The sequence below is a fragment of the Caballeronia telluris genome, from assembly GCF_001544495.1.
Classification (GTDB): domain Bacteria; phylum Pseudomonadota; class Gammaproteobacteria; order Burkholderiales; family Burkholderiaceae; genus Caballeronia; species Caballeronia telluris.
The window spans coordinates 1-55,901 of sequence record NZ_FCNZ02000008.1; the positions used below are offsets into that span (position 1 = coordinate 1).

Below are 55,901 nucleotides of genomic sequence, written 5' to 3' on the forward strand. Positions count from 1 at the left end.
GGCGCGTCGCCATCAAGCGCCCACACTTATCGGCTGTTAGTTTTTAAAGAACATTCGCAAGAACCGGCGCCCCAACCTTCAGTCGCCTTTGAAGTTCAGCCGCTTAACTACCGCCGCCACCCCTTCCGTTCTGCGTCGCTGCATCAGCAGCAGAGAAGCGAGATTATGAAGAACGTTTCGCTTTTCGTCAACAGATTTTTTTCACTACCGAATCTGCTAACTTCGCCGCATCGCCCCGTCCCACAAGGCTTTGCGGCTCGCGCACCGCTCTCACTTCCCGCTTCCTTCGCCACTCATCGAGCAGCGAAGGAACGGAATTCTAGTGCCCACCCGCACGTTGCGCAAGCGCTTTTTCAAAGAATTTTTATTAGCGCCCCGCCCCCTGTAAAACCGCCCACACAATGGCTTGCCATGCCGGTCGCCGAAGAGCGGTAAAAGCAGCCGCATAGCGACTACAATTAAAGGTTCTCCGCCTCTGATCATTCCAAACCATATGCGCTCGCGAATCGCCAAACGCCTTCCCCCGGACGCCGACAAGCTCGTCGGCCTCGCACTCGCATTGTTCGCGTCGGGCAGTCGCATCGAAGATCGTTTCTGGGAGACGCGTCTCGACGCGCTTCTCGCGAAGATCGTGCGCAACGGCAATCAGACGACGCTCGACGCCGCACTCGACCATCTTCAGCAAAATCATCCCGATGCGTACGGCGCGCTGGCCGACATGGCCGAGACGCACAGCGAGTCGTTCGCGCTCGACCTGGACGGCGTGCCGCACGAGGCGCTGCTGGTCGCGGCGCCGGTGCTCGCCTGGACGCGCTATGCGATTCCGTCGGGGCCGCTCAAAAGCGATGTCGCCGACGCGCTGCGCACGCAGATGCAGGCACACGTGCTGGCCGCCAGCGCGCGCGTCGCCGTGGCGCCCTATCTGTACAGCATCGATCAGTTGCCGCGTCACCACGTCGATACCGCGCGGCTCGCGCAACAACTCGTGCAAACGGCGCTGGGCGGTCCCGCCGCGCGCCTGAATCTGTCGGATTTGCCCGAAACGTCGCCGATTCTCGCCGATCCGCGTTTCCTGCTCGCTGTCGCCGTCGTGCCGACGGGCGCGCCGCTCTTTCGCTGGCAGGAGGACGAAAACGGCGGACGCATCGAGCGCGGCCAGTGCCTGGAACAATGGACAGCGCAAGGCGGCCCGAACTTCGCCGCCATCCTCCCCGGCTGCGAATTCGAATGCCTGCTGCCGGACGCCTATTACTCCGCCTGCCGCGATGCCGACGAGCAAGTTCGCCCGCACACCGTGCGCACGGCCGTCCGCTACCTCTTCGACACGCTCGGCGCGGCGCCTCAGGAATTGCGCGCGGTGATCGCCGGCTTCGGCGAACGGCGCGTCGACGAATATCGCGTCGGCTTCACGCGCCGCGGCAGCAATGACGTGATGTACGGCGTCGTCTGGCCGCTCTATGGGCGCGAAAACGGCGAGATCGGCATTGAAGACGAGGCCGTCGACCTGGAAGGCGCCGACGGCCCGGTCGAGGAAATCGTCGCGTTGCTGAAAAAGGCAGGCGTCTCCGACGTGCGTCGTCACGCCGGCCGCTTCGAACCGGAATATTGCGACGACTGCGGCGTGCCGCTCTACGCCGACCCCCTCGGCGAGATCGTTCACGCGGAAATGCCCGAGGACGCCGAACCGGCGCAACCGCACTTTCATTGACCTTCGAGCACGGCCATGGCCGACTCGCTGCACGAAAAGCCCCGCGGCCGCGGGGCTTTTCTTTTTCCGCAGCGGATGTGCGTTTGGCCTATTCCTTCTGGACAGGGCGCCAAAACGGCCGCTTTTTGTCACCATTGATCCTGCGATGCACTGATCGTCGCGGACGGCCTTCCAAGAGTAGGCCGCCAATCCATAACCATAAGAGAGGCGAATATGAAAGTCACATTGATCAATTCCGACGCGGAGCGCCGCGCAGGGCTCAAGACCCTTCTGCGGCACATCGACCGTCAAGGGCACTTCAACGAAGCAAAGGACTGGCGACAGGCGCGGCACGCCGTCCAGCGCCTCGATCCCGATCTCATCGTGATCGACTGGCAGGAGAACATGAACCCCGCCGATCTGCACGACCTGCTGCGCACTTGCCCTGGCACTCCCGCCGCCGTCGTGGTCGACGACGTCTCGGGCGGCCACGCGCGGCGGCTCCTCATGGCGGGAGCGATCGGCGTGGTGCCGAGGAGTCTCGATCCGCATCTGCTGGTCCGCGCACTGGAGATGGTGTTGCTCGGCGGTCACTATGTTCCGGCGGGCGCACTCGATCCGGATCTCGCCCTCGACACCGCCCCGCGGCGCTTTCCCGAACCCGTGAAGCTGATGCGAAGCGCCGGGCGTTGCGCCACGCTCTCGCCGCGTCAACAGCAGATCATGCGCTGCGTTCACATGGGTAATACGAACAAGGTCATCGCGAAGACACTTGGCATCAGCGAAGGCACGGTCAAGATCCATCTGGCAAGCATCTTCCAGCAGCTCGGCGCCGTGAACCGCGCCGCCGCCGTCGCGATCTATAACGGCTGGCAGAACGGCTGCCTCGAAGTCCTGCGTCCCGAACACGAGACCCGGGCCCGGCCCGCGCTCGGCGAACCCGGCCCGGTGCCGCTGCGCACCGCGAACGCGCGTTACCCCGATCCGGCCGCAAACGATTCGCAACTCCTGCTCGCGGCGGAACCCGAGAAGCCCTTCGGGCGCTGACGCAGCGTATCGCGGATCCGTCGCGACGAGCCCTTCGACGGCGCACACGTTTCACGCGCAGCGAGTAATATGCGGTTCATGGGGTTCTTCTATACACCGCTCCCGCTGTGGCTTGCATCCGGTGGCTGGATCGTCGCCGCGGTGCTGCTCGCGCTCGCGTTCATGCAGCGGCCCTTCCGCCGCCTGCAGGACGCCACGCTCCAGCATGTGTGGCTCGGCATCATCGTGGCCGTGACCGTGCTGTGGGCGTGCAACGCGTGGTTCGATGACGGCCCTGTCATTCATCTGCTCGGCGCTACGCTGATGGTCACGCTGTTCGACTGGCAGCTCGCGCTCATCGGCATGGCCGCGACAACTGCGCTCGCCGCGGTCGTACTCGACGCCTCCTGGCTCACCGCGCCCATCACGTATCTGTTATTCGGCGCGTTGCCGGTCGGCATCTCGGCCGTGCTCGAACGCGCGAGCAACGCGTGGCTCCCGCGCAATCTCCTCACCTTCATCATCGGCCACGGCTTCATCGTTTCCGCGATTGCGGTGGCCGCCGCCTGTGGGGCGATGGTGCTCTTCGAGATGGGACTCGCGGGCAAGTCGATCCCGATCCCGCCCGCCTTCATCCGCGGGTCGCTGTTGCTCTGCGCCGGCGAGGCCCTCTTCACCGGGCTGCTCACGATCCTGATCTCAGTGTACAAGCCCGCCTGGATCACGACCTACGATCTCCGGCGCTATCGTCTCGACCGCGGACCGCGTGTCTGAGGGGCGCCGCTGCGGCCTTTGCCCACGCACTTCGCAGGCAAGGCGCCGCACAAATTGCGATAAGATGGAACTCCTTCCCCTCGTCGGGCATCTTATGTGCCTGTGTCTCTCTTGCGCCTAACTTGATGGAAAGTAATCACGCACCGCGCCGACTGCTTCGGCTCGTCGGCCGGTTGGCGGTATGCGCATCGATCGCATGCGCCGTCACCGCCTTTGCCGACACGCTCGACGAACGCAACGAACTCGTCCACCACTTCGTCACCGATTTCCAGGCCAACCCGCTGATCGCCGACTGCGCCGCGCACGGCAGCTTTGTCGCGAGCACGTCCACGGCGTTCGACCACGTCGAGTTCCCGGCCACTTCCTTCGATGCCTCGCATTCCACGCTCGTTCCATGGAACGATTCCTTCGACAACCACAAGCAGCGCGTCAAGGTCGACAACGTGGTGACGGTCGAAGGCCTCGGCGTGAGCAAGGGCGGCGACCGCGATCCGGCCACGCTGAAGTTCCGCTGCGGCTATGTCGGCAGCCAGATGCTCGCGTTCGGCTGGAACGATCCCGTGCCGCCAGCCAAGGCACGCGCGGAGCCGCGCTCGTCGAAGAGCAAGCACGGCACGAAGGGCAAGTCCAAATCGAAGGCGACGGGTTCGTCGAAGAAAACGACCGCCAAGAAGAAGCACTGAAACCGTCGCGGCGCGGAAAGCACAAGGGCGTGATCACCATCCGGCGATCACGCCCTTTTCGTTGGCAGTGCGGCGCGCTGCGCCGGAAAATCAGAACGCCTCGACGTGCCGCAGGATCGCGTGCAACATCGACGCGCCCAGTGCCGCGCTGCGCTCGCCGTTCCAGCCGACGCGCTCGTCGGGCAGATTGGCGTTGTCCTTGAACGGCATTTCGAGTGTCAGCGACAGGCATCCGTACTTGTTGCCGATGTACTTCGACGCCAGCTTCAGCGCATCTGTCTGATACTTGCTCGACTCGTAGCCGTGCACGTCCTGGAAGTCCGGGCTCGCCTGCTTGAAGAATTCGAGAAACGCGGCCTGTTCCTTCGCCTGCCTGTCGGTAAAGCCCGGCAGCATCTCCGATCCCGCCACGAACACGTAGGGAATGGCTTCGTCGCCGTGAATATCGAAGAAGAGATCGCAGCCGGTCGCCGCGATCGCCTCGCGCACGCACAGCACTTCCGGACTCCGCGCGGCGTCCGGCTCCATCCATTCGCGATTCAGGTTCGCGCCCGCCGCGTTGGTGCGCAGGTTGCCGAGCACGCTGCCGTCCGGATTCATGTTCGGCACGATATGGAACACGGCCTGATCGAACAGCTTGCGCGCGACCGGGTCGCCCGCCCAGTCGCCCCAGCCCGCGAGCCGCTTGACCAGCCCTTCGACGAACCATTCCGCCATCGTCTCGCCCGGATGCTGGCGCGCGATGATCCAGATGTTCTTCTTCGGCGCCGCAGCGCCCACGCCCGGCACGCCGAGCGTGAGCAGCGACATCGGCCGGCCCTGCACGGTCTGGCCGATCTCGGTGAGCGTCGCGTGCGGCATCTGCTGGACGGCGCCGAGAAACTCGGCGTGGCGCTCCTCACTGTACGGCTCGAAATACGCGTAGTAGATGCGATCGAAATCCGGCGTGTGATCGATCGTCATCACGCGGCCGTCGTAGGTCGTCGGCACGCGGAACCAGTTCACGCGATCGTAGCTCGCCACCGCCTGGTAGTCTCGCCAGCCCTCCGCGAACGCGCAGTCCGCGGCGTTCTCGAAGGTCATCACGAGGCGCTCGCCGCGCGCTCCCGACACGCGAAAGTAGAACCATTGCGCGAATTCCGCGTGGCTGTCGGGGCGCACGCGCAGACGGATGTCCTCGGGACGCTCGGCTGACACGACGACAATCGCGCCCGCGTCGAAGTTGCTCGTAATCGAAATGCTCATGACGTTTTCCTTACCCTGGTCCCATGCAAACTGCGGTTCGATGAATCGGTGATCACTCGGCAATACGCCGGCGAAACACGTACGTCTCATCGTTCGATGCCTTCCGGTCGAACGCGTAGCCTTCGCTGTCGAAGGCCTTCAGCGCTTCCGGTTCGTCGATGCGATTTTCCACCGCATAACGCGCCATCATCCCGCGTGCGCGTTTCGCGTGGAAGCTGATGATCTTGTAGCGGCCGGCTTTCCAGTCTTCGAAGACGGGCGAAATCACGGGCGCGTCCAGCAGCTTCGGCTTCACCGATTTGAAATACTCCTCCGACGCGCAGTTGATCAGCACGCGCGCGCCGCGCTGCTTCTTCAGTTGCGCGTTGAGCGCCGCCGTGATCCGCTCGCCCCAGAACGCGTACAGATCGCGCCCGCGCGCGTTCGCCAACTTCGTTCCCATCTCCAGCCGATACGGTTGCAGCAAATCGAGCGGCCTCAGCAAGCCGTACAGCCCGGACAGCACGCGAACGTGGTTCTGCGCGTAGTCGAGATCGCTTGCCGACAGCGTTTTCGCGGCGAATCCTTCGTACACGTCGCCGTTGAAGGCGAGCATCGCCTGCTTGGCGTTGTCCGCGGTGAAGCGCGTAGACCAGTCCGCGTAACGCTGAAAGTTCAGATGCGCGAGCGGGTCGGAAATGCGCATCATGGTGCCGATCTGCTGCGGCGAGAGCTTCCTCAGGCCGTCGATGAGTTCGGCTGCATCGTCGATGAATTCGGGGAGCGTGTGCTTCCTGACATGCGGCGGGGTCTCGTAGTCGAGCGATTTGGCTGGCGAAAGAACGATTATCATGGAGGCTCGCCGGCGCGCCGCCGACGATCAAGGACACAAACCCCAGATTGTATCGAATGGAAAATTCCTCCGCGATGCCCGCGCTTTGCGAGACCGCGCCCGTTCCGGTCGTGCTGGATTCGAATGTGTGGATCGACATCCTCGTCTTCGACGATCCCGCCGCGCGGCCGATCCGCGCCGCGCTCGAAGCGCGCACCATCGAAGCGCTGATCGACGCGCGCTGTCTCAACGAACTCACGCACGTGCTCGACTATCCGCAGTTCGTGCGCATGGGCGTCGACAAGGCGGCGGCGCTCGATACGCTCGCGCGGCTCTCGCAGTTGATCGCGCCCGCGCCGCCCGCCGACGAACGGCCGCTGCCAAAGTGCCGCGACCGCGACGACCAGAAGTTTCTCGAACTCGCGCATGCGTCGAAGGCGCAATGGCTCGTCTCGAAGGATCGCGCGGTGCTGAAGCTCGCCCGTCGTACCGCGCGCGACTTCGGGTTTCAGATCGCGCAGCCCGCGCCGTTCGTCGCGGCGCTGGGCTTTACGCCGGAAATCGAACCGGCCACTGCTGTTTAGAATAGAACACTGATCGCTCAAAGAACGCACACGCCAAGCCACCATGAACGCCACGCACGAACTTCCCCAAACGCCCGCCGAACTGAGCTTTCCTTCGCGCCTGCCGCAGGTCGGCACGACTATCTTCACCGTGATGAGCGCGCTCGCCGCGCAAAAAGGCGCGGTCAATCTCGGCCAGGGCTTCCCCGATTTCGATTGCGATCCGCGCATCGTCGACGCCGTCGCCACCGCGATGCGCGACGGCCACAACCAGTATCCGCCGATGGCCGGCACCGCGCCCTTGCGCCAGGCGATCGCCGCGAAGATCGACCGGCTCTACGGCCGCCAGTACGACGCCGACCGCGAGATCACCGTGACCGCCGGCGCGACGCAGGCGCTCTTGACCGCGATCCTCTGCTGCGTGCATCCGGGCGACGAAGTCATCGTGATCGAGCCGATGTACGACAGCTACGTGCCGTCGATCGAACTCGCGGGCGGCAAGCCGGTGTTCGTCTCGCTGGAGGCGCCGGACTACGCACTGCCCTTCGACAAGATCGCCGCCGCGATCACGCCGAAAACGCGCCTCGTGATGATCAACACGCCGCACAATCCGACCGGCCGCGTCTGGCGCGAAGCGGACATGCGAAAGCTCGAGGAGATAGTGAGCGGCACGAACGTGCTCATCCTCTCGGACGAAGTCTACGAACACATGGTCTACGACGGCGCGCCGCACGAGAGCGTCTCGCGCTATCCGGAACTGGCGAAGCGCAGCTTCGTCGTGTCGAGCTTCGGCAAGACGTTTCATGTGACGGGCTGGAAGATCGGCTACGTGGCCGCGCCGACCGCGCTCACCGCCGAATTCCGCAAGGTGCACCAGTTCAACGTGTTCACCGTGAACACGCCGATGCAGGTCGGCCTCGCGCACTATCTCGAAGACCCGGCGCCCTACATGAACCTGCCCGCGTTCTATCAGAAAAAGCGCGACTTCTTCCGCGCGGGCCTGGCGAACACGCGCTTCAAGATGCTGCCCTGCGACGGCACGTACTTCCAGTGCGTCGATTATTCGGCGATCAGCGACTTGCCGGAAGCCGAATTCGCGCAATGGCTCACGAGCGAGATCGGCGTCGCGGCCATTCCCGTATCGGCGTTCTATCACGAGAGCCATGAATCCGGCGTCGTGCGCTTTTGCTTCGCGAAGAAGGAAGAGACGCTGCAACTCGCGCTCGACCGCCTCGCGAAGCTCTGAACCGGGGCGCGGGTGATGCAGGTCCGCGCTTCGTCATCCGCGCTTTTGCGCCTCCATATACGCGAGCCGGTCCGCCGTCACCTTCTGCGCGGCCGGCCGCTCGCCGATCGTCTTGCCGTGCGTCTTCCAGTCGATGCCGGCATCGAGCAGGAAATCCCTCCCATACACGGCCTTCGTCGCCAGCCCGACGAGCGGCAGGCTCACGAACGCGCACACATCGGCGATACTGAAGGCCGGACCCGCGACATAAGGCGCGAACTTCGCGATCCGCGCGAATCCCGCGACATGCCGTGTCAGCAGTTTCTCGACGCGCGATTTCGTGTAGTCGGTCACGGTGCCGCCGAAGAACGCCTGCTTGTACAGATCGCGCGCGACGAGTTCCAGATGCAGGTCGATGAACGTCGCAAGCTCGCGCTCTTTCGCGGCCTGGTAAGGATCGGCGGCGAAGATGGGTTTGTCGGGATGCGCGCTCGCCAGATAGTCGACGATCACCTGCGACTCGCAAAGCGGTCCCGCGTCGGTTTCGATATAGGGCACCTTGCCAAGCGGCGAGCGCGCGAGCGTCGCCTCGTCCTGGCCGAAACCGGCGGCCACTTCCTCGAACGCAATGCCGTGCTCCAGCAAGATGAACTTCACCTTGTTGAAGTAATTGGACAACGGGAACCCGTACAGCCTGATCATGCGATATCTCCTTTGTTCGTCGCTCGCGTTCTATCGCGTTCTACATTGCCGGACCTGAAACATCTCATAAAAATGCACGACCGTGCTAATCTAATTGCATCAGGAGTCGATCCACACCATGAGCTTTCGCGATCTTCAGGTTGAGACAATCGGTATCGTCGGCAGCGGCGCGATGGGACGCGGCATCGCGCAGATCGCGGCGCAGGGCGGCCTGACCGTGCGTCTCTTCGATACCAACCCGCAAGCCGTCGCCGCTGCCCGCGACTATCTCTCCGACACCCTGAACAAACTTGCCGCAAAAGGCAAGCTGAAGGAAGCGGACGCGCACGCCGCCCTCGCCCGCGTCCACGCCGCCGCGCAAACCAGCGATCTCGCGGACTGTGACGTCGTGATCGAGGCGATCGTCGAGAAACTCGATGTGAAGCGCGAACTCTTTCGCGAGCTCGAAGCCGTGGTCGGCGAGCGTTGCATTCTGGCGTCGAATACGTCCTCGCTTTCGATCACCGCGATCGCGGCGGGCTGCGCGCGTCCGGAGCGCGTCGCGGGCTTTCACTTCTTCAACCCGGTGCCGCTGATGAAGGTCGTCGAAGTGATCGACGGCCTGCGCGGCGACCCAGGCGCCGGCGACGCGCTGATGGACCTCGCGCGCCGCATGGGCCACACGCCGGTGCGCGCGAAGGACATGCCCGGTTTCATCGTCAATCACGCCGGACGCGGGATGAATACCGAAGGCCTGCGCATCGCAAGCGAAGGCGTGGCGAGTTTCGCTGACATCGACCGCATCATGCGCGAGCAGGCGGGCTTCAGGCTCGGACCGTTCGAACTGCTCGACCTGACCGCGCTCGATGTCTCGCATCCGGTGATGGAGTCGATCTATCACCAGTTCTATGAGGAGCCGCGCTTCACGCCCTCGCCGATCACCGGCACGCGGCTCGCGGGCGGCCTGATCGGACGCAAGGCGGGCGAAGGCTTCTACAAGTACGTCGACGGCAACAAGCAGATGCCGGACGAAGCGCCCGCGCCGACCGCCCTGCCGCAACGCGTCTGGATCAGCCGCGTGTCGCACGGCGCGCGCGAGCAAGTGCTGAAGCTGATCGCGAAATCCGATGCCGCCGTTCACATCGACACCGGCAACACGCCCGCGCCGGATTCGCTGATCGTCGTGACGCCGCTCGGCTTCGATGCGACCACGGCGGCCGTCGCCGAGAATCTGGACGCGACGCGCGTCGTCGCCATCGACACCTTGTTTGCGCTCGACACCGTCGCGCGCCGCACGATCATGACGACGCCCGCGACCACGCCCGCCATGCGCGACGCCGCGCACGCGCTCTTCGCCGCCGACGGCGTGCCCGTCACCGTGATTCGCGATTCGACCGGCTTCGTCGCGCAACGCGTGGTGGCGACGATCGTCAACATCGGTTGCGACATCGCGCAGCAGCGGATCGCGTCGCCGGAAGATATCGATCTCGCCGTGACGCTCGGCCTCGGTTACCCGAAAGGGCCGCTCGCGCTCGGCGATGCGCTCGGTGCGAAGACGATCCTCGCGATCCTGCGCAATATTTATAGCGTGCTCGGCGATCCGCGCTACCGGCCGTCGCCCTGGCTCGCGCGCCGCGCGCAACTCGGCCTTTCTCTCACCCATAGCGAGGATTAAGCGATGAGCGCCGAACTCCTGACCGACCGTCCCGCAGGCAGCGACACCACGCTCGTCCTCAAGCTCTCGAACCCCGGCGCGAAGAATGCGCTGCACCCGGACATGTACGCCGCCGGCATCGAGGCGCTCAACACCGCCGAGCGCGACACCTCGGTGCGCGCGATCGTGCTGACGGGCGCCGACAACTTCTTCTGCGCGGGCGGCAACCTGAACCGGCTGCTGGAAAACCGCGCGAAGGACCCGTCCGTGCAGGCGGAAAGCATCGATCTGCTCGGCGAATGGATCAGCGCGATCCGGGCGTCGTCGAAGCCGGTGATCGCGGCCGTCGAGGGCGCGGCGGCGGGCGCGGGCTTTTCGCTCGCGCTCGCGTGCGACCTGATCGTGTCCGCCGACGACGCGAAGTTCGTCATGTCCTACGCGCGCGTCGGCCTGACGCCGGACGGCGGCGGCTCGTGGTTCCTCACACGCGCGCTGCCGCGCGCGCTCGCCAGCGAGATCCTGCTGGAAGCGAAGCCGATCGGCGCGGTGCGTCTCTACGACGTCGGCGTCGTCAACCGATTGACGCGCCGTGGCACCGCGCTGGATTCGGCCGTCGCCTGGGCCGACGATCTCGGCAGCATGTCGCCGAAAGCGCTCGCGCGCATCAAGTCGCTGATCGCCGCCGCCGACGTGCAGCCGCTCGCCGCGCATCTCGACGCCGAGCGCGACAGCTTCGTCGATGCGCTGCATCACGGCGACGCGCTCGAAGGCATCAGCGCGTTCCTCGAGAAACGCCAGCCGAACTACAAATGAGCGCCTATCAATTGCCGAAACGCCGCCGCATCTTCCTGATGCGTCACGGCGACGTCACCTATTTCGACGACACCGGCCGCGCGATCGATCCCGTCAGCGTGCCCTTGAACGAACGCGGCCGCGAGGAGGCGAGCGCGGCCGGCCGCGCGTTCGCGGCGGAAGGCGTGCGCTTCGATCGCGTGATCGCGAGCGGCTTGCCGCGCACGGTCGAAACCGCGCGGCGCGTGCTGGATGCAAGCGGCCAGTCCGTCGAAATCGAAATCTGGCCGGAATGGGAAGAGATTCGCGGCGGGCATCTGAAGAACCTCTCGACCGACGATATCGAGCGCGCGTTTCTCTCGGTGTTCGACGGCGTCGTGCCGGAAGAGACGCAGTTCCTCGGCGGCGAAACGATCGGGCAATTGCTCGACCGCGCGCTGCCCGCGATAACGCGTCTGCGCGAAGACACCCGCTGGGACACCGTGCTGCTCGTGCTGCATGGCGGCGTGAATCGCGCGCTGCTTTCGCATGCGATCACGGCGGGCGGTCGTGCGTTCTTCGGGCATCTGTCGCAGGCGACGGGTTGCATCAACGCGCTCGACGTCGGCGAGAAACCGGGCGACTTTGTCATCCACGCGATCAACCATTCGCCGCCCTCGCCGCTTCACACCGGCGTGCGCAACACGACGATGGAACTGCTCTACGCGCAGTTCCTCAAGTTCAAGACGAATCTTATGAAGTGACGTCGGAATTCGGTCCGCTCACAGAGCATCGCCAGAAGATGCGGAGCGGATCGTCACATGGAGGAGACAATGTCAGACAGCGCCGGCCATGAGCCGCAGGATTACTCCGCGTTCGAAGGAACACGGCCAGTCAACGAGCAAGCGGGCTTCGACCCGCATGCGCTCGCCGCGTGGCTCGGCGCGCACGTCGACGGCTTCGAGGGACCGCTCGCGATCGAGCAGTTCGCGGGCGGCCAGTCCAATCCCACGTTCAAGCTGAATACGCCCGCGCGCAGTTACGTGATGCGCTCCAAACCGGGGCCCGTTGCCAAGCTGCTGCCGTCCGCGCACGCGATCGAGCGCGAATATCGCGTGATGGACGCGCTGGCGCGCACCGATGTCCCCGTGGCGAAAATGATCGCACTCTGCGACGACGAAAGCGTGATCGGCCGCGCGTTCTACGTGATGGAATTCGTCGGGGGCCGCGTGCTGTGGGACCAGTCGCTGCCCGGCATGACGCCTTCGGAGCGCGGTGCGATCTACGACGAGATGAATCGCGTGATCGCGGCGCTGCATTCGGTCGATCCGGCCGCCGCGGGTCTCGCCGATTACGGTAAGCCGGGCAACTACTTCGAGCGTCAGATCGGGCGCTGGAGCAAACAGTACGTCGCCTCCGAAACGGAGCCGATCGAAGCGATGAACCGGCTCATCGACTGGCTGCCGAAGCACATTCCGCGCGGCGCGTCGGCGGCGAGCGAACGCGTCTCGATCGTGCACGGCGACTATCGCCTCGACAATCTCATCTTTCATCCAACCGAGCCGCGCGTGCTCGCCGTGCTCGACTGGGAACTGTCGACGCTCGGCGATCCCCTCGCCGATTTCGCCTATCACTGCATGGCGTGGCACGTCGATCCGTCGCAGTTTCGCGGCATCGCGGGCCTCGACTGGCCCGCGCTCGGCATCCCCGACGAAAAGGCGTATGTCGCGCGGTATTGCGAGCGCACCGGCTTGACGATCGAAGGCGACTGGAACTTCTATCTCGCCTACAACATGTTCCGCATCGCCGCGATCCTGCAAGGGATCATGAAGCGCGTCACGGAAGGCACCGCATCGAGCGCGCAGGCCGTGGACGCCGGCCGGCGCGCGAAGCCGATGGCCGAGCTCGCCTGGCTTTATGCGCAGAAAGTCGGTGTCTGAGTGGAATCAAAGACAAGGAATCGCATGAATTTCGACTACACACCGAAGGTTCAGGAACTGCGCGAGAAACTGCTCGCGTTCTTCGATGCGCACATTTATCCGAACGAGCGCGCATTCATCGACGAGATCGCGGCCAATCGCGCGAACGGCAATGCCTGGATTCCGACGCAGCTCATCGAAACGCTGAAGGAGCAGGCGCGCGAGGCCGGCTTGTGGAATCTGTTCCTGCCCGCATCCGGACGCGGCGCGGGACTCACGAACCTGGAATACGCGCCGCTGTGCGAGATCATGGGCCGCGTGCCGTGGGCGCCCGAAGTGTTCAACTGCAACGCGCCCGACACGGGCAACATGGAAACGATCGAGCGCTACGGCAGCGACGAGCAAAAGCTGCAATGGCTCGAGCCGCTCCTGCGCGGCGAGATCCGCTCGGCGTTCCTGATGACGGAGCCGGAAGTGGCGTCGTCGGATGCGACGAACATCCAGTGCAGCATCACGCGCGATGGCGACAGCTACGTGATCGACGGCCACAAGTGGTGGTCGTCGGGCGCGGGCGATCCGCGGTGCAAGGTCTACATCGTGATGGGCAAGACCGACCCCGACGCGCCGAAACACCAGCAGCAGTCGATGATCCTCGTTCCCGCCGATGCGAGCGGCATCACCGTGCATCGGCCGCTCAACGTCTTCGGTTACGACGACGCGCCGCACGGCCACATGGACATCACGCTCGACAACGTGCGCGTGCCGGCTTCGAACATCCTGCTCGGCGAGGGCCGCGGCTTCGAGATCGCGCAAGGCCGGCTCGGGCCCGGCCGCATTCACCATTGCATGCGGCTGATCGGCCTTGCGGAGCGCGCGCTGGAACTGATGGCGAAGCGCACGCTCGCGCGCGTCGCGTTCGGCAAGCCGATTGCGCAACACGGCGTCACGCGGGAGCGCATCGCCGAGGCGCGCATCATGATCGAGCAGGCGCGTCTCCTCACGCTGAAGGCGGCGTACATGATGGACACCGTCGGCAACAAGGGCGCGCGCGGCGAGATCGCGATGATCAAGGTGGTCGCGCCGAACATCGCGTGCCAGGTGATCGACTGGGCGATTCAGGCGCACGGCGCCGCGGGCGTCTGCGACGATTTTCCGCTCGCGTACGCGTATGCGTCGGCGCGCACGCTGCGTCTCGCGGACGGCCCGGACGAAGTGCATCGCAATGCCATCGCGAAGCTCGAACTCTCGCGGTACATGGAGCCGCATCGCTGAACGCGTCGACGGGCCGGTTCTGCACGTCGCATCGAAACATGCTCTAATTTTTCGCTTGCGTGAGCGGCGGCCGCGCGCATCGGGCGGCCGCCGGAATCGTCCAACCGGATTCAAGGAGCGGAAATGATCGACGTCTATAGCTGGGCCACGCCCAACGGTCACAAGATCCACGTGATGCTCGAGGAGACGGGCCTCGACTACAAGGCGCACGCCGTCGACATCGGCGCGGGCGACCAGTTCGCACCCGACTTTCTCGCGATCAGCCCGAACAACAAGATCCCGGCGATCATCGACAACGACGGCCCCGAAGGCAAGCCGCTCGCTTTGTTTGAATCGGGCGCGATCCTCGTCTATCTCGCCGAGAAGACCGGCCAGTTCCTGCCCGCCGATCCCGTCGGCCGGTACACGACGCTGCAATGGCTGATGTTCCAGATGGGCAGCATCGGACCGATGCTCGGGCAGACGCATCACTTTCGCAATTACGCGCCGCAGCAGATCGACTACGCGGTGAACCGCTATACGAACGAGGCGAAGCGGCTGTACGGCGTGATGGACAAGCAGCTCGGCGTCACCCGTTATCTCGCGGGCAACGAATACACGATCGCCGATATCGCCACGTTTCCGTGGACGCGCTCCTGGCAGAATCAGGGCATCGTGCTCGACGAATTCCCCAACGTGAAGCGTTGGTTCGATGCGATCGCGCAACGGCCGGCGGTGCAACGCGGCGTCGAGGTGCTGGCGTCGGAACGCAAGCCGTTCACGGACAAGGAAAAGGAAGTGTTGTTCGGCGCGACGCAATACGCGAAGCATTGACCCCGGCCGGGCCGCGCGCTCCGACGCTCAAAAGTAGTGGCGCGTGATGAACTCCGCCACGCAGACGGGCCGCTCCGCGCCCTGCCGCTCCACCGTCACGAGCCAGATCGCCTGCACGCCGCCTTCGTCGACATCGACCGTCTTCTCGATGGCGAACGTCGCGCGCAGCATTGATCCCACCGGCACCGGCGCCATGAATCGCACGCGGTTCAGGCCGTAGTTCACGCCCATCCGCGCATCGAGCGGCACAGCGCGCCCGAGCCACATCGGCACGAGCGCGAGCGTCAGAAAACCATGCGCGATGGCGCCGCCGAACGGCGATTCGCGCGCCGCGCGTTCTGGATCGACGTGAATCCACTGGTGGTCGCCGGTTGCATCGGCGAACAGGTTCACGCGCGTCTGGTCGATCTCCGTCCATTCGCTCGCGTAGCTTGCGCTGCCGGTTGCCGCGTGAAAATCCGCCGCGCTGCAAAGGCGCGCGGGACTCATCGGCTCGCCGCCGGATTGCGCAGGCCGAAGAGCGCTGCCGAATCGACGGTCAGCACGAGCTCGCCGTTCTGGTTGTGCGCTTCCCAGCGCGTCGCGACGATGCCGCGATCCGGCTTGCTCGCGGAGACGCGCTTGTCGAGAACGCGCACGGTGAGCCGCACCGTATCGCCGACGCGCACCGGCTTGAGCCAGCGAATGTTGTCGAGGCCGGGCGAACCCATCGACGTCGAATCGCGCAGCATGTCGCGCACAAGAATGCCCATCATCGCGGAACAGGTGTTCCAGCCGCTCGCGACGAGTCCGCCGAAGTGCGACGCCTTGCCCGCTTCGTCGGACACATGAAACGGCTGCGGATCGTAACGCTCGGCAAACTCGACGATTTCCTCGCGCGTGAACGTATGCGCGGAAAGCGTCACCGCCGAGCCGACTTCGAAATCTTCATAGCTGAATGTCATGCATGTCTCCTTGTGATCGAAGGCTAGATATCAGTGTCCGCGAAAGCCGGCAGCGATGCAAAACGCGCGAGATGGTGATCGACGTCGCCGAGCGTCGTTTCGATGATCGACAGCCGCTTGAACCAGTGCGCCGCCGCCACTTCGTTCGTCACGCCCATGCCGCCGTGAAGCTGCACCGCCTGCTGCCCGACGAAGCGCGCGGCCTGTCCGACGCGCGCCTTCGCCGCGGAAATCGCCTGTCGACGCACATCGGAGTCGGGGCTCGCGTAGCGCGCGGCCGCGAGATAAGTGATCGAGCGCGCCTGCTCGGCGTGGATCAACATGTCGACCATGCGATGCTGCAGCGCCTGAAAGCGCGCGATCGGCGTGCCGAACTGCTGGCGGTCTTTCGTGTAGTCGACGGTTGCCGTGTTCAGCGCATCCAGTGCGCCGAGCGCTTCCGCGCAGAGCAAAAAAGTCGCGTAGTCGGCGATCTGCTCGAAGGTCGCCGCGCCCGTGTGCGCATCGCCCAGGCGCGCGGCCGGAGTATCGGCGAACTTGAGCGTCGCGGCACGCTGGCCGTCGATCGTCCGGTATTCGGTGACGTTCGCGTTCGCGGCGTCGCGCGCGATCACGAACAGCGCGACTTCGCCGTCGAGCCGCGCCGGCACGATCCAGAAGTCGGCCTGCGCGCCGTGCTGCACGATCGACTTTTCGCCGGTCAGCTCGAAGGCGTCGCCCGCGGGACGCGCGGTCGTTCGGACATCGAACAGGTCGTAGCGGGCGCGCGGTTCGTGGAACGCCACGGCCAGTTTGATCTCGCCTTGCGCGGCGCGTTCGAGCAGCGCGTTCTCGTGCGGCGCATTCTCGTGGGCCACGAGCCGCAACGCCTCGATGCCCACGGCCGTCGCCCAATAAGGCTCGACGACGAGCGAGCGCCCCAGTTCCTGCATGACGACGAGCATGTCGAAGGCGCCGCCATCGAAACCGCCCTGCGCCTCGGGCACCGGCAGCGCGGTCAAGCCTAGCTCGGCAAACGCGCGCCAGTGCCGCTCATCGACGCCCGCCTCGGAGGCGACGATCTTCTGGCGCGCATCGAAGCCGTATTCATTGTCGAGATAGCGACGCAGCGCATCGCGAAGCTGCTGCTGTTCGTCCGTGAAATTGAAGTCCATGCGCCGCTCCTCACAGTCCCAGCATCATCTGCGCGATGATGTTCTTTTGGATTTCGTTCGAGCCGCCGTAGATCGACGTCTTGCGGAAGTTGAAGTAATACGCGGCGAGCGGCGCGGCGGCGTCGTCGCCGGCTGCGCTGTGGGCGCGCTCGCCTTCGAGATACGCCGGATCGAACGCGGCGGCCTGCGGCCCGACCGCTTCGACCATCAGTTCGGTCAGCGCCTGCTGGATTTCGGTGCCCTTGATCTTGAGCATCGACGCTTCCGGTCCCGGGCCGCGCCCTTCTGCCTCGCTCGCGACGACGCGTTGCACCGTCACTTCCAGCGCCATCAGTTCGATCTCTAGCGCGGCGATCTTCGCGGCAAACAGGGGATCGCGCAGCAGCGGCTTGCCGTTTTTCGTCTGATCGAGCGCGAGACTCTTGAGAAACGCGAGTTCGCGCTTCGACTGCCCGACGCGCGCGATGCCCGTGCGCTCGTGGCCGAGCAGATATTTCGCGTAGGTCCAGCCGCGGTTCTCATCGCCGACCCGGTTTTCGACCGGCACCTTCACGTCTGCGAAGAAGACTTCGTTGACTTCGTGATCCTCATCGAGCGTGATGATCGGGCGCACGGTGATGCCCGGCGTCTGCATGTCGATCAGCAGGAACGAGATGCCTTCCTGCTTTTTCGCGGACGAATCGGTGCGCACGAGGCAGAACATCATGTCGGCGTGCTGGCCGAGCGTCGTCCAGGTCTTCTGGCCGTTGACGATGTAGTGGTCGCCCGCGCGCTCGGCCCGCGTTCTCAGCGAGGCGAGATCGGAGCCGGAACCGGGCTCCGAATACCCTTGGCACCACCAGTCGGAGCCGTCGAGGATGCGCGGCAGATAGCGGGCCTTTTGCGCGTCGGTGCCGTATTTCATCAGGACCGGCGCGACCATCGACACCCCGAACGGCAATACGCCCGGCGCGCCGGCGCGGGCGCATTCTTCGTCCCAGATGTGGCGCTGCGTTGCGTCCCAGCCGGGGCCGCCATATTCCGTAGGCCACGCGACCACCGACCACCCGCGCGCGCCGAGCAGCTTGTGCCAGCTCGCGTAGTCGTCGCGATTGAGTCGTTTGTGATGGAGTACCTTGTCGCGCAGCTCGTGCGGCAGGTTGGCTCCGAGCCAGGTGCGGATCTCGGCGCGAAAGGCGTCGTCCGCGGGGGAGTAGTTCAGGTCCATGCGCGTCTCCTGTCATGGCCGGTTTCGGCCGACTGAGAGACACCGCGACGAACGCTACTGCAGCGGTTCTTTCAATGCAGCCGGAACAGGCAGCGGCATCACGTCGATGCCTTCTTCGAGCAACGCGTGCGCGTCTTCGGGCGTGGCGACACCCCGAATATTGCGCGCCGGCGCTTCGTTGTAATGCATGCGCCGCGCTTCCTCGGCGAAACGCTCCCCGACGTTCTCAGACTTCTCAAGCACCTCGCGCAAAAACCGCAGCGCACGGGCCTGGAGTGCGTTTGCATCGGGCTCGGCGCCCTTCGCTTGCGGCTGCGAAGGCGCGCTGTCATTCCGGCTCGACGACAAATTCAGGCGCGGCGCCGACGGCATGCGGCTCACCTCGACTGTCGAGCAGACCGGACACGCGACCAGTCCACGCGACAATTGCGATTCGAACTCTTCGGTTGAAGCAAACCAGCCTTCAAAACGATGTTCGTGGGAGCACTTTAAATCGAGGACCTTCATGCTGATGGGGAGCTTTGCTCGAGTTTATCGCAAAAACGCGTTTTGTGAACGATCGTTCGTAAAACGCAGATCGAAGACGCTGGCCGTCATAACCGGCGGGCGGGAGGCATGATTTTAGCCCTTTGGCCTTCTCCCTGCCGACGTGCGACCGGAAGCCCCAAAAAAACGGCCAGGGAAATCACCCTGGCCGCTTTCTTGTTCGCGCGTTCAACGGATTCATCCGCCGATCGGATCGCCGAGTTGCCACTCGCCCGACAGGATCTTCTCCACCCAGAACGCGCCGATGATCGTCTTCACGTCGCTGATACGGCCGCTCTTCACCCACTCCGCGAGCTGCGTCTGGTCGGCGATGAAGGTTTCCAGGAACTCGCCGTCGTCGAGCTTGCGCTCGCCTTCGATCAGGCCGCGCGCGAGGTAGAGATCGATGAATTCGGTCGAATACGAAATGACCGGATGGATGCGCGTCAGGAAAAACCATTCACGCGCTTCATATCCGGTCTCTTCCCGCAGTTCGCGCTTGGCGCAAGTCAGTTCGTCCTCGTGCGGATCGATCTTGCCCGCCGGAAATTCGACCAGCACCTTGCCGATCGGATAGCGGAACTGGCGTTCGAGCAGCACGCGGCCGTCGTCGAAGAGCGGGAGGATCATCACGGCGCCCGGATGCTCGACGAATTCGCGCGTCGCGTGTTTGCCATCGGGGAGTTCGACCGTATCGCACTTCACGGTCAGGAATTTGCCTTCGTGCAGCGTGACGCTTTCGACCGTCTTTTCGATCAGGCCGTTGTCGCTATCGGGGAAGGAGGAGTGATCAGCCATCGTGCGCCCTATGCGTAAGAGCCGCGACAGCGTGCGCTGTCAGCGGCGTTTGACGAGGTATTGAAACGTGAAGCCGGGAAACGCGAGCACGACGAACAGACTGAAGGTGATGGCGTAAAACTGCCAGCCCTGTTCGAAGCGATTGCCCGCGCGCGCTTCAAGCATAAAGCCGAGCGCGCCCACGACGAAATAGAGGACGATCAACTCGGCGATGCGGATCCAGGCGTTCTTCTTCGCCGCTCTTCGCCGCGTCGTGCCGGCGGATTGATTCGCGAGCGGAATCGGCACGACGGCGAACAGACGCTGGTTCAGGAACGGAAGGTTGGCGCCCGCGAGCGCCAACAACACGATAAACCAGCCCGCTGCCGACATCAGAACGAGAGCGTGTGCGTGATGGCCGTCAGGCACGCCGACATCAGCGGACCCGGGACCAGGCCGAGCACGAGCACGGCGAGGCCGTTGAACGCGAGCAGGCCGCGATTCAATCCGCCGGCGACGATCGGCGATGCGTCCTGCGGTGCGTCGAAGTACATCAGCTTGACGATGCGCAGGTAGTAGAACGCGCCAACCAGCGACGTCATCACGGCCAGCACGGCGAGCCACGTGAGGCCCGCGTTCATCGTCGCTTCGAGCACGGCGAGCTTCGCGTAGAAACCGACCGCCGGCGGAATGCCGGCGAGCGAGAACATCATGACCATCATCACGAACGCGAACACCGGGCTGCGCTGGTTGAGGCCCTTGAAGTCGTCGAGCGTTTCGGCTTCGAAATCGCGGCGTGCGAGCAGCATCACCACGCCGAACGTGCCGAGCGTCGTCACGAGATAGATGATGCTGTAGAACATCGCCGAACTGTACGCACCGGCCGCGCCCGTCAGCTTGCCGTCGACGACGCCCGCGAGCAGGCCTAGCAGCACGAAGCCCATGTTCGAGATCGCCGAATAGGCCAGCATCCGCTTGATGTTCTTCTGCACGATACCGGTGACGTTACCGACGATCAGCGAGAGCGCAGCAAGAATCACCAGCATCTCTTGCCAGTCGACAGCGAGCGGCAACAGGCCCATCACCAGGAAACGCAGGCCCCACGCGAACGCCGCAACCTTCGGGCCGCCGCCGGTGAGCAGCGTCATGGCGGTCGGCGCGCCCTGATAGACGTCCGGCACCCACATGTGGAACGGCACCGCGCCCATCTTGAACGCCACGCCGGCTACGACGAAGATCACGCCGAAGAGCAGCACCGCGTCGTTGATATGGCCCGACGCGATCGCCTTCAGCACTTCGTTCAGTTCGAGCGAGCCGGTCGCGCCGTACAGCATCGAGATGCCGTAGAGCAGGAAGCCCGATGCGAGCGCGCCGAGCACGTAATACTTCATCGCCGATTCGTTCGCCTGCGGCGCATCCTTGCGCAGCGCGATGACCGCATACAGCGACAGCGACATCAGTTCGAGGCCGAGATACAGCATCAGGAAGTTGTTGCCCGAAATCATCACGCACTGGCCGAGCAGCGAAAAGAGGCCAAGCAGGAAGAAGTCGCCGCGGAACAGGTCGCGGTCTTCCAGATACTTCTTCGAGTAGATGATCGACACCGCGTAGCCCAAGCACACCACCGCCTTCATCGCGCTCGCGAACGAATCCACGACGTACATGCGCGAGAAGAAGTAATGCGGCACCGGATCGAGGGCGACGAACGCGAACCACACGCCGACGACGAGCGTCGACACCACGGAAATCAGGTAGGTGACGCGACGGCTCGGCACGCCGAAGATCGTGTCGTTCAACCAGGCCACGACGATCGCCAGCATCAGGATCGTGTCGGGCAACAAGGCACTCATAGGGGCGTTTTGCATGATCTTTTAATTCCTCCGCACGACGTTACTGGGTGAGCGGCAGCTTCGACTGCGCGACGTGGGAGAGCAGGTTTGCCACGGATTCGTGCATCACATCGGTGAAGGGCTTCGGATACAGGCCCATGTACAGCGTGAAGATGGCGAGCACGGCGAGCATCAGGATTTCACGCTTGTTGATGTCCGTCAGCTTGGCGACGTGATCGTTCGCGATCGCGCCGAAGTGCACGCGCTTGTACATCCACAGCGTGTAGGCCGCGCCGAGAATCAGCGTGAAGGTCGCGAGGAAACCGATCCAGAAGTTGTACTTCACCGCGGCCAGGATGACCATGAACTCGCCGACGAAACCGGAGGTGCCCGGCAAGCCGCAGTTCGCCATCGCGAAGAGCATCGAGAACGCGGCGAACTTCGGCATCGTGTTCACGACGCCGCCGTAATCCGCGATCTGGCGTGAGTGGACGCGGTCGTACAACACGCCGATCGAAAGGAACATCGCGCCCGACACGAAGCCGTGCGAAATCATCTGGATGATCGCGCCTTCGACGCCGAGCTGGCTGAAGATGAAGAAACCGAGCGTGACGAAGCCCATGTGCGCAATCGACGAATACGCGACGAGCTTCTTCATGTCCGTCTGCACCAGCGCGACGAGACCGATGTAGATCACCGCGATCAGCGACAGCGTGATGACGACAGGCGAAAGGAAGTGGCTCGCATCCGGCGCGATCGGCAGCGAGAAGCGGAGGAAACCGTAGGCGCCCAACTTCAGCATGATCGCGGCCAGCACGACGGAGCCGCCGGTCGGCGCTTCGACGTGGGCGTCCGGCAACCACGTGTGAACCGGCCACATCGGCACCTTCACGGCGAACGCCAGGAAGAACGCAATGAACAGCAGCACCTGCGGCGTGAAACCGATCTTCGCGGCCTGCCACGTGGCGAGGTCGAACGTGTGCGTCTGCATGTAGAGATACAGCAGCGCGATCAGCATCAGGAGCGAGCCCATCAACGTGTACAGGAAGAACTTGAACGCCGCGTACACGCGGTTCGGTCCGCCCCACACGCCGATGATGATGTACATCGGAATCAGCGTCGCTTCGAAGAACACGTAGAACAGCATGCCGTCGGCGGTCGAGAACACGCCGACCATGATGCCCGACAGGATCAGGAACGCGGCGAAGTACTGCCCGACGCGCTCGGTGATCACTTCCCAGCCGGCGATCACGACGATCACCGTAATGAGCGCGGTCAGCACGACGAACCACATCGAGATGCCGTCCACGCCGAGGTGGTACGTGATGTTGAAGCGTTCGATCCAGTTCGCCTGTTCGACGAACTGGAGGGCGGCCGTCGACGAATCGAAGCCGGTGATGAGCGGAATCGTGACGAGCAGCCCGAGGATCGAGCCGATCAGCGCGATCCAGCGCGCGGACGCCGGGTTTTTATCGGAACCAACAGCCAGGACCAGGAGGCCGAATACGATCGGCAACCAGATCGCGACACTGAGAATCGGAAAAGAGTGCATAGGGTCCCTCGCCTTATTTGCCGCCGAGCGTTACAAACAGGGTCAAGAGCCCCAACATGCCGATAATCATGGCGAACGCGTAGTGATAGATGTAACCGGATTGAAGGAAGCGGATCACGCCGGCAAACCAGCCGACGAACCGCGCACTGCCGTTGACGATGCCGTCGATGACGGCGACGTCGCCCTCCTTCCAGAGGCCGCGGCCGATCACGACCGCGCCCTTCGCGAAGACGACTTCGTTGATCTTGTCGAAGTAGTACTTGTTGTCGAGCAGCGTGTAGATGCCCGGGAAACGCGCGCGGATCTTGCCCGGCAGGTCCGTGCGCTTCAGATACAAGAACCAGGCGACGACCACACCCGCCAGCGCGAGCCAGACCGGCAGACCCGACACCGAGTGCACGCCCATCGCGGCCCAGCCGTGGAACTCCTCGGCCATTTCGTGCAGCGCCGGATGGTTCTCGGCGATGTAGATCACCTTGTCGAAGACCACGCCGTGCTGGAAGAAGTCGCCAAACAGCATCGGACCGACCGCGATCGCACCGATCACAACCGACGGAATCGCCAGCAGGACGAGCGGCAGCCAGACCACCCACGGCGTTTCGTGCGGCTCGTGTGCGTGGTCGTCGTGGCCGTGGCCGTGATTGTCACGACCGTGACCGTGGTCGTCGTGACCGTGCGCCGCGGCTTCCGCGCCCATCGGCGATTCAGGATGCTTCGGGTTACGGAAGCGCTCTTCGCCGTGGAAGACCATGAAATACATGCGGAACGAGTACAGCGCCGTGACGAACACGCTCGCCACCACCGCGAAGTACGCGAAGCCCGAACCCGGCAGATGCGAGAGCTTCACCGCATCGATGATCGAGTCCTTCGAGTAGAAGCCCGAGAAGAACGGCGTGCCGATCAGCGCGAGCGACCCGACCAGCGACGTGATCCACGTGATCGGCATGTACTTGCGCAGACCGCCCATATTGCGCATGTCCTGGTCGTGGTGCATGCCGATGATGACCGAACCCGCGCCGAGGAACAGCAGCGCCTTGAAGAACGCGTGCGTCGCGAGGTGGAACACCGCCACCGGATACGCCGACACGCCGAGCGCCACCGTCATGTAGCCGAGCTGCGAGAGCGTCGAGTAAGCCACCACGCGCTTGATGTCGTTTTGCACGACGCCGAGGAAACCCATGAACAACGCCGTAATCGCGCCGATGACCGTGACGAACGAGAGCGCCGAATCCGAGAATTCGAAGAGCGGCGACATGCGCGTGACCATGAAGATACCGGCGGTCACCATGGTCGCCGCGTGGATCAGCGCGGAGATCGGCGTCGGGCCTTCCATCGAATCCGGCAGCCAGACGTGCAGCGGGAATTGCGCGGACTTGCCCATCGCGCCGATGAAAAGGCAGATACACGCGACAGTCAGAAGGCCCCAGTCCGTGCCCGGGAAGCTCATGCCCGCGAGCTTGGTGCCTTGCGCGAACACATCGCCGTAGTTCAGCGACCCGCCGAACGCCAGCAACAGGCCGATGCCGAGCAGGAACCCGAAGTCGCCGACGCGGTTCACGATGAACGCCTTCATGTTCGCGTAGATCGCGCTTTCGCGGGTGTAGTAGAAGCCGATCAGCAGGTACGACACGAGACCCACCGCTTCCCAGCCGAAGAAGAGCTGCAGGAAGTTGTTGCTCATCACGAGCATCAGCATCGAGAACGTGAAGAGCGAGATGTACGAGAAGAAACGCTCGTAACCGTCGTCTTCGGCCATGTAGCCGATCGTGTAGATGTGCACCATCAGCGAGACGAAGGTCACGATGACCATCATCATCGCCGTCAGCGAGTCGACGAGGAAGCCGACTTCCATCTTCAGCGAGCCGACGTTCATCCATTCATAGATGGTGGCGTTGAAGCTCGCGCCTTGCATCACCTGGAAGAAGACCATCGCGGAGAGCACGAAGGAAATCGCGACGCCGAGAATGGTGACGCGGTGCGAGCCCTTGCGCCCTACTGCTTTCCCGGCGAGCCCGGCGATCAGCGAACCGACTAGCGGTGCCAGCGGAATCGCGAGCAGCAGGTTTTCATTGAGTGTCGTGGACATAACAGCCTAGCCTGAATTTAACCTTTGAGCTGGTCGAGATCCTCGACGTTGATCGTGTCGAGGCTGCGGAACAGGGTCACCAGAATCGCGAGACCGATCGCCGCTTCGGCGGCGGCCACGGTCAGGACGAAGAACACGAAGATCTGGCCGTGCACGTCGCCGAGATAGTGCGAAAAGGCGACGAAATTGGTGTTCACCGCGAGCAGCATCAATTCGATCGCCATCAGGATGATGATCACGTTGCGGCGGTTCAGGAAAATCCCGACGATGCTGATCGCGAACAGGATCGCGCCGAGCACGAGGTAATGGGCAAGACTCAACATTTTCTTTCTCTCCTTCTCGCTCAGCCCTTGTTGTCGACCGTGCCCGCACCGACGTTGCCGGTGACGGGAGGATTGGTCGTCGCGTCGGGCGCTTCCTTTTCCGACTTCATCTTGACGATACGAACGCGATCCGACGCGCGCACCTTGACCTGCTCGCTCACCTTCTGGCGCTTGTTGTCCTTCTTCTCGCGGATGGTCAGCGCGACGGCCGCGATGATCGCCACCAGCAGGATCAGACCCGCGATTTCGAACGCGAAGATGTAGTCCGTATAGATGACCTTGCCGATCAGTCCGGTATTCGACATCACCGCGCCGCCGCCGACACCCGCGCCCGCCGTGACGTCGTGCACGGGCGCGACCGTCGCGCCGTAGCCGTGCCAGAGAATCAGCGCGGTCTCGATGATGATGATCGCCCCGACGATGCTCGCGATCGGCACGAACTTCCTGAAATCGCGATGCAGTTCGTCGAGATTGATGTCGAGCATCATGACCACGAACAGGAACAGCACCATCACGGCGCCGACGTAGACCAGAACCAGCAGGATCGCGAGGAATTCGGCCTGGAGCAGCATCCAGATCGCGGCCGCGTTGAAGAACGCGAGCACGAGGAACAGCGCGGATGCCACCGGGTTGCGCGAAGTGATCACCTTCAGCGCCGACACGGTCAGGAACAGCGCGAAGATATAGAACAGTACGGTCGTGAATTCCATGATTACCGGTTCATCGTTAGGCCATCGTCAGGCATTGTGTTTGGGCACGGGCGCTTCGCTTCCTTCTTGCTTCGTTGCGATGCTTCGAACGTGCAGGTGCGGACTCGGCGCGCGTGCCGGAACAGCAGGTATTCGATTTGAACGGGGACGCGTTGTGATGCTTCCCCGCTCCATGCGCATCAATGAAGCATCAACGGTAAGGCGCGTCCGCCGCCTTCGATGCCGCGATTTCCGTTTCGTAACGGTCGCCGACGGCCAGCAGCATGTCCTTCGTGAAATACAGGTCGCCGCGCTTCTCGCCGTGATACTCGAGAATGTGCGTTTCGACGATCGAATCGACCGGGCAGCTTTCCTCGCAGAAGCCGCAGAAGATGCATTTGGTCAGGTCGATGTCGTAGCGCGTCGTGCGGCGCGTGTTGTCGGCGCGCGTTTCGGATTCGATCGTGATCGCGAGCGCCGGGCACACGGCTTCGCACAGCTTGCATGCGATGCAGCGCTCTTCGCCGTTCTCGTAGCGACGCAGCGCGTGCAGGCCGCGAAAGCGCGGGGAGATCGGCGTCTTCTCTTCCGGGAACTGCACGGTGATCTTGCGCTGGAACGTATAGCGTCCCGTCAGCGCGAGGCCCTTGAGCAGTTCGGTCAGAAAGAAGGTCTTAAAAAAATTCTGAATTGCGGTCATGGTTATTTCATCCGCCCTTTATTTCCAGATGTTCAGCGGCGACATGATCCAGAAGCCGACCACCACCACCCACACCACCGACACCGGCAGGAACACCTTCCAGCCGAGACGCATGATCTGGTCGTAGCGGTAGCGCGGGAACGTCGCACGCGCCCAGATGAACACCGACAGCAGGAAGAAAATCTTCAGCACGAACCAGAACACGCCCGGGATGAAGGACAGGAAGCCGAACGGCGCGTCCCAGCCGCCGAGGAACAGCGTCGTCGCGATCGCCGAGATCACGATCATGTTGATGTACTCGGCGAGGAAGAAGAGCGCGAACGCCATGCCCGAGTAATCGATCATGTGGCCCGCGACAATTTCCGATTCGCCTTCCACCACGTCGAACGGGTGACGGTTCGTTTCGGCGATGCCCGAGATGAAGTACACGACGAACATCGGCAGGAGCGGCAGCCAGTTCCACGACAGGAAGTTGACGCCGAAGCCCGCGAAGATGCCGCGCTGCTGCGAAGTCACGATGTCCGACAGATTCAGCGAGCCCGCGACCATCAGCACGACGACGAGCGCGAAGCCCATCGAGATTTCATACGACACCATCTGTGCCGCCGCGCGCATCGCGCCGAGGAACGCGTATTTCGAGTTCGACGCCCAGCCGGCCAGAATCACGCCGTACACGCCGATCGACGAGATCGCCATCACATAGAGCAGGCCCGCGTTGATGTCGCCGAGCACGGCTTTCGCCTGGAACGGAATCACCGCCCACACGGCGAACGCCGGGACCACCGTCATGATCGGCGCGATCAGGTAGATCCACTTGCTCGCCTGGATCGGCTGAATCACTTCTTTCAGCAGCAGCTTCAGCACGTCGGCGATCGGCTGCAACAGGCCCATCGGACCGACGCGATTCGGCCCGAGGCGCACGTGCATCCAGCCGATGAGCTTGCGTTCCCACAGGATCAGGTACGCCACGCACAGCAGGATGACGACGGAGACCACCAGGATGCGGACCAGCGCCCACACCGTCGGCCATGCAACGCCGAGAATCTGCGTGCCGCCCGCGTTGATCGTATCGAACAAGCCCATTTACGCCTTCTCCACTAGCAGTTCACCGAACAAGCCGCCGAGCGCGGCGCCAGCCGTCGTACCCGCCGACACGCGGACCACCGTTTCCGCCAGATTCGCATCGCGAACCGCCGGCATTACCACCGACAGACCGCCCTGGGAGACGCGCACGGCATCGCCGTTCTTCAGGCCGAGCTGGTCGAAGAGCGATGTCGGCAAGCCGGCGACGTTCGCATCACGAGCAGCCGCCGTCAGATGCAGCGACTCCGCGCGGCGCGAGAGCGCGTCCGCGTGATAAATCGGCACATCGGCGAGACGCTCGAACTTGCCTTGCGCTGCTGACACGGCCGTCTTGCGCTGCGGCGCGACGCCCGTCTGGTTCGACAGACGCGCGCTCAAATCGCCCGTACCGAGCGCGGCATTGCGCACTTCTTCGGCCGTATCGAAGTCGAAACCCGGCAGGCCGAGAATGTTGCCGAGCACGCGCAACACTTTCCAGCCCGGACGCGTCTCGCCGAGCGGACGCACGACGCCGTTGAACGACTGCGCGGTGCCTTCGGCATTGACGAACGTGCCGGACGTTTCCGTGAACGGCGCGATCGGCAGGAGCACGTCGGCGTACTCGGTGCCGTGCCTGAACGCCGACAGCGCGACGACCATTTCCGCCTGCTTGAGCGCGGCAAGCGCCTGCGCGGGGTTCGCCGTATCGAATTCAGGTTCGACGTTGAAGAGCACATAACCCTTGCGCGGCTGTTCGAACACTTCGCGCGCGTTGAGACCGCCCTCGCCCGGCAATGCATCGACGAGATGCGCGCCGACCGTGTTGGCCGCTTCCGTCAGGAAGCCGAGCGTGGCGCCCGTGCTGTCCGCGATCCACTGGGCGACTGCCTGAATCTGGGCGAAGTCGGGATGCTGCACGGCGCTGTTGCCGAGCAGGACAACGCGCTTCTCGCCCGCCGACAGCGATGCCGCCACGTCCTTCGCAGCCGCCGACACTTCGCGGCCCGCGAACGCTTCCGGCAGCGCGACGCCGCGCGCTTCCGCGACCGCCGCCGCGATGGCCGCGAGCTGGTCGAGCCACGCCGACGGCGCCGCGACCACGCGATGCGCGGCCGGGATCAGCGAATCGTCGTTGCTGGCGTGCAGGAACGTGAGCTTCGCGCCGCTCTTCGCGGCCTGACGCAGGCGCGCGGCAAAGAGCGGATGATCGCGACGCAGGAACGAACCGACGATGAACGCGGTATCGATCATCGAGAGATCGGCGATTTTCACGCCGAGCCACGGTGCACCGACGCCCACCGGCGCCGAAAAGTCGCTCTGGCGCAGACGGAAATCGACGTTCGGCGAGCCGACGCCTTCAGCGAACTGCTTCACCAGATACAGCTCTTCGATCGAGCTGTGCGGCGTCGCCAGCGCGGCGATCGCGTTCGCGCCGTGATCGGCCTTGATGCCCTTGATGCCCTTCGCAACGTATTCGAGCGCGGTCTGCCAGTCGGTTTCGATCCACTGGCCGCCCTGCTTCAGCATCGGCGCGGTCAGGCGCTCGGCGCTGTTGAGCGCTTCGTACGAGAAGCGGTCCTTGTCCGAGATCCAGCATTCGTTGATGGCTTCGTTTTCCATCGGCAGAACGCGCATCACACGGTTGTTCTTCACCTGGACGACGAGATTCGCACCGACGGAATCGTGCGGGCTCACCGACTTGCGGCGCGACAGTTCCCACGTCCGCGCCGAGTAGCGGAACGGCTTGCTCGTCAACGCGCCGACCGGGCACAGGTCGATCATGTTGCCCGACAGTTCCGAATCCACCGTCTTGCCGACGAACGACGTGATTTCCGAATGCTCGCCGCGGCCCAGCATGCCGAGTTCCATCACGCCGGCGACTTCCTGGCCGAAGCGAACGCAACGCGTGCAGTGGATGCAGCGCGTCATCTCTTCCATCGAGATGAGCGGGCCGACGTTCTTGTGGAACACGACGCGCTTTTCTTCGTTGTAGCGCGACTGCGACTTGCCGTAGCCCACGGCCAGATCCTGCAACTGGCATTCGCCGCCCTGATCGCAGATCGGGCAGTCGAGCGGGTGGTTGATCAGCAGGAATTCCATCACGGACTGCTGCGCCTTCACGGCCTTGTCGGACGTCGTGCGCACGATCATGCCGGCGGAAACCGGCGTCGCACAGGCGGGCACGGCCTTCGGCATCTTTTCGACTTCGACGAGGCACATCCGGCAGTTCGCCGCGATCGACAGCTTCTTGTGATAGCAGAAGTGAGGAATGTACGTATCGACCTTGTGCGCAGCCTGGATCACCATGCTGCCTTCAGGCACCTCTACCGTCTTGCCGTCAATTTCTAGTTCAACCATGATGGGGAATGGTCCTTAACCTTTATCGCGCCTTCACGCGGTCAGCGCTTCGGACGCCGCATGGTGCGCGTGTCCGCCGACGAGACAATGCTTGTGCTCGACGTGATATTCGAATTCGTTCCAGAAGTGCTTCAGCATGCCGCGCACCGGCATGGCCGCCGCGTCGCCGAGGGCGCAAATCGTGCGGCCCATGATGTTTTCGGCAACCGAGTTCAGCAGATCCAGATCTTCCTTGCGGCCGAGACCGTGTTCGATACGATGCACGACGCGGTACAGCCAGCCCGTGCCCTCGCGGCACGGCGTGCATTGACCGCACGACTCTTCGTAATAGAAGTACGACAGGCGCAACAGCGAACGCACCATGCAGCGCGTTTCGTTCATCACGATCACCGCGCCCGAACCCAGCATCGAGCCGGCTTTGGCGATCGAATCGTAGTCCATGTCGGTCGCGAGCATCATGTCGCCCGGCACGACCGGCGCCGACGATCCGCCGGGAATCACCGCCTTGATCGACTGGCCGCGCACGCCGCCAGCGAGTTCCATCAGCGTCGAGAACGGCGTGCCGAGCGGAATCTCGTAGTTGCCCGGACGATTAACGTCGCCTGAAATCGAGAATATCTTCGTGCCGCCGTTGTTCGGCTTGCCCATTTCCAGATAATTCTGCGGACCCACTTCGAGCAGGAACGGAACGGCTGCGAACGTCTCGGTGTTATTGATCGTGGTCGGCTTGCCGTACACGCCGAAGCTCGCCGGGAAAGGCGGCTTGAAGCGCGGCTGGCCCTTCTTGCCTTCGAGCGATTCGAGCAGCGCGGTTTCTTCGCCGCAGATATAGGCGCCGTAGCCGTGATGCGCGTAAAGCTCGAACGAGAAACCCGAACCCAGGATGTTCGCGCCGAGATAGCCGGCCGCGCGCGCTTCTTCGAGCGCCGCTTCGAACACCTTGTAGACTTCCCAAATTTCGCCGTGGATGTAGTTGTAGCCGACGGAGATGCCCATCGCATACGCGCCGATCGCCATGCCTTCGATCAGCGAATGGGGGTTCCAGCGCAGGATGTCGCGGTCCTTGAACGTGCCCGGTTCGCCTTCGTCCGAGTTGCAGACGAGATACTTCTGCCCCGGAAACTGGCGCGGCATGAAGCTCCACTTGAGGCCGGTCGGGAAACCCGCACCGCCGCGGCCACGCAGACCCGACGCTTTCACATCGGCGATCACCTGCTCGGGCGGAATCTTTTCTTCGAGGATGCGGCGCAACTGCTTGTAACCGCCGCGCGCGACGTAGTCTTCGAGATGCCAGTTCTCGCCGTTCAGGCCGGCCAGAATCAGCGGTTTGATGTGACGATCGTGGAGAGACGTCATTTCGAAAGTTCCTCGATCAACTGGTCGATCTTCTCGCGGCTCATGAAGCTGCACATGCGATGGTTATTCACCAGCAGCACCGGCGCATCGCCGCACGAACCGAAGCACTCGCCTTCTTTCAGCGTGAACTTGCCGTCGGGCGTGGTTTCGCCGAAGTCGATGCCGAGCTTCTGCTTCAGATACTCGGCGGCGCTGTCCGATCCGCCGTCCGGGCCGAGCTGGCACGGCAGGTTCGTGCAGAGCGTGATCTTGTGCTTGCCGACCGGCGAGGTCTCATACATCGTGTAGAACGTCGCGACTTCCTGCACGGCGACCGCCGGCATGCCGAGATAGTCGGCGACGAACTGCATCAGTTCGGGCGACAGCCAGCCGTGCTCTTCCTGAGCAGTAGCCAGCGCCGACATCACCGCGGACTGCTTCTGTTCCGCGGGATACTTGGCGATCGCACGATCGATTTCTTTCAGGCCTTCAGCTGAGATCATTTTCAGACACGACTCTTTCAATTCCTACCGAACGGAAACCTGCCGCGCCCTTCTTGTTGCGGCAGACCTGGCGTCCTGCTGTTGCTTGTTCGCCTGGTACGCGCGACGTTGGTGTCAGCGCGCGTCTTGCCAGACGACCGAATGTGGATCAGCGATCGATCTCGCCGAACACGATGTCCTGCGTACCGATGATCGTCACTGCGTCGGCGATCATGTGGCCGCGCGCCATTTCGTCGAGCGAAGCAAGATGCGCGTAACCAGGGGCACGGATCTTCAGGCGATACGGCTTGTTCGCACCGTCCGACACGAGATAGATGCCGAACTCGCCCTTCGGATGCTCGACGGCCGCATACGTTTCGCCTTCGGGCACGTGAAAACCTTCCGTGAAGAGCTTGAAGTGGTGAATCAGCTCTTCCATGTTGGTCTTCATGCCGACCCGCGAAGGCGGCGCGACCTTGTGATTGTCGATCATCACGGGGCCGGGATTCTTGCGCAGCCACTCAATACACTGTTTGGCGATTCGCGTGGATTGACGCATTTCCTCGACACGCACGAGATAACGGTCATAGCAATCGCCGTTCACGCCGACCGGAATATCGAAATCCAGTTGGTCATACACTTCGTACGGCTGCTTCTTGCGCAAATCCCACTCGATACCCGAGCCGCGCAGCATCGCGCCCGTCATGCCGAGCTGCATCGCGCGCTCGGGGCTGACCACGCCGATGCCCACGAGACGCTGTTTCCAGATGCGATTGTCGGTAAGCAGCGTTTCGTATTCGTCGACGCAACCCGGAAAACGCCTAAAAAAGTCGTCGAGGAAGTCGAGGAGCGAGCCCTGACGTGTCTCGTTCATTCTCGACAGCGCCTTCGCATTGCGGATTTTCGACGCCTTGTATTGCGGCATCGCGTCAGGCAAATCGCGATAGACACCGCCCGGCCGATAGTACGCCGCGTGCATCCGCGCGCCCGAGACGGCTTCGTACACGTCCATCAGGTCTTCGCGCTCGCGAAACGCGTACAGGAACACCGCCATCGCGCCGACGTCGAGCGCGTGCGAGCCGATCCACATCAGGTGGTTCAGCACGCGCGTGACTTCGTCGAACAGCACGCGGATGTACTTCGCGCGGATCGGCACGTCGATGCCGAGCAGCTTTTCGATAGCCAGCACATACCCGTGCTCGTTCACCATCATCGACACGTAGTCGAGACGGTCCATGTACGGCACGGACTGGATGAACGTCTTCGTTTCGGCGAGCTTTTCGGTCGCGCGATGCAGCAGGCCGATGTGCGGATCGGCGCGCTGGATCACTTCGCCGTCGAGCTCGAGCACAAGGCGCAGCACGCCGTGCGCTGCCGGGTGTTGCGGGCCAAAATTGAGCGTGTAGTTCTTGATCTCTGCCATGGCGTTCTCTTAGTGTTTCAGACCGCCATAGCGATCTTCGCGGATCACGCGCGGCGTGATTTCGCGCGGCTCGATCGTCACCGGCTGGTAGACCACGCGCTTCTCTTCCGGGTCGTAGCGCATTTCGACATAACCCGACACCGGGAAGTCCTTGCGGAACGGATGGCCGATGAAACCGTAGTCGGTGAGAATGCGGCGCAGGTCGGGGTGGCCTTCGAACACGATGCCGTAGAGGTCGAACGCCTCACGCTCGTACCAGTTCGCCGACGACCACACGTCGACGACGGACGGCACGATCGGCACTTCGTCGTCCGGTGCGAACACGCGCACGCGCACGCGCCAGTTGTTCGAGATCGAGAGAAGATGGAGCACGGCGGCGAAACGCGGGCCTTCGTAGGCGCCTTCGCCGTAAGTCGAGTAATCGACGCCGCACAGGTCGACCAGTTGTTCGAAGCCGAGCTTGCGATCGTCGCGCAACTGAAGCGCCACTTCCGCATAGTTGCTCGCCTTGACGACGATCGTCAGTTGCCCAAGCGCCTCGGTAATGCTCTGGAGGCGGTCGCCAAACGCCGCCTCGAGGTTCGCTTTAAGGGTCTCGAGTTTGCTTGCCATAATTGGGGAGGCTCAGGCCTTATTGACGGGCGATGGTATTCGTGCGGCGAATCTTCGCTTGCAGCTGGATCACGCCGTACACCAGCGCTTCCGCCGTCGGCGGACAGCCCGGCACGTAGACGTCGACCGGAACGATCCGGTCGCAACCGCGCACGACGGAATACGAATAGTGATAGTAGCCGCCGCCGTTTGCGCACGAGCCCATCGAGATGACCCAGCGCGGCTCGGCCATCTGGTCGTAGACCTTGCGCAGCGCGGGCGCCATCTTGTTGCACAGCGTGCCGGCAACGATCATCACATCCGACTGGCGCGGGCTCGGACGAAACACGACGCCAAAACGGTCCAGATCGTAGCGGGCAGCGCCCGCATGCATCATCTCGACCGCGCAGCACGCGAGACCGAACGTCATCGGCCAAAGGGAGCCGGTGCGCGTCCAGTTGATCAGCTTGTCAGCCGTGGTGGTGACAAACCCTTCCTTCAAGACCCCTTCGATACTCATTTGCTTTCCACTCCAGATGAGCAGCCAGCCAAAGCCGCCCATGAATCCGGTGATTTAACTGTCATTCCCAGTCGAGACCGCCCTTTCTCCAGATGTAGGCGAAGCCGAGCAAAAATTCGAGCAGAAAAATCATCATAGCCATGAAGCCCGGCCACCCGATGTCGCGCAGAGCAACGCCCCACGGGAACAGGAAAGCGGTTTCAAGGTCGAAAATAATGAACAGAATAGCGACGAGATAGTAACGCACATCGAATTTCATACGCGCGTCTTCGAAAGCTTCGAAGCCACATTCGTACGGTGCGTTCTTTTCGGTGTCAGGCTTGTTGGGACCGAGGATCTTGCCGATGCTGACCAACGCTATGCCTAAACCAGTGCCCACCAGGAGGAACAACAAGACGGGGTAATAGGGTGCGAGGTTCAAGGCTATCCTCAAATCGGTTGGGTCAGTTGATTGATACGAATGCTTCAGCCGGGACAGACCACCCGGTCGAGAATTTCGCTTCGGATCGCTCACGAACACAATCAGATCGTAAGCGTACTCCAGAAGTGACAATGCCAGCCGAAGCGATGCATGCGGCTGGCATTGGATAACTTTGGTGCCGACGGCGAGACTCGAACTCGCACAGCTTTCGCCACTACCCCCTCAAGATAGCGTGTCTACCAATTTCACCACGTCGGCACTGTCTTGCAATCCGGGAAAACAACTTGTTATCGCTGCGAATCGCTTCAAGACTTGAATTATAACTTGGTGCTTCGGATTGTTCAACGCACGAAAAGCGAATTTAGCGAAAAATTTATTCTTGCCTTATTTCGGCACGTCCGCGCCCGGCGCCGACGAAGCAACAGGCGCCGACGCCGGTGCCGAAGTCGCAATGGAAGCCGAAGCAGGCGTCGTCGCCGCGCCGCCCAGGACGCCCGCTGACGCTTGCGGCTTGTAGCTGCCGAGGTAGGTCAGTGCCAGCGTCGAGATGAAGAACACGGCAGCGAGGACGGCCGTCGTGCGGGAAAGAAAATTCGCCGAGCCGGTTGCGCCGAACAGGCTGCCCGACGCGCCGCTACCGAACGCGGCGCCCATGTCGGCGCCCTTGCCATGCTGCAACAACACGAGGCCGATCACGCCCAACGCCGACAACAACTGGACGACGATGATCAAAGTCTTCAAATACAGCATTTCCACTCACCTGGATCTTTAATGTTGACGCGACACCGATGCGTCGCGCTTCCTGCATGCCCGCGTCTTGTGCCGGCGCTTACTCAGTTGGACACATCCTGTGCCGCCTGGCAGATCGCCAGAAAATCCTTCGATTTCAACGACGCGCCGCCAATCAGCCCGCCGTCGATATCCTGCTGTGCGAACAATTCCTGAGCATTGTCCGGCTTCACGCTGCCGCCGTAGAGCAACGGCACGTCGACCGCCGATGCGCTCTTCTCCGCGAGCTTCGCGCGAATGAACGCATGCACGGCCTGCGCTTCGTCGGCGCTCGCGCTCTTGCCCGTGCCGATCGCCCAGACCGGCTCGTACGCCACCACGATCTTGGCCACTTGCTCGTCGGACAACACGAGCAACACTGCCTCGAGCTGCGTGCCGACGATCTGTTCCGTCACGCCGGTTTCACGCTGCTCGAGCGTCTCGCCGACACACACGATGGGCGTCAGTCCTGCTTCGAGCGCGCGCTGGGCCTTCACCGCGACGAGATCCGAGGTCTCGCGATGATACGCGCGACGCTCCGAATGCCCGACGATCGCGTACATCGCACCAAAGTCGGAGGCCATTTCCGCGGAGACTTCACCGGTGTAGGCGCCCGTCGCGTAAGCCGACACATCCTGCACGCCCCACGCGACGACCGATCCGCTCAACAATGCCTGCGACTGCGGCAAATACGGACACGGCACGCACACGCCGACTCGCACGCCCTTCTGCAATGCCGACGCACCCGACGCCACTTCGGTCAGCAGCGCGCCATTCTGCGCAAGCCGGCCGTGCATTTTCCAGTTCCCGACAACCAATTTCGCTCGTTGTTTCGACATAAGTCTCGCCGCTCGACAGCGTCGCCGCTGCGTTCTTGGTATGGTTTTCGGTTTGCGCGCCAATCCGACGAGGACCGCACGCCGCGCTAATCGCCTGTAGAACACACGATTTTACTGTGTCGCGGCGAACCCGGTCAAACCGGCACGATTTTCGCCGGCCGCCTAAGCGCTCTGGGTCCAGTCGAGCATGATCTTGCCCACATGCGTGCTGCCTTCCATCAACTCATGCGCCGCCGCGGCCTGATCGGCGGGAAAAACCTGATGGATCACCGGTTTGATGCGCCCCGCCTCGATCTCCGGCCAGACGCGCTCCTTCAGTTGCGCCGCGATCTTGCCTTTGAACGCGACCGGGCGCGGACGCAGCGTCGAGCCGGTGATCACCAGGCGCCGGCGCAGCACGTCGTTCAGGTTGATTTCGGCCTTCGCGCCGCCGAGCAGCGCGATCACGCAGACGCGCCCGCCATCGGCGAGCGCCTTCAGTTCGCGCGGCAGATAGTCGCCCGCGACCATGTCGAGAATCACGTCGACACCGCGATCGTTCGTGAGCGACTTCACCACTTCGACGAAATCCTCGGTCTTGTAGTTGATCGCCCGCTCGGCGCCGAGCGCCTCGCACGCGCGGCATTTCTCGTCGGTGCCCGCCGTCACGAACACGCGATGACCGAGCGCCTTCGCGATCTGGATCGCCGTCACGCCGATCCCGCTCGATCCGCCCTGGATCAGGAGCGTCTCTTCGGCGCCGTTTTCACCCGAGCCGAGATGCGCGCGCTCGAACACGTTGCTCCACACGGTGAAGAAGGTTTCCGGCAGCGAAGCCGCTTCGATGTCCGTGAGACCCTTCGGCGCCGGCAGGCATTGCTCGGTCGGCGCAACCGCGTATTCCGCATAGCCGCCGCCCGCGAGCAACGCGCAGACGCGATCGCCCTTCTTCAGGCCAAACGGATTGTGTTTCGGATCGAACGCGTCCTCGCCCGCATCGACGATTTCGCCCGCCACTTCGAGCCCCGGCAGATCCGACGCGCCCGGCGGCGGCGCATAGCCACCCTTGCGCTGAAACACATCGGGCCGGTTCACGCCGGAGGCCGCGACCTTGATCAGCACCTCGCCCGCCTTAGGCGCGGGCATCGGGCGCTCGCCCGGTTTCAATACGTCGGGTGCGCCAAATTCAGTGATTTCGATCGCCTTCATCTGCTTCCCCTGAGGTCGGATTCGTCGGTGGTTTCTTAACCGGATGGAACTGCGGACTCAAGCCAAGCTTAATCCACACTGCCATCGAGTCACGCAAAAAGAGGCCAAAAAAACGGCCGGTTCGCGAAACGCGACCGGCCGTCGAAACATTACCGCATCAGTGCTGCGGCTGCGTCGGTTCCGCTTGCGCGGCGCCTTCGTTCAGCAGCGCCTTCGCCGACAGACGAACGCGACCCTTCTCGTCCGTCTGGATGACCTTCACGCGCACGACCTGGCCTTCCTTCAGGTAGTCGTTGATGTCCTTCACACGCTCGTTGACGATTTCCGAGATGTGCAGCAGACCGTCCTTGCCCGGCAAGATGTTCACGATCGCGCCGAAATCCAGCAGCTTCAGCACGGGACCTTCGTAAATCTGTCCGACTTCCACTTCGGCCGTGATGTTCTCGATGCGCTTCTTCGCTTCGGCCATGCCTTCGCTGCTCGTGCTCGCGATGGTCACGACGCCGTCATCCGAAATGTCGATCGTCGTGTTGGTTTCTTCCGTCAGCGCGCGGATCACCGAACCGCCCTTGCCGATCACGTCGCGGATCTTTTCGGGGTTGATCTTGATCGTGATCATGCGCGGCGCGTAATCCGACAGCACCGTGTTCGTGCCAGGAACCGCCGTGGTCATCTTGCCGAGGATGTGCATGCGGCCTTCCTTCGCCTGCGCGAGCGCGACCTGCATGATTTCCTTCGTGATGCCCTGGATCTTGATGTCCATCTGCAGCGCGGTCACGCCTTGTGCCGTGCCGGCCACCTTGAAGTCCATGTCGCCGAGGTGATCTTCGTCGCCGAGGATGTCGGTCAGAACCGCGAACTTGTTGCCTTCGAGGATCAGGCCCATCGCGATGCCCGCGACGTGCGCCTTCATCGGCACGCCCGCGTCCATCAGCGCGAGACAGCCGCCGCAGACCGACGCCATCGACGAAGACCCGTTCGATTCCGTGATTTCCGACACGACGCGGATCGAGTAGCCGAATTCGTCGGCGGACGGAAGGCACGCGGCGAGCGCGCGCTTGGCGAGACGGCCGTGGCCGATTTCACGGCGCTTCGGCGAACCGACGCGGCCCGTTTCGCCGGTCGCGAACGGCGGCATGTTGTAGTGAAGCATGAAGCGCTCGCGGTACTCGCCTTCGAGCGCGTCGATGTTCTGCTCGTCGCCCTTCGTGCCGAGCGTCGCGACCACCAGCGCCTGCGTTTCGCCGCGCGTGAAGAGCGCCGAACCGTGCGTGCGCGGCAGAACGCCCGTGCGGATTTCGATCGGGCGCACCGTGCGGGTGTCGCGGCCGTCGATACGCGGCTCGCCGTTCAGGATCTGCGAACGAACGATTTTCGCTTCGATGTCGAACAGCACGTTGCCGACCGTCGCCTTGTCGGCGGCGACCGTGCCCGATGCCGCGGCATCCTGCTCGAGCGCGGCGGAGGTCGCGGCGTACACTTCCTTCAGCTTCGTGGAACGCGCCTGCTTGTTGCGCAGCTGGTAAGCCGCGAGCAGTTCGCCCTGGGCGATTTCCGTCACGCGGGCGATCAGCGCTTCGTTCTTCGGCGCCGGCGTCCAGTCCCATTCCGGCTTGCCGCCGTCGCGCACGAGTTCGTGGATCGCGTCGATGGCCGTCTGCATCTGCTCGTGGCCGAACACGACGCCGCCGAGCATCACTTCTTCGGACAGTTGCTGCGCTTCCGATTCCACCATTAGCACGGCGCGCTCGGTGCCGGCGACGATCAGGTCGAGCGCCGATTCCTTCATCTGCGGGCGCGTCGGGTTCAACACGTATTCATTGTTGATGTACGCGACGCGCGCGGCGCCGACCGGACCGTTGAACGGCAGGCCGGACACGGCGAGCGCGGCCGACGCGCCGATCAGCGCGGGAATGTCGGCGGGAATGTCCGGATTCAGCGACAGGACGTGGATCACGACCTGCACTTCGTTATAGTAGCCTTCGGGAAAAAGCGGGCGCAGCGGGCGGTCGATCAGGCGCGAGATCAGCGTCTCGCCTTCCGACGGACGGCCTTCGCGGCGGAAAAAGCCGCCCGGGATCTTGCCGGCGGCATAGGTCTTTTCGAGGTAATCGACGGTCAGCGGGAAGAAATCCTGTCCCGGCTTCGCCGTCTTCGCGCCGACGACGGTCGCGAGCACGACGGTATCTTCGATGTCGACAATCACCGCGCCGCTTGCCTGGCGCGCGATCTCACCTGTTTCCAGGCGGACGTTGTGTTGTCCCCACTTAAATTCTTTGACGATTTTATTGAACATGAGTCACTCCTTGTTCGTTACGCCGCGCCGCCCGATCGACATGAGCCGACCGGATGGCGCTAAGCCAGGCGACGGCCGAACCGCGCAAAAAGAGGTGTGTTATGCCATTCCAACGCAACACGACACGCGATGCGCATGACGCGCTGGAATGACACAAAGCTCTGCCGCGAGGCCCGGGCCGGATGTCGGGTCGCTCGAGGACCCGGATTTCACAGATGATGCGTTTGAAACACGTGCCGGCCAGTAGCCGTTCAAAAACAAAATGCCTGTATCAGCGGACTGACACAGGCACTTCGATGGAACGCTGGCCGCTTGTTGCCAATTACTTGCGCAGGCCCAGCTTTTCGATCAGCGAGCGATAACGGTCTGCGTCTTTGCCCTTCAGGTAGTCGAGCAGCTTACGGCGACGGCTCACCATGCGCAGCAGACCGCGGCGGCTGTGGTGATCCTTCGTGTGAGCCTTGAAGTGCAGGGTCAGTTCGTTGATACGGGTCGTCAGCAGTGCGACTTGCACTTCGGGCGAACCGGTGTCGTTGGCGGCGCGCGCGTATTCTGCGACGACGTCGGACTTCTTGACTTGTGCTGCGGACATTTGCTTTTCCTTTAAAACAGACAGGCGGTCACGGAAGAAAGGCCGTGCCGTGGGTTACTGCCACGAATTGTTCGACGATTGTTTCGCTTCGGACGGTTTCCGGCGGTTTCAGTTCGTCACTTTCACGACGGACCTCCCCAAAACGAAGCGCGAATTATAGCACAGCCCACCCGGGCGTTGAGACCTGTCCGAACGGACTAGCGCGCCGGGCGCGCCATGTCGCAGGAACTGGGCTGGGCCGTCGCGTTCGCCGGGAGCGCGAGCAGCGTGCGAAAACCGTAACCCGAGCCCTCGTTGTCGACATGCACGCCGGGCGCGCCCGCGCGATCCATTTCCATCACGTAAAGGGGCTGGATCAGCTGATGATCCTGCGCGCGCATCGTGGATGCGTGGAAACCGTTGTCGAACTTCATTCCCTCGAGCGCGCGCGCTACCGCGGTCGGATCGGCGCGGCCGGCGCGCGTCATGGCTTGCGTCAGCATCTCGATCATGAGCGGCATGCGTAGCACGAGATAGTCGTCGCCGGCTGACGGATAGCGCGCGCGGAACGCCGCGTAGTAAGCGTCCGACGCCGCCCCGCCCACATTCGGATGCCAATCCGCCACCGCCACTACCCGCTTCACGCCCGCGTCGCCGAGCGCCGCGGGCGCGCCCAGGCTGTTGCCGTAGAACGTGTAGAACTTCGTATTCAGCCCCTGCTCGCGCGCGGCCTTGACGAGCAAAGTCAGGTCGTTGCCCCAGTTGCCGGTCACGACCGCGTCCGCGCCGCTGGCGCGGATCTTCGCGATATAGGGCGCGAAATCCTTCACGCGGCCGATCGGATGGAATTCGTCGCCAGCGATCGCGATGTCCGGACGCCGTTCCTTCAGCGCGCGCGCCGCCTCGCGGCTGACGTCGTGGCCGAAGCTGTAGTCCTGATTCAGCAGATAGACCTTTTTCACCGACCGGTCGTCGCGGATCACGTCCGCGAGCGCGTCCATGCGCATGCCGGCGTGCGCGTCGAAGCGGAAATGCCAGAAGCTGCACGACGCGTTGGTGAGCGCGGGATCGTCGGCGGAATAATTCAGGAAGACGACGCGCGCATCCGGTTCCCGCGCGTTCTGCTTGTCGATCGCCGCGACGAGCGCCGCCGCCACCGCCGAACTGTTGCCCTGCATGACGAAGCCGATCTTCTGGTCGATCGCCGCGCGCAGTTGCACGAGGCTCGCCTCGCTGCTGCCCTTGCCGTCGAGCACGACGAGTTGCAGCGGATGCGCGCCGTCGGCGAGCTTCACGCCGCCTTGCGCATTCACGCGCTCGACGCCGAAGCGCAGGTTGCGCTCGACCGCCGCGCCCGCGTTCGCGAACGGGCCCGACATGCCCTCGATCATCGCGATGCGAATCGGCGCGCCTTGTGCCGCGACGGCCGCCGCCGCCATCGACCACGCGATGCACGCCGCCGTCGCGAGCCGCAGCCAGCGGCGTCCGAGCCGCCATCCCGTCAATCCGTGTTGTTTTCCCGCGTCCGACATCGTCGCCCCGCCGCCAATTCGTTCCGATGAGAGCGCGGATCATAGGCCGCCTCGCGCGCGGCGCGCAAGCGCGATGCATCCTCCGGCTGGCAGCGCAGAGCGCCCAGCCCGCGACAATGCGCGGCTTGCGCCCGGAAATCGCGCGCCCGGCAGGATGTTTTTTCCCCGCGCGTGTCAAAATCCTTGCAACACCAGGGAAACCCGGCGCCCGCGCCGGGACATAAAAGCTTCCGGAGGCCTCCATGTCGCTCAAACTCATCCGCGGCCGCGCAGCCGCCGGCGCCGCGCTCGCCGGGCTCGCGCTCCTGCTTTCGGCGTGCGCGCAGCCGTGGCAGAACTACCAGACGGGCGCCGACGTATCGACTATCACCGCCCGCCTCGGCCCGCCGCGCGAAACCTACGATCTGCCCGACGGCGGCAAGCGCCTGATGTGGCCGACCCAGCCGCTCGGCGAAGTCACGACCGCCGCCGATATCGACGCCGCCGGGAAGATCGTCAGCGTGCGCCAGGTGCTCGACGCCAACGAGTTCTACAAGGCCGAAATCGGCACCTGGACCAAGAAAGACGTGCTCGTCAATTTCGGCCGGCCGGTGGAAACGTCGTATTTCCCGCTGATGAAGCGTGAAGTCTGGACTTATCGGTATATGGAAGCCAACGTCTGGTACATGATGTACAGCTTCTATTTCGACGATCAGGGCATTCTCCGGCTGACGCAAAAGACGCCCGATCCGCTGCACGACCCCGACCGGCGCAACATGTTCTGAAGCTCGCGCTTAACTCCGCCTTCATGGCGACCTCGCAGAAAGCCGCCTCGACAAGGCGGCATTTTTTTATCTGTAGACGAATGTGAACTTTTCCTGCGAAAGTGTTTCGTAAGGTTTCCGCTGCGCTGCAACGACGCGCGGCGATATCGAGATGGCTGCGCCAGCGCGGTGCATGGCGCGCGCCTCTGCGAACCGTTCCCGGAGTCACATCGATGAATCGTCTCAAACGCATGCTTGTCGAAAACATCGCCTGGGCGTCTGAAACCGCCGACAGCGATGCCGAGTTCTTCCCGCGCCTCACGCAAGGACAGAGTCCGCGAGTCCTGTGGATCGGCTGCTCGGACAGCCGTGTGCCCGCCGAAACCATCACCCACGCCAACCCCGGCGATCTTTTCGTTCACCGCAACATCGCGAACCTTTTCTGCGCCGCCGACGACAACGTGATGAGCGTCCTCGAATACGCCGTGCGCGTTTTGCAGGTCGACGACGTAATCGTTTGCGGGCACTACGGCTGCGGCGGCGTGCGCGCTTCGCTCCTGCCGCCGTCGCCCGATCTGCCGCACGTGAACCGCCGCATCGCGCCGCTGTGCGCCCTCGCCCGCGTGCATCGCGACGAACTCGACGGCGTCGCCGATTCCGACGCCCGCGTGAATCGTCTCGCCGAACTGAGCGTGCTCGAACAAGTGCGCGCATTGCGGGCGACGCCGCTCGTGCGCGACGCCGCGACGCCGCCGCGCGTGCATGGCTGGATCTACGGCCTGCACGACGGGCGCATCAAGGTGCTCGCCTCGGGCCATCGCGGCGACGATCCCGCGCCCGCACACGCACCCGAAGCCGTCCTCGAAACCGCCGGCCGCTAAGCGCCGCTCCAACCGAACCCAGCCACCTGCAATGCGGCGTCGCAAGACGCTGCAGGGCTCAACTCGCACCTCAAAAACATGAACCCAAGACAAATCTTCGCCACTTTTCCGCGCGACATGTTCGCCGGCACCGTCGTCTTTCTGGTCGCGATGCCGCTGTGTCTCGGCATCGCGAATGCGTCGGGCGTCGAGCCGTTCGCGGGCCTGCTGTCCGGCATCATCGGCGGGCTGGTCGTCGCGCTGCTGAGCGGCTCGCACCTGAGCGTGAGCGGGCCGGCCGCCGGGCTGATCGTGATCGTCGTCGACGGCATCGCGCGGCTCGGCAGCTTTTCCGCGTTCCTGCTCGCCGTGCTGCTCTCGGGCGCGCTGCAATTCGGCTTCGGAATGCTCAAGGCCGGGCGCTTCGCGGCCTACGTGCCCTCGTCGGTCATCAAGGGGATGCTCGCGGCCATCGGCCTGTTGCTGATCATCAAGCAGATTCCGCTCGCCGCCGGTTTTGCCAACGAGGGCGCGAGCGTCGCGGCAAACGGCCCGGGCATGATCGACACACCGTTCGGCGCGATGTCGGTCGCGGCATGCGCGATCGCCCTGGCGTCGCTCGCGCTTCTCGCCGGCTGGGACACCCGCGCGATGCGGCGCTTCGCGCTCGTGCGAGCGATTCCCGCGCCGCTCGCCGTCGTGATGCTCGGCATCGGCGCGACGCTGTTGCTCGATTTCGTCGCGCCGGGCATCGCGCCGGGCGCAGAACTGCGCGTCGCGTTGCCGTCGATCGCGTCGTTCGCCGCGCTCTCGAATGCGCTCGAATGGCCCAACTTCGCGCAGCTCGCGAACCCCGACGTCTGGCGTCTGGCGATGACGCTCGCGATCGTCGCGAGCCTCGAAACGCTGCTGAGCCTCGAAGCGGTCGAACAGATCGATCCGAAAAAGCGCGCCGCCCATCCCGACCGCGAACTGAAGGCGCAGGGCATCGGCAACATGGTGGCGGGCGCGCTGGGCGGTCTGCCGATCACCTCCGTCATCGTGCGCAGCTCCGCAAACGTTCACGCGGGCGCGCAGAGCCGCTGGTCGGCGTTCGTGCATGGCGTGCTGCTGCTCGCCAGCGTGTTCGCGCTCGCGAGCGTCATCAACCTGATTCCGCTCGGGTGTCTCGCCGCGATCCTGATCTTCACCGGACTGAAGCTCGCGAAGCCTTCGCTGTTCGCGGCGGTCGCCAAACAAGGTTTCGAGCGCTTTGCGCCGTTCATCGTGACGATCGCCGGCGTCCTGCTGACCGATCTTCTGATCGGCATCCTGCTCGGCATCGCGTGCAGCATCGCGCTCGCGGTGCACGCGAACCTGCAACGTCCGATCACGATCGCCCAGCACGACGATCACTTCCTACTGTCGTTTCGCAAGGACGTGTCGTTTATCGGCAAGGTCGCGCTGAAACACCATCTGCGGCAGATTCCGGATCGCGCGACCGTGATCGTCGACGCGACGCGCGCCGATTTCATCGATCCCGACGTGCGCGAACTGATCGACAAGTTCGTGGACGATGCGCCGGCGCGCGGCATTCACGTCGAGTGCCGGCAACTGGAGCGCGCGGCGCGCGAGCGGCCGTCGATGCGCGAACGGCTGCTGTTTTCGAGGCGGTCCGCGGCGGAGTGAAAAAAAGCCCTCGCTTCTGGCGAGGGCTTGCGGTGCGTGCCCGGCGACGCGATCGGCGCCGCCGGCAAAGTCTGATCAAAGCTGCGGGTTGAGCTTCTCGACTTTCGAATGGAGCTTGTTGAGCGCGGCGATATACGCCTTCGCGGAAGCCGCGACGATGTCCGGATCGGTGCCGACGCCGTTCACGATCCGGCCGCTCTTCGAGAGCCGCACCGTCACTTCGCCCTGCGCCTGCGTGCCGGTCGTGATCGCGTTGACCGAGTACAGCACGAGTTCCGCGCCGCTTTCGACCTTCGATTCGATCGCATGCAGCGTCGCATCGACGGGCCCGTTGCCGCGCGACTCGCCGGTTACTTCGGCGCCGTCGACCGCGAACACCACGCGCGCCTGCGGCTCTTCGCCGGTCTCGGAACGCTGCGCCATCGACACGAAGCGGAAATGCTCCTTCGCCTGCGCTTCAGCCGATTCTTCCGAGACGATCGACATGATGTCTTCGTCGAAGATTTCGGACTTGCGGTCCGCGAGTTCCTTGAAGCGCGCGAACGCCGAGTTCACGTCGCCTTCCGATTGCATCGTCACGCCGAGTTCTTCGAGGCGCTGCTTGAACGCGTTGCGGCCCGACAGCTTGCCGAGCACGATCTTGTTCGTGCTCCAGCCCACGTCTTCCGCGCGCATGATTTCGTAGGTGTCGCGCGCCTTCAGCACGCCGTCCTGGTGGATGCCCGACGCGTGCGCGAACGCGTTCGCGCCGACCACCGCCTTGTTCGGCTGCACGACGAAACCGGTGATCTGGGAAACGAGCTTGGAGGTCGGCACGATCTGCGTCGTGTCGATCCCGACGTCGAGGCCGAAATAATCCTTGCGCGTCTTCACCGCCATCACGATCTCTTCGAGCGACGTGTTGCCCGCGCGCTCGCCGAGGCCGTTGATCGTGCATTCGACCTGCCGCGCGCCGCCGATCTGCACGCCCGCGAGCGAATTCGCGACCGCGAGGCCGAGATCGTCGTGGCAGTGCACGGAAAAGATGGCCTTGTCGGAATTCGGAATGCGCTCGCGCAGCGTCTTGACGAGCTGGCCGTACATCTCAGGCACGCCATAGCCGACCGTATCGGTGATGTTGATCGTGCGCGCGCCCTCGTCGATCACGGCTTCGAGCACGCGGCAGAGAAAGTCGAGATCCGAGCGGCTGCCGTCTTCCGGCGAGAACTCGACGTCGTCGGTGAACTTGCGCGCGAAACGCACCGCGAGCCGCGCCTGTTCGTAGACCTGCTCCGGCGTCATGCGCAGCTTCTTCTCCATGTGCAGCGCGGAAGTCGCGATGAACGTGTGGATGCGGAACTGGTTGGCGGGCTTCAACGCATCGGCGGCGCGCTGGATGTCCTTGTCGTTCGCCCGGGCGAGCGAGCAGACCGTGCTGTCCTTGACGAGCGAGGCGATCGTCTGGATCGCGTCGAAGTCGCCGTTCGAGCTCGCGGCAAAGCCCGCCTCGATCACGTCGACCTTCATGCGCTCTAGCTGCTTCGCGATGCGGATTTTCTCTTCCTTGGTCATCGACGCGCCGGGCGATTGTTCGCCGTCACGCAAGGTCGTGTCGAAAATGATCAGCTTGTCTGCCATGTCGGCCTCCGATGGGAGTTTCTGGATTTTTGGAAACGGTGGGGGAAAAACTAAACGGAATTCGGGTGTCCGCGCCACCGCTGGCGTCGAAAACCACGAACGAGCAGACGGGAGGCGAGACGGATTAGCGCGGTAGGCGCGCTAGTAGCGATAGCGCGCATAGCGGCGCACCAGCTAGAAGAGACGAGAAGGGGAACGTGAAAAAGTTCATCGGGAGACTATAGCGAGATTTCCGAATGCGTGCAATTGGGCTTTCCGATCGGGGCGATCGGCTTTGCAGGCTTCGGATCGCGGCGCGCCCTAGAAAAAAGGCGGCTGAGATTAGCCGCCTTCGTTTCATATCAATGATCGCGCTGCGAACTGCGCGCCGGATTCGGCCGGCCGCGCATCGCCATGTAGCCCCACCACGCGTAACCGGAGAAACCGTACAGCACGAAGAGGCCGAAGAGCATCAGCGGCGGATCGGACGAGACCAGCACGAACGCCACCACCACGAGCAGCACGCCCGCGAACGGCACGCGATAGCGCACGTCGAGCGCCTTGCCGCTGTAGAACGGCGCGTTCGACACCATCGTCACGCCCGCGTAGATCGTCAGCGCGAAGGCCACCCACGGCAGCCACACGAGCTTGAGCGGCACGCGGTTGTCGGTCGCGAGCCAGACGAAACCCGCGATCAGCGCCGCCGCGGCCGGGCTCGGCAGGCCCTGGAAATAGCGCTTGTCGACGACGCCGACGTTCGTATTGAAGCGCGCGAGCCGCAGCGCGGCGCCCGAGCAGTACACGAAAGCCGCGAGCCAGCCCCAGCGCCCGAGGTCCTTCAGCACCCATTCGTACATCACGAGCGCGGGCGCGACGCCGAACGACACCATGTCCGACAGGCTGTCGAACTGCTCGCCGAACGCGCTTTGCGTGTGCGTCATGCGCGCGACGCGGCCATCCATGCCGTCGAGCACCATGGCGACGAAGATCGCGATGGCCGCGATCTCGAAGCGCACGTTCATCGCCTGCACGACGGCGAAGAAGCCGCAAAAGAGCGCGGCCGTGGTGAATGCATTCGGCAACAGATAAATGCCGCGCTTTCTCAGGAACTGCTGGCGTTGTGCGCGGCGCGTCTCCACGACGCCGACGTCCTGCGAAGACTTGTTGCGACGAAACGCCCGCGGAGGCGCTCCGTTCATTCGGGTACGGCGCGGTTTGAATGCCGCCATCGAGTTCTCCGTTATGCCGCTCGTTTGAACTGCTTAATCAACGAATTATTCGGCGAATTCGGCGAGGATCGTCGACGACGCCGACACTTTTTCACCAATCGACACGCGCGGACGACTTCCCACCGGCAGGTACACGTCGACGCGCGAGCCGAAACGGATGAAGCCGTAGCGCTGGCCGCGCGTGAGCGGTTCGCCGACATGCACGTAGCACAAAATGCGCCGCGCGATCAGCCCGGCGATCTGCACCGACGTCACCGTATGCCCCGCCGCGGTCTGGATCACGATGGCATTGCGCTCGTTTTCGGTGGAGGCTTTATCCACGGCGGCGTTCAGGTACGCGCCCGGGAAGTATTCGACCTTGCTGATCGCGCCGTCGACGGGCGAACGCTGCGAGTGCACGTTGAACACATTCATGAACACGCTGATCTTGAGCGCTTCGCGGCCCGCGTACGGATCGTGCGCGGTTTCCACGGCGACGATGCGGCCGTCGGCCGGACACAACACGGCGTTGGCCTGCGTCGGGATCGGGCGCTGCGGATCGCGGAAGAACTGCACGACGAAGATCACGATCAGCCAGAAGAGCCAGGCGAAACCGAAGCCGCCGAGCGCCTGGACCAGCAGCGCGACGACGACCGCAATGGCGATGAACGGCCAGCCTTCGCGGGCAATGATCGGATGTGGATAGTTCATGGATATGTTCTGAGTTTTTGTAAAGCCATAGGATAGCAAAAGCCGTCCGGTGTCAGCGACGCCCGGACGGCTCTTCGGTACAGCGACTGCTTAAAGCGGCAAGCTTAGTTCTTCGACTGATCGACCAGCTTGTTCTTCGCGATCCACGGCATCATCGCGCGGAGCTTCGAACCGACCTGCTCGATCTGATGCTCGCTCGTCAGGCGGCGGCGCGATTGCAGCGTCGGCGCGCCGGCGCGGTTCTCGATGATGAAGCTCTTCGCGTACTCGCCCGTCTGGATGTCCTTCAGCACGGCCTTCATCGCCTTCTTCGTTTCTTCCGTCACGATGCGCGGACCCGTCACGTACTCGCCATACTCGGCGTTGTTCGAGATCGAGTAGTTCATGTTCGCGATGCCGCCTTCGTAGATCAGGTCGACGATCAGCTTCAGTTCGTGCAGGCACTCGAAGTACGCCATTTCCGGCGCGTAGCCCGCTTCCACGAGCGTTTCGAAGCCGGCCTTGATCAGGTCGACCGTACCGCCGCACAGCACGGCCTGCTCGCCGAAGAGGTCGGTTTCGGTTTCTTCGCGGAAATTCGTTTCGATGATGCCGGCACGGCCGCCGCCGTTCGCCGCCGCGTACGACAGCGCGACGTCGCGTGCCGAGCCCGACTTGTCCTGCGCGACCGCGATCAGGTGCGGCACGCCGCCGCCTTGCGTGTACGTGCCGCGAACCGTGTGGCCCGGGGCCTTCGGCGCGATCATGATCACGTCGAGGTCGGCGCGCGGGACCACCTGGCCGTAGTGCACGTTGAAGCCGTGCGCGAAGGCGAGCGCCGCGCCTTCCTTGGCGTTCGCGTGCACTTCGTTCTTGTACACCTCGGCGATCTGCTCGTCCGGCAGCAGCATCATCACGACGTCGGCGCCCTTCACCGCTTCCGCCACTTCCTTGACGGTCAGGCCGGCGTTCTCGGCCTTGCTCCACGATGCGCCGCCTTTACGCAGGCCGACCGTCACCTTCACGCCGCTTTCCTTCAGGTTCAGCGCGTGCGCATGGCCTTGCGAGCCATAACCGATGATCGTGACTTGCTTGCCCTTGATGAGGGAGAGGTCGGCGTCCTTGTCGTAGAAAACTTTCATGGTGGTTCCTTGAGTCGTGATTCGTTGAATTGGTGTGTCTTGATGTGCGTGGAACTGCTGGCGGCGCCTAAACCTTCAGGATGCGCTCGCCCCGGCCGATGCCGGAACTGCCCGTGCGAACCGTTTCCAGGATCGCCGTGGCGTCGAGGCCCTGAATGAACGCATCGAGTTTGTCGCTCGCGCCCGTCAGTTCCATCGTGTAGGTCTTCTCGGTCACGTCGATGATGCGGCCGCGGAAAATGTCCGCCATCCGCTTCATTTCCTCGCGTTCCTTGCCGACCGCGCGAACCTTGATCAGCATCAGCTCTCGCTCGATGTGGGCGCCCTCTGTCAGGTCGACCACTTTCACCACCTCGATCAGGCGGTTCAGGTGCTTCGTGATCTGTTCGATCACGTCGTCCGAGCCAATGGAAACGATGGTGAGCCGCGACAGCGAACTGTCTTCGGTCGGCGCCACCGTTAAGGTTTCAATGTTGTAGCCGCGCGCGGAAAAGAGCCCGACGACGCGCGATAACGCGCCCGGTTCGTTTTCGAGCAGCACGGAGATGATGTGTTTCATGATGTCAGCGTTCCCGATTTATCCAGTGAATGAGCGTGGCCGGGTCCGGCTTGCGCGCCGCGAGCGTCCTTCGTGAGAACGTGCGCGCGCGAGCCTTTCAGCGGCCAGCCACCTTTACAGATCTTCCGATCCGAGCAGCATTTCCGTGATGCCCTTGCCTGCCTGGACCATCGGAAATACGTTTTCGGTGGGATCGGTCTGGAAGTCGAGAAATACCGTGCGATCCTTCAGACGCAGCGCTTCCTTCAGCGCGGGCTCGACGTCGGCCGTCTTCTCGATGCGAATGCCGACGTGGCCGTACGCTTCGGCAAGCTTCACGAAATCGGGCAGCGCATCCATGTAGGAACTCGAATAGCGCTTCTTGTATTCGATCTGCTGCCACTGGCGCACCATGCCCAGGTAGCGGTTGTTGAGCGAGATGATCTTGACGGGCGTGTTGTACTGCTTGCACGTCGAGAGTTCCTGGATGCACATCTGGATCGAGCCTTCGCCCGTGATGCAGAGCACTTCGTCGTCCGGATGCGCCATCTTCACGCCCATCGCCGCCGGCAGGCCGAAGCCCATCGTGCCGAGGCCGCCCGAGTTGATCCAGCGGCGCGGCTTGTTGAAGCGATAGAACTGCGCCGCCCACATCTGGTGCTGGCCGACGTCCGAGCAGACGAACGCGTTGCCGTCCGTCAGTTCCCACGCCTTTTCCACCACGTACTGCGGCTTGATGATCTCGCTCGCGCGGTCGTACGCGAGGCAGTCTTTCGAGCGCCACGCTTCGATGTCCTTCCACCAGTCGGCGAGCGCCTTCGTGTCGGGGCCGTGGTCGGCGGTCTGGAGCTGCTCAAGCAGTTCCTTCAGCACTTCCTTCACGTCGCCGACGATCGGGATATCCACCTTCACGCGCTTGGAAATGGACGACGGATCGACGTCGATATGGATGATCTTGCGCGGCGACGACGCGAAATGCTTCGGGTCGCCGATCACGCGGTCGTCGAAGCGCGCGCCGATGGCGATCAGCACGTCGCAGTTCTGCATCGCCATGTTGGCTTCATACGTGCCGTGCATGCCGAGCATGCCGAGGAACTTCTTGTCGCTCGCACGGTAGCCGCCGAGACCCATTAGCGTGTTGGTGACCGGATAGCCGAGCAGGTCGACGAACTGGTTCAGTTCGCGCGATGCGTCGGCGAGGATGATGCCGCCGCCCGTGTAGATGTACGGGCGCTTCGCCGACAGGAGCAGTTGCACCGCCTTGCGAATCTGGCCCGAGTGGCCCTTCGTGACCGGGTTGTACGAGCGCAGCGAGACCGACTTCAGCGGTTCGTACTTGCACGGCGCCTTCGACACGTCCTTCGGAATGTCGATCAGCACCGGACCGGGACGGCCGGTGCGGGCAATGTAGAACGCTTTCTTGACGGTGGCGGCGAGATCGCGCACGTCCTTCACGAGGAAGTTGTGCTTCACGCACGGACGCGTGATGCCGACCGTATCGCACTCCTGGAACGCATCCAGACCGATCGCGGCAGTCGGCACCTGGCCGCTGATCACGACCATCGGGATCGAATCCATATAGGCGGTGGCGATGCCCGTCACCGCATTGGTGACGCCGGGGCCGGAAGTCACGAGACACACGCCGACGTTGCCGGTCGAGCGCGCGTAGGCGTCGGCGGCATGAACCGCGGCCTGCTCGTGGCGCACGAGGATGTGCTGGATCTGGTCCTGCTTGTACAGCTCGTCGTAGATATAAAGTACCGAGCCGCCGGGATAGCCCCAGATGAACTCGACGTTCTCGTCCGCCAGCGCGCGCATGAGCACGGTGCCGCCGATGGATTCAGAGTCGTGCGAGGGGGTCGTATCCGACGTGGAGAATTCCGCGCTGGGCATATTCATTAATCACCTTTCGAATTTTCGGCAAAAAATTGATCGGGTGCTCTCTGCCGGGCTTGTGGCTCGGGTTCAAGCGGCGCGTCTTGGTTTGACAGGCGTGCTTCTTGGGCTCGCCTCAAATTAGACATTCACTTTATGATGCGAGTCGGAAACGATAGCCCGACGCGTCGTCGGGGTCAAGCGAAAAGTGACCGATCAGCGGGCGCACGGGCCTTCTACAGCGCCGCTTCGCGCGACATTCCACTGGCGCAGGCCGTTACGCACGACCGGTCTTTCTAGAGAATACGGCAATGCGTTTCTATCGGGGCGAGCAAAAGTTTGCTAGCATCCGCAGGTTTCTCAAAATCTCATAACCCTTACGACGCACACTCGCTGCGCCGGCCCCGCGGATGGCATCAGACAAGGAACTCGCCGATTTTCTGGCGGGCGTCGAAAGACGCGCGTTCAAGCAGACCGTCTACACCGTGCGCGACGACGACGCGGCGCTCGACATCGTTCAGGAAGCGATGATCAAGCTCGCCGAAAAATACGGCGACCGTCCTCCGGCGGAGCTTCCGCTTTTGTTTCAGCGTATCCTCCAGAATGCGACGCACGACTACTTTCGCCGCCAGAAGGTGCGCAATACGTGGGTGAGTCTCTTCTCGTCCTTCGGCAACGCCGACGACGACGAATTCGACCCGCTCGAAACCTTCGAATCCCAGGAAGGCTCGGTCGCCGCGGAAAGCAGCGAAAACAAGCTCGAGCGTGAACAGGTGCTCAACCTGATCGACGCGGAAATCCAGAAATTACCGGCTCGTCAACGGGAAGCCTTTCTCATGCGTTACTGGGAAGATATGGATGTCGCCGAAACCGCCGCTGCAATGGGCTGCTCCGAGGGCAGCGTCAAAACGCATTGCTCGCGGGCCACGCACGCGCTGGCTCACGCACTGAAGGCGAAAGGGATCACGCTATGAGCTCCGCTCTTGAATCGAAGGAAAACGAATTCGCGCGCAAGGTCGTCCGGGCGCTCGACGAAACCACGTCGGGCCTGCCCGCCGCTGCCGTCGACCGCCTCGCGGCCGCGCGTCGCGCTGCAATCGCGCGCAAGAAGTCCGAGAAAGTCGCCGTCTCGGCGCCCGTGTTCGCGCCGACGCTCGCGGGCGCCGCGGGCGGACAGTTCGGCGCGCCCGAAGCCGGCGAGCCGCGCGGCCGGTTTGCGCGCGTTGGCCGCTTCGGCCTGGCCTGGCCGCTCCTCGCGCTGGTCATCGGCCTTGCCGGCATCGCTTATTGGGAAGACCAGGAGCGCACCGCCGAACTCGCCGACATCGACGCCGCCATGCTGAGCGACAACCTGCCGCTCGACGCCTATCTCGATCACGGTTTCAACGCGTACCTGACGCGCAATCACTAAGACAGCAGGAGTTTCCGGGTGAGTTACAAGCGCGGTCTCGCGATTGTTTTCGGATGCGCGATTGCGGGCGTGGTCGCGTTCGCCGCGACGTATCCGCGCTTCTACTCGCCCACGCTCTCCCCGAACGCCAGCGCCGCCGCGCCGAACCCAGTGAGCGCCGGTTCTTCCGCCGGGCTGCTGCCGCTGTCGGCGTTGTCGTCGTCGAGTCCGCTCGCGTGGAACCGGCTGACCGAGGCGCAGCACGCGGCGCTCGCGCCCTTCGCCGAGCAGTGGGACCAGTTCAGCGACGAGCGCAAGCAAAAGTGGCTCAAGATCGCATCGCGTTATCACAAGATGTCGCCTGAAGCGCAAAAGCGCCTGCATCAGCGCATGGCCGAATGGGTGCGCATGACGCCCGATCAGCGCAAGGTCGCGCGCGAGAATTATCAGGTTTCCAAGTCGGTGCCGCTCGAAAAGCGCGAAAGTGCGTGGGATGCGTACCAGAAACTCTCCGAAGAGCAGAAGAAAAAACTCGCCGCCACCGAACGCGCGCGCCGGCCGAACATCGTCAGCGCGCCGCCGTCCGGCAAGACCGAGTTGAAGGACATCAACCGCATCGTGACGGCGCGCGAGCAGGGCCATCTCGCCCAGCTCCAGGAACACGCGTCCGGCGCGGCGGGCGCCGCCGGTCAGCCGGCGCTCCAGCCGCTCACCCCGCCGGTTCCGGGCACCGGCAGCTTCGTCCCGGCGACGCCGATTCCGGTGTCGCCGCAGCAGGCGCCGTCCGTCTTCAACGGTTCGTGAGCCGCATGCGCGCACCGGATGCCCCCGCCGTCCCGACGATGCGCGCGCCTGCCCTGCGCCGCCGCCTCGCGACGATGATCTACGAAGGCGTGATCCTGTTCGGCATCGTGTTCATCGCTGGATATTTGTTCAGCACGCTCACTCAGCAACGCAACGGCCTCACGCATCACAACGTGCTGATGTCGTGGATCGGCATCGTGCTCGCGGTGTATTTCGTCTGGTCCTGGACCCACGGCGGCCAGACCCTGCCGATGAAAACCTGGCGGCTCAAAGTGGTCGACGCGCGCGGCGAACCCGTCCGGCCGATGCGCGCCCTCGCGCGCTATGTGCTCGCGTGGCTCTGGTTCCTGCCGCCGCTCGCGCTCCATCCGCTCTTCGGGCTCGCGGTGCCGCAGACGCTCGTCGTCTTCGGCGTGTGGGTGGCGCTGTGGGCCGCGGCCGTCTGGCTCGATCCGGCGCGGCAGTTCCTGCACGACCGTCTCGCGGGCACACGGATCGTCGCGGTGACGGCGGCACGCTGAACACGCCGCCGCTCGCGCGGTAATAAGAACTTCTCATGACTGTCATGCCGGAGTCACGCCCCTCTGGCGCAATGCGCGTACTACAACCCGACGCGCGAGCGCATGACATTCAAGCCGGCATCCCAATCGTCCGCGACATTCCGCCTGCGCCAGCCGGACCTGAGCGCGCCGCTCGCGTTTCTTCCCAACGCGAATCCGCCCGCCAACCCGATCCCGCCTGAGCCCGAGCGCCTCGACGGCCACCTCGCCGACAGCGCGCACGAATCCGACTCCGCCGACACCCCGCAACGCTACCGCACGATCTGGCTGTCCGACATCCATCTCGGCTCGGGCGGCTGCCAGGCGCCGTATCTGCTCGATTTCCTGCGGCATCACGAGTCCGAATACCTGTATCTCGTCGGCGACATCATCGACGGCTGGCAGCTTCGCAAAGGCTGGTTCTGGCCGCAGGCGCACAACGACGTCGTGCAGAAGATCCTGCGCAAGGCGAGAAAAGGCACGCAGGTCGTCTATATCCCCGGCAATCACGATGAAGCCGCGCGCCAGTTCTGCGATCTCGCGTTCGGCGAC

The 55,901-nt window shown here is 63.5% G+C and carries 57 protein-coding genes and 1 tRNA gene (1 of these 58 running past the window's edge); 21 read left to right on the forward strand and 37 right to left on the reverse strand.

Annotation, left to right across the window (positions count from 1 at the left end; all coding sequences use genetic code 11):
* The 5 genes from AWB66_RS34345 to AWB66_RS11890 all read left to right on the forward strand — a co-directional run.
* Window positions 1-435 (forward strand): hypothetical protein (locus tag AWB66_RS34345; protein ID WP_235021093.1); only part of this gene is annotated, 435 nt, incomplete at its 5' end.
* A gap of 58 nt (window positions 436-493) precedes the next feature.
* Window positions 494-1,708 (forward strand): DUF2863 family protein, encoded by a 1,215-nt coding sequence (locus tag AWB66_RS11875; RefSeq protein ID WP_087630501.1) that lies wholly within the window; start codon window positions 494-496, stop codon window positions 1,706-1,708.
* Window positions 1,709-1,921: 213 nt separating this feature from the next.
* Window positions 1,922-2,734, forward strand: a complete 813-nt coding sequence (locus AWB66_RS11880) for a LuxR C-terminal-related transcriptional regulator (protein ID WP_087630502.1) — start codon at window positions 1,922-1,924, stop codon at window positions 2,732-2,734.
* 78 nt (window positions 2,735-2,812) lie between these two features.
* Complete coding sequence (locus AWB66_RS11885) at window positions 2,813-3,487, forward strand: hypothetical protein (RefSeq protein ID WP_087630712.1); 675 nt, start codon at window positions 2,813-2,815, stop codon at window positions 3,485-3,487.
* 125 nt (window positions 3,488-3,612) lie between these two features.
* Window positions 3,613-4,170 carry a BspC domain-containing protein gene (locus AWB66_RS11890; RefSeq protein WP_087630503.1) on the forward strand — a complete coding sequence of 186 codons (558 nt, stop codon included), beginning with the start codon at window positions 3,613-3,615 and terminating at the stop codon, window positions 4,168-4,170.
* A gap of 90 nt (window positions 4,171-4,260) precedes the next feature.
* On the opposite strand, the gene AWB66_RS11895 is transcribed toward AWB66_RS11890, so the two are convergent.
* Together AWB66_RS11895 and yaaA are read right to left on the reverse strand one after the other, a co-directional pair.
* Window positions 4,261-5,415, reverse strand: a complete 1,155-nt coding sequence (locus AWB66_RS11895) for a M14 family metallopeptidase (protein ID WP_087630504.1) — start codon at window positions 5,413-5,415, stop codon at window positions 4,261-4,263.
* 52 nt (window positions 5,416-5,467) lie between these two features.
* On the reverse strand, window positions 5,468-6,247 hold the full coding sequence (gene yaaA / locus AWB66_RS11900) for a peroxide stress protein YaaA (RefSeq protein WP_087630505.1): 780 nt from the start codon (window positions 6,245-6,247) through the stop codon (window positions 5,468-5,470).
* A 56-nt stretch (window positions 6,248-6,303) separates the two neighbouring features.
* Here yaaA and AWB66_RS11905 point away from each other — a divergent pair, with 56 nt between their 5' ends.
* Together AWB66_RS11905 and AWB66_RS11910 are read left to right on the forward strand one after the other, a co-directional pair.
* Window positions 6,304-6,810 carry a putative toxin-antitoxin system toxin component, PIN family gene (locus AWB66_RS11905; protein ID WP_087630506.1) on the forward strand — a complete coding sequence of 169 codons (507 nt, stop codon included), beginning with the start codon at window positions 6,304-6,306 and terminating at the stop codon, window positions 6,808-6,810.
* A gap of 43 nt (window positions 6,811-6,853) precedes the next feature.
* Window positions 6,854-8,035, forward strand: coding sequence for a pyridoxal phosphate-dependent aminotransferase (locus AWB66_RS11910; RefSeq protein ID WP_087630507.1), 1,182 nt, complete (start codon window positions 6,854-6,856; stop codon window positions 8,033-8,035).
* Between the two features lie 33 nt (window positions 8,036-8,068).
* On the opposite strand, the gene AWB66_RS11915 is transcribed toward AWB66_RS11910, so the two are convergent.
* Window positions 8,069-8,716, reverse strand: coding sequence for a glutathione S-transferase family protein (locus tag AWB66_RS11915; protein ID WP_087630508.1), 648 nt, complete (start codon window positions 8,714-8,716; stop codon window positions 8,069-8,071).
* A 118-nt stretch (window positions 8,717-8,834) separates the two neighbouring features.
* On the opposite strand from AWB66_RS11915, the gene AWB66_RS11920 reads away from it, so the two are divergent.
* The 6 genes from AWB66_RS11920 to AWB66_RS11945 all read left to right on the forward strand — a co-directional run bounded on the left by AWB66_RS11920 (window position 8,835) and on the right by AWB66_RS11945 (window position 15,124).
* Entirely contained in the window at window positions 8,835-10,370 is a 1,536-nt protein-coding gene (locus tag AWB66_RS11920) for a 3-hydroxyacyl-CoA dehydrogenase (RefSeq protein WP_087630509.1), read from the forward strand.
* 3 nt (window positions 10,371-10,373) lie between these two features.
* On the forward strand, window positions 10,374-11,162 hold the full coding sequence (locus tag AWB66_RS11925) for an oxepin-CoA hydrolase, alternative type (protein ID WP_087630510.1): 789 nt from the start codon (window positions 10,374-10,376) through the stop codon (window positions 11,160-11,162).
* Complete coding sequence (locus AWB66_RS11930) at window positions 11,159-11,884, forward strand: histidine phosphatase family protein (RefSeq protein ID WP_087630511.1); 726 nt, start codon at window positions 11,159-11,161, stop codon at window positions 11,882-11,884. The genes AWB66_RS11925 and AWB66_RS11930 overlap by 4 nt, the downstream gene beginning before the upstream one ends.
* A 69-nt stretch (window positions 11,885-11,953) precedes the next feature.
* Window positions 11,954-13,060, forward strand: a complete 1,107-nt coding sequence (locus AWB66_RS11935) for a phosphotransferase (RefSeq protein ID WP_087630512.1) — start codon at window positions 11,954-11,956, stop codon at window positions 13,058-13,060.
* A gap of 24 nt (window positions 13,061-13,084) precedes the next feature.
* Window positions 13,085-14,311, forward strand: coding sequence for an acyl-CoA dehydrogenase family protein (locus AWB66_RS11940; protein ID WP_087630513.1), 1,227 nt, complete (start codon window positions 13,085-13,087; stop codon window positions 14,309-14,311).
* Window positions 14,312-14,434: 123 nt separating this feature from the next.
* On the forward strand, window positions 14,435-15,124 hold the full coding sequence (locus AWB66_RS11945) for a glutathione binding-like protein (protein ID WP_087630514.1): 690 nt from the start codon (window positions 14,435-14,437) through the stop codon (window positions 15,122-15,124).
* Window positions 15,125-15,151: 27 nt separating this feature from the next.
* Here the strand turns inward: AWB66_RS11945 and AWB66_RS11950 are convergent, their stop codons facing one another.
* From AWB66_RS11950 to AWB66_RS12085, 28 genes are all read right to left on the reverse strand, one after another.
* Entirely contained in the window at window positions 15,152-15,613 is a 462-nt protein-coding gene (locus AWB66_RS11950; RefSeq protein WP_087630515.1) for a MaoC family dehydratase, read from the reverse strand.
* The gene (locus AWB66_RS11955; protein ID WP_087630516.1) at window positions 15,610-16,068 is read right to left on the reverse strand and encodes a MaoC family dehydratase; all 459 of its coding nucleotides are present in this window, start codon (window positions 16,066-16,068) and stop codon (window positions 15,610-15,612) included. Before AWB66_RS11955 ends, AWB66_RS11950 begins: the two co-directional genes overlap by 4 nt.
* A 23-nt stretch (window positions 16,069-16,091) precedes the next feature.
* Entirely contained in the window at window positions 16,092-17,222 is a 1,131-nt protein-coding gene (locus AWB66_RS11960; protein ID WP_087630517.1) for an acyl-CoA dehydrogenase family protein, read from the reverse strand.
* A 10-nt stretch (window positions 17,223-17,232) separates the two neighbouring features.
* Complete coding sequence (locus tag AWB66_RS11965) at window positions 17,233-18,429, reverse strand: acyl-CoA dehydrogenase family protein (protein ID WP_087630518.1); 1,197 nt, start codon at window positions 18,427-18,429, stop codon at window positions 17,233-17,235.
* 54 nt (window positions 18,430-18,483) lie between these two features.
* Window positions 18,484-18,936: a DUF1178 family protein gene (locus AWB66_RS11970; RefSeq protein ID WP_087630519.1), complete on the reverse strand. Its 453-nt coding sequence runs from the start codon at window positions 18,934-18,936 to the stop codon at window positions 18,484-18,486.
* Between the two features lie 216 nt (window positions 18,937-19,152).
* On the reverse strand, window positions 19,153-19,752 hold the full coding sequence (locus AWB66_RS11975; RefSeq protein WP_087630520.1) for an NUDIX domain-containing protein: 600 nt from the start codon (window positions 19,750-19,752) through the stop codon (window positions 19,153-19,155).
* A gap of 39 nt (window positions 19,753-19,791) precedes the next feature.
* A complete protein-coding gene (locus AWB66_RS11980) occupies window positions 19,792-20,124 on the reverse strand; it encodes a DUF2818 family protein (RefSeq protein ID WP_087630521.1) in 333 nt (110 codons plus the stop codon).
* Complete coding sequence (gene nuoN, locus AWB66_RS11985) at window positions 20,124-21,596, reverse strand: NADH-quinone oxidoreductase subunit NuoN (protein ID WP_087630522.1); 1,473 nt, start codon at window positions 21,594-21,596, stop codon at window positions 20,124-20,126. The genes AWB66_RS11980 and nuoN overlap by 1 nt, the downstream gene beginning before the upstream one ends.
* 25 nt (window positions 21,597-21,621) lie before the next feature.
* On the reverse strand, window positions 21,622-23,112 hold the full coding sequence (locus AWB66_RS11990; RefSeq protein ID WP_087630523.1) for an NADH-quinone oxidoreductase subunit M: 1,491 nt from the start codon (window positions 23,110-23,112) through the stop codon (window positions 21,622-21,624).
* 13 nt (window positions 23,113-23,125) lie between these two features.
* A complete protein-coding gene (gene nuoL / locus AWB66_RS11995) occupies window positions 23,126-25,198 on the reverse strand; it encodes an NADH-quinone oxidoreductase subunit L (protein WP_087630524.1) in 2,073 nt (690 codons plus the stop codon).
* A 17-nt stretch (window positions 25,199-25,215) separates the two neighbouring features.
* Window positions 25,216-25,521 carry an NADH-quinone oxidoreductase subunit NuoK gene (nuoK, locus tag AWB66_RS12000; RefSeq protein ID WP_007588140.1) on the reverse strand — a complete coding sequence of 102 codons (306 nt, stop codon included), beginning with the start codon at window positions 25,519-25,521 and terminating at the stop codon, window positions 25,216-25,218.
* Window positions 25,522-25,541: 20 nt separating this feature from the next.
* The gene (locus AWB66_RS12005) at window positions 25,542-26,231 is read right to left on the reverse strand and encodes an NADH-quinone oxidoreductase subunit J (protein ID WP_087630525.1); all 690 of its coding nucleotides are present in this window, start codon (window positions 26,229-26,231) and stop codon (window positions 25,542-25,544) included.
* Between the two features lie 190 nt (window positions 26,232-26,421).
* Complete coding sequence (nuoI, locus tag AWB66_RS12010; protein WP_062637266.1) at window positions 26,422-26,910, reverse strand: NADH-quinone oxidoreductase subunit NuoI; 489 nt, start codon at window positions 26,908-26,910, stop codon at window positions 26,422-26,424.
* Window positions 26,911-26,928: 18 nt separating this feature from the next.
* Entirely contained in the window at window positions 26,929-27,993 is a 1,065-nt protein-coding gene (gene nuoH, locus AWB66_RS12015) for an NADH-quinone oxidoreductase subunit NuoH (protein WP_087630526.1), read from the reverse strand.
* Complete coding sequence (nuoG, locus tag AWB66_RS12020) at window positions 27,994-30,330, reverse strand: NADH-quinone oxidoreductase subunit NuoG (RefSeq protein WP_087630527.1); 2,337 nt, start codon at window positions 30,328-30,330, stop codon at window positions 27,994-27,996.
* 33 nt (window positions 30,331-30,363) lie between these two features.
* A complete protein-coding gene (gene nuoF / locus AWB66_RS12025) occupies window positions 30,364-31,686 on the reverse strand; it encodes an NADH-quinone oxidoreductase subunit NuoF (RefSeq protein ID WP_087630528.1) in 1,323 nt (440 codons plus the stop codon).
* Window positions 31,683-32,168 carry an NADH-quinone oxidoreductase subunit NuoE gene (nuoE, locus tag AWB66_RS12030; RefSeq protein ID WP_062637273.1) on the reverse strand — a complete coding sequence of 162 codons (486 nt, stop codon included), beginning with the start codon at window positions 32,166-32,168 and terminating at the stop codon, window positions 31,683-31,685. The genes nuoF and nuoE overlap by 4 nt, the downstream gene beginning before the upstream one ends.
* Before the next feature lie 148 nt (window positions 32,169-32,316).
* Complete coding sequence (locus AWB66_RS12035; RefSeq protein ID WP_087630529.1) at window positions 32,317-33,570, reverse strand: NADH-quinone oxidoreductase subunit D; 1,254 nt, start codon at window positions 33,568-33,570, stop codon at window positions 32,317-32,319.
* Between the two features lie 9 nt (window positions 33,571-33,579).
* On the reverse strand, window positions 33,580-34,182 hold the full coding sequence (locus AWB66_RS12040; protein ID WP_087630530.1) for an NADH-quinone oxidoreductase subunit C: 603 nt from the start codon (window positions 34,180-34,182) through the stop codon (window positions 33,580-33,582).
* A 19-nt stretch (window positions 34,183-34,201) separates the two neighbouring features.
* Complete coding sequence (locus tag AWB66_RS12045) at window positions 34,202-34,681, reverse strand: NuoB/complex I 20 kDa subunit family protein (RefSeq protein ID WP_006052903.1); 480 nt, start codon at window positions 34,679-34,681, stop codon at window positions 34,202-34,204.
* Between the two features lie 61 nt (window positions 34,682-34,742).
* Window positions 34,743-35,102, reverse strand: coding sequence for an NADH-quinone oxidoreductase subunit A (locus tag AWB66_RS12050; RefSeq protein WP_062637281.1), 360 nt, complete (start codon window positions 35,100-35,102; stop codon window positions 34,743-34,745).
* A 173-nt stretch (window positions 35,103-35,275) separates the two neighbouring features.
* Window positions 35,276-35,360, reverse strand: a tRNA-Leu gene (locus tag AWB66_RS12055).
* A 126-nt stretch (window positions 35,361-35,486) separates the two neighbouring features.
* Window positions 35,487-35,852 (reverse strand): preprotein translocase subunit SecG, encoded by a 366-nt coding sequence (gene secG / locus AWB66_RS12060; RefSeq protein ID WP_087630531.1) that lies wholly within the window; start codon window positions 35,850-35,852, stop codon window positions 35,487-35,489.
* A gap of 83 nt (window positions 35,853-35,935) precedes the next feature.
* Entirely contained in the window at window positions 35,936-36,709 is a 774-nt protein-coding gene (tpiA, locus tag AWB66_RS12065) for a triose-phosphate isomerase (RefSeq protein ID WP_087630532.1), read from the reverse strand.
* 162 nt (window positions 36,710-36,871) lie between these two features.
* A complete protein-coding gene (locus AWB66_RS12070; protein ID WP_087630533.1) occupies window positions 36,872-37,897 on the reverse strand; it encodes an NAD(P)H-quinone oxidoreductase in 1,026 nt (341 codons plus the stop codon).
* 157 nt (window positions 37,898-38,054) lie between these two features.
* Window positions 38,055-40,193 (reverse strand): polyribonucleotide nucleotidyltransferase, encoded by a 2,139-nt coding sequence (gene pnp / locus AWB66_RS12075; RefSeq protein WP_087630534.1) that lies wholly within the window; start codon window positions 40,191-40,193, stop codon window positions 38,055-38,057.
* Between the two features lie 322 nt (window positions 40,194-40,515).
* Entirely contained in the window at window positions 40,516-40,785 is a 270-nt protein-coding gene (rpsO, locus tag AWB66_RS12080) for a 30S ribosomal protein S15 (protein WP_087630535.1), read from the reverse strand.
* A 197-nt stretch (window positions 40,786-40,982) separates the two neighbouring features.
* Entirely contained in the window at window positions 40,983-42,296 is a 1,314-nt protein-coding gene (locus tag AWB66_RS12085) for a branched-chain amino acid ABC transporter substrate-binding protein (RefSeq protein ID WP_087630536.1), read from the reverse strand.
* A gap of 242 nt (window positions 42,297-42,538) precedes the next feature.
* Between AWB66_RS12085 and AWB66_RS12090 the strand changes: the two genes are divergently transcribed.
* The 3 genes from AWB66_RS12090 to AWB66_RS12100 all read left to right on the forward strand — a co-directional run bounded on the left by AWB66_RS12090 (window position 42,539) and on the right by AWB66_RS12100 (window position 45,567).
* Window positions 42,539-43,060, forward strand: a complete 522-nt coding sequence (locus AWB66_RS12090; RefSeq protein WP_087630537.1) for a hypothetical protein — start codon at window positions 42,539-42,541, stop codon at window positions 43,058-43,060.
* 212 nt (window positions 43,061-43,272) lie between these two features.
* The gene (locus AWB66_RS12095) at window positions 43,273-43,920 is read left to right on the forward strand and encodes a carbonic anhydrase (protein WP_087630538.1); all 648 of its coding nucleotides are present in this window, start codon (window positions 43,273-43,275) and stop codon (window positions 43,918-43,920) included.
* A gap of 78 nt (window positions 43,921-43,998) precedes the next feature.
* Complete coding sequence (locus tag AWB66_RS12100) at window positions 43,999-45,567, forward strand: SulP family inorganic anion transporter (protein ID WP_087630539.1); 1,569 nt, start codon at window positions 43,999-44,001, stop codon at window positions 45,565-45,567.
* 75 nt (window positions 45,568-45,642) lie between these two features.
* Here the strand turns inward: AWB66_RS12100 and AWB66_RS12105 are convergent, their stop codons facing one another.
* The 6 genes from AWB66_RS12105 to AWB66_RS12130 form a co-directional block, all read right to left on the reverse strand.
* Window positions 45,643-47,184: a 2-isopropylmalate synthase gene (locus AWB66_RS12105; protein ID WP_087630540.1), complete on the reverse strand. Its 1,542-nt coding sequence runs from the start codon at window positions 47,182-47,184 to the stop codon at window positions 45,643-45,645.
* Between the two features lie 341 nt (window positions 47,185-47,525).
* Window positions 47,526-48,392 (reverse strand): CDP-diacylglycerol--serine O-phosphatidyltransferase, encoded by an 867-nt coding sequence (gene pssA / locus AWB66_RS12110; RefSeq protein WP_087630541.1) that lies wholly within the window; start codon window positions 48,390-48,392, stop codon window positions 47,526-47,528.
* Window positions 48,393-48,437: 45 nt separating this feature from the next.
* The gene (locus AWB66_RS12115) at window positions 48,438-49,082 is read right to left on the reverse strand and encodes a phosphatidylserine decarboxylase (protein ID WP_087630542.1); all 645 of its coding nucleotides are present in this window, start codon (window positions 49,080-49,082) and stop codon (window positions 48,438-48,440) included.
* 104 nt (window positions 49,083-49,186) lie between these two features.
* On the reverse strand, window positions 49,187-50,203 hold the full coding sequence (ilvC, locus tag AWB66_RS12120) for a ketol-acid reductoisomerase (RefSeq protein WP_087630543.1): 1,017 nt from the start codon (window positions 50,201-50,203) through the stop codon (window positions 49,187-49,189).
* Window positions 50,204-50,270: 67 nt separating this feature from the next.
* Window positions 50,271-50,762, reverse strand: a complete 492-nt coding sequence (gene ilvN / locus AWB66_RS12125) for an acetolactate synthase small subunit (RefSeq protein ID WP_035939651.1) — start codon at window positions 50,760-50,762, stop codon at window positions 50,271-50,273.
* Between the two features lie 114 nt (window positions 50,763-50,876).
* Window positions 50,877-52,640, reverse strand: coding sequence for an acetolactate synthase 3 catalytic subunit (locus tag AWB66_RS12130; RefSeq protein WP_087630544.1), 1,764 nt, complete (start codon window positions 52,638-52,640; stop codon window positions 50,877-50,879).
* A 386-nt stretch (window positions 52,641-53,026) separates the two neighbouring features.
* On the opposite strand from AWB66_RS12130, the gene AWB66_RS12135 reads away from it, so the two are divergent.
* The 5 genes from AWB66_RS12135 to AWB66_RS12155 all read left to right on the forward strand — a co-directional run.
* Window positions 53,027-53,590 (forward strand): RNA polymerase sigma factor, encoded by a 564-nt coding sequence (locus AWB66_RS12135; protein ID WP_087630545.1) that lies wholly within the window; start codon window positions 53,027-53,029, stop codon window positions 53,588-53,590.
* The gene (locus AWB66_RS12140) at window positions 53,587-54,027 is read left to right on the forward strand and encodes a DUF3619 family protein (RefSeq protein WP_087630546.1); all 441 of its coding nucleotides are present in this window, start codon (window positions 53,587-53,589) and stop codon (window positions 54,025-54,027) included. The genes AWB66_RS12135 and AWB66_RS12140 overlap by 4 nt, the downstream gene beginning before the upstream one ends.
* Before the next feature lie 18 nt (window positions 54,028-54,045).
* Entirely contained in the window at window positions 54,046-54,810 is a 765-nt protein-coding gene (locus tag AWB66_RS12145) for a DUF3106 domain-containing protein (protein ID WP_087630547.1), read from the forward strand.
* A 5-nt stretch (window positions 54,811-54,815) separates the two neighbouring features.
* Window positions 54,816-55,331, forward strand: a complete 516-nt coding sequence (locus tag AWB66_RS12150; protein WP_087630548.1) for an RDD family protein — start codon at window positions 54,816-54,818, stop codon at window positions 55,329-55,331.
* 102 nt (window positions 55,332-55,433) lie between these two features.
* Window positions 55,434-55,901: the start of a UDP-2,3-diacylglucosamine diphosphatase gene (locus AWB66_RS12155; RefSeq protein ID WP_087630549.1), read on the forward strand. 489 nt of this gene lie beyond the right edge of the window; the window shows 468 of its 957 coding nt (coding positions 1-468); it begins with the start codon at window positions 55,434-55,436; the stop codon falls past the right edge of the window.

Coding starts and splice junctions, on each gene's coding strand:
- AWB66_RS11970 (WP_087630519.1), bottom strand. CDS start 18,936: ATGAAGGTCCTCGATTTAAAGTGCTCCCACGAACATCGTTTTGAAGGC.
- pssA (WP_087630541.1), bottom strand. CDS start 48,392: ATGGCGGCATTCAAACCGCGCCGTACCCGAATGAACGGAGCGCCTCCG.
- ilvC (WP_087630543.1), bottom strand. CDS start 50,203: ATGAAAGTTTTCTACGACAAGGACGCCGACCTCTCCCTCATCAAGGGC.
- AWB66_RS12140 (WP_087630546.1), top strand. CDS start 53,587: ATGAGCTCCGCTCTTGAATCGAAGGAAAACGAATTCGCGCGCAAGGTC.
- nuoH (WP_087630526.1), bottom strand. CDS start 27,993: ATGGGCTTGTTCGATACGATCAACGCGGGCGGCACGCAGATTCTCGGC.
- tpiA (WP_087630532.1), bottom strand. CDS start 36,709: ATGTCGAAACAACGAGCGAAATTGGTTGTCGGGAACTGGAAAATGCAC.
- AWB66_RS12090 (WP_087630537.1), top strand. CDS start 42,539: ATGTCGCTCAAACTCATCCGCGGCCGCGCAGCCGCCGGCGCCGCGCTC.
- AWB66_RS12095 (WP_087630538.1), top strand. CDS start 43,273: ATGAATCGTCTCAAACGCATGCTTGTCGAAAACATCGCCTGGGCGTCT.
- nuoE (WP_062637273.1), bottom strand. CDS start 32,168: ATGATCTCAGCTGAAGGCCTGAAAGAAATCGATCGTGCGATCGCCAAG.
- AWB66_RS12115 (WP_087630542.1), bottom strand. CDS start 49,082: ATGAACTATCCACATCCGATCATTGCCCGCGAAGGCTGGCCGTTCATC.
- nuoL (WP_087630524.1), bottom strand. CDS start 25,198: ATGTCCACGACACTCAATGAAAACCTGCTGCTCGCGATTCCGCTGGCA.
- AWB66_RS11935 (WP_087630512.1), top strand. CDS start 11,954: ATGTCAGACAGCGCCGGCCATGAGCCGCAGGATTACTCCGCGTTCGAA.
- AWB66_RS11920 (WP_087630509.1), top strand. CDS start 8,835: ATGAGCTTTCGCGATCTTCAGGTTGAGACAATCGGTATCGTCGGCAGC.
- AWB66_RS11940 (WP_087630513.1), top strand. CDS start 13,085: ATGAATTTCGACTACACACCGAAGGTTCAGGAACTGCGCGAGAAACTG.
- pnp (WP_087630534.1), bottom strand. CDS start 40,193: ATGTTCAATAAAATCGTCAAAGAATTTAAGTGGGGACAACACAACGTC.
- AWB66_RS11945 (WP_087630514.1), top strand. CDS start 14,435: ATGATCGACGTCTATAGCTGGGCCACGCCCAACGGTCACAAGATCCAC.
- AWB66_RS12135 (WP_087630545.1), top strand. CDS start 53,027: ATGGCATCAGACAAGGAACTCGCCGATTTTCTGGCGGGCGTCGAAAGA.
- AWB66_RS11990 (WP_087630523.1), bottom strand. CDS start 23,112: ATGCACTCTTTTCCGATTCTCAGTGTCGCGATCTGGTTGCCGATCGTA.
- AWB66_RS12150 (WP_087630548.1), top strand. CDS start 54,816: ATGCGCGCACCGGATGCCCCCGCCGTCCCGACGATGCGCGCGCCTGCC.
- AWB66_RS11965 (WP_087630518.1), bottom strand. CDS start 18,429: ATGGACCTGAACTACTCCCCCGCGGACGACGCCTTTCGCGCCGAGATC.
- AWB66_RS12085 (WP_087630536.1), bottom strand. CDS start 42,296: ATGTCGGACGCGGGAAAACAACACGGATTGACGGGATGGCGGCTCGGA.
- AWB66_RS12105 (WP_087630540.1), bottom strand. CDS start 47,184: ATGGCAGACAAGCTGATCATTTTCGACACGACCTTGCGTGACGGCGAA.
- AWB66_RS12005 (WP_087630525.1), bottom strand. CDS start 26,231: ATGGAATTCACGACCGTACTGTTCTATATCTTCGCGCTGTTCCTGACC.
- AWB66_RS12035 (WP_087630529.1), bottom strand. CDS start 33,570: ATGGCAGAGATCAAGAACTACACGCTCAATTTTGGCCCGCAACACCCG.
- AWB66_RS11875 (WP_087630501.1), top strand. CDS start 494: ATGCGCTCGCGAATCGCCAAACGCCTTCCCCCGGACGCCGACAAGCTC.
- ilvN (WP_035939651.1), bottom strand. CDS start 50,762: ATGAAACACATCATCTCCGTGCTGCTCGAAAACGAACCGGGCGCGTTA.
- AWB66_RS11890 (WP_087630503.1), top strand. CDS start 3,613: ATGGAAAGTAATCACGCACCGCGCCGACTGCTTCGGCTCGTCGGCCGG.
- AWB66_RS11910 (WP_087630507.1), top strand. CDS start 6,854: ATGAACGCCACGCACGAACTTCCCCAAACGCCCGCCGAACTGAGCTTT.
- nuoI (WP_062637266.1), bottom strand. CDS start 26,910: ATGACCGCAATTCAGAATTTTTTTAAGACCTTCTTTCTGACCGAACTG.
- AWB66_RS12045 (WP_006052903.1), bottom strand. CDS start 34,681: ATGAGTATCGAAGGGGTCTTGAAGGAAGGGTTTGTCACCACCACGGCT.
- yaaA (WP_087630505.1), bottom strand. CDS start 6,247: ATGATAATCGTTCTTTCGCCAGCCAAATCGCTCGACTACGAGACCCCG.
- AWB66_RS11885 (WP_087630712.1), top strand. CDS start 2,813: ATGGGGTTCTTCTATACACCGCTCCCGCTGTGGCTTGCATCCGGTGGC.
- AWB66_RS12130 (WP_087630544.1), bottom strand. CDS start 52,640: ATGAATATGCCCAGCGCGGAATTCTCCACGTCGGATACGACCCCCTCG.
- AWB66_RS11915 (WP_087630508.1), bottom strand. CDS start 8,716: ATGATCAGGCTGTACGGGTTCCCGTTGTCCAATTACTTCAACAAGGTG.
- AWB66_RS11955 (WP_087630516.1), bottom strand. CDS start 16,068: ATGACATTCAGCTATGAAGATTTCGAAGTCGGCTCGGCGGTGACGCTT.
- AWB66_RS11960 (WP_087630517.1), bottom strand. CDS start 17,222: ATGGACTTCAATTTCACGGACGAACAGCAGCAGCTTCGCGATGCGCTG.
- AWB66_RS12100 (WP_087630539.1), top strand. CDS start 43,999: ATGAACCCAAGACAAATCTTCGCCACTTTTCCGCGCGACATGTTCGCC.
- nuoN (WP_087630522.1), bottom strand. CDS start 21,596: ATGCAAAACGCCCCTATGAGTGCCTTGTTGCCCGACACGATCCTGATG.
- AWB66_RS12040 (WP_087630530.1), bottom strand. CDS start 34,182: ATGGCAAGCAAACTCGAGACCCTTAAAGCGAACCTCGAGGCGGCGTTT.
- AWB66_RS11950 (WP_087630515.1), bottom strand. CDS start 15,613: ATGAGTCCCGCGCGCCTTTGCAGCGCGGCGGATTTTCACGCGGCAACC.
- AWB66_RS11925 (WP_087630510.1), top strand. CDS start 10,374: ATGAGCGCCGAACTCCTGACCGACCGTCCCGCAGGCAGCGACACCACG.
- AWB66_RS11905 (WP_087630506.1), top strand. CDS start 6,304: ATGGAAAATTCCTCCGCGATGCCCGCGCTTTGCGAGACCGCGCCCGTT.
- nuoG (WP_087630527.1), bottom strand. CDS start 30,330: ATGGTTGAACTAGAAATTGACGGCAAGACGGTAGAGGTGCCTGAAGGC.
- secG (WP_087630531.1), bottom strand. CDS start 35,852: ATGCTGTATTTGAAGACTTTGATCATCGTCGTCCAGTTGTTGTCGGCG.
- AWB66_RS11975 (WP_087630520.1), bottom strand. CDS start 19,752: ATGGCTGATCACTCCTCCTTCCCCGATAGCGACAACGGCCTGATCGAA.
- AWB66_RS11930 (WP_087630511.1), top strand. CDS start 11,159: ATGAGCGCCTATCAATTGCCGAAACGCCGCCGCATCTTCCTGATGCGT.
- AWB66_RS11895 (WP_087630504.1), bottom strand. CDS start 5,415: ATGAGCATTTCGATTACGAGCAACTTCGACGCGGGCGCGATTGTCGTC.
- AWB66_RS12070 (WP_087630533.1), bottom strand. CDS start 37,897: ATGAAGGCGATCGAAATCACTGAATTTGGCGCACCCGACGTATTGAAA.
- AWB66_RS11980 (WP_087630521.1), bottom strand. CDS start 20,124: ATGTCGGCAGCGGGCTGGTTTATCGTGTTGTTGGCGCTCGCGGGCGCC.
- nuoK (WP_007588140.1), bottom strand. CDS start 25,521: ATGTTGAGTCTTGCCCATTACCTCGTGCTCGGCGCGATCCTGTTCGCG.
- rpsO (WP_087630535.1), bottom strand. CDS start 40,785: ATGTCCGCAGCACAAGTCAAGAAGTCCGACGTCGTCGCAGAATACGCG.
- AWB66_RS11880 (WP_087630502.1), top strand. CDS start 1,922: ATGAAAGTCACATTGATCAATTCCGACGCGGAGCGCCGCGCAGGGCTC.
- nuoF (WP_087630528.1), bottom strand. CDS start 31,686: ATGACGTCTCTCCACGATCGTCACATCAAACCGCTGATTCTGGCCGGC.